Genomic DNA, 57,671 nt, shown 5'->3' on the forward strand with positions numbered 1-57,671 from the left:
CACTTTCTCCTAGGCCCCCTAATTAAACTGGAGTCCTCCCACCCAATAATTTAAACTGGAGCTAAGGGGGAGATGACGAGGATGGGAAAGAGGCTGAAAGAGGAAGAACGGCTTAAAGTTGTTAAGGAAGCGTTAGCTGGAGTTAAGGTGGGGGTATTATCCCGCATGTATGACATCCATCCAGAAACCATACGCGGGTGGATTAGGGATCATCGTGACTCCATTCCACCCGAAGATATTCCGGTTGCAGATGAGCATCTTCAAGAACTTCAGCGACTACAGGATGTGGAACAGCGCTACGAAAAGGCCATGAAGGTGCTCGGGGAAAAAGAACTGGAGCTTGAGATTCTGCGAGAACTGCTAAAAAAGAAAGACCCCGCTTATCCGAAAAATTCGAAGTAGCAGACCTATTTATTAAGCGGGGGGAACCGGTGGCATGGGTTCTGCGCATCCTTGGATTATCCGAATCGACGTACTACGATCGTAAAAAACGAGCTGCCCGTCCGGCAACAAAACGCCCACCAGAAGGCCAGATGGGGCGTCCGGTGCCGGGCTACTCCTTCACGGTTACGGGAGAGAAAGTCAGTGACGAACAAATCAAGGAATGGCTGCTTGAGCTCCTCGAAGGCGAAGAGCATGTCTATGGCTACAAACTTCTTGCGCAATGTATTCGTAACCGGTACAGCGTAAAGCTGAACAAGAAGAAAGGATATCGCTTGTGTAAAGAGCTAGGGATTCTTCAGCAATCCCGTAAGCGCCTCCCCTCACATCCACGCCGGCTTCCCAAGAACCGGGTCGTCACAGGGTCCAACCAGTTGTGGCAAATGGACATCAAGTACGGCTACATCATCGGCCAGGAACGTTTCTTTTTCGTGCTTAGTATCATTGATGTATTTGACCGTGTCGTGGTCCAGCAGTACAGAGGACCCGTATGTGAGGCCAAACATGCGGTCCAAACCCTATGGCGAGCGCTACAGAGTCGTCTCCAATCCGGAGAAGTCATGCCCGTGATTCGAACGGACAACGGGCCGCAATTCGTCAGCAAGTTATTTGGAGATACCTGTGAAAGCCTGGACATGATTCACGAACGCATCCCGCCGCGGACACCGAATATGAATGCCTACATTGAATCCTTTCATAGCTTAATGGAACGCGATCTGTTCAGCAAAAGAGAGTTCATGACCTTCGACGAAGCCTATGAGGCCCTCGATCAATATATGGACTTCTACAACAACCGCAAGATGCATGGCAGCTTGAAATTAATGCCTCCAGCGAAGTTTTCAGAGTGGGTTAAAACGCTGGAAGACTCATCGACATTTCATAAAGCCATGTAATATCTTGAAATAAAGAGTTATTTTACGAACGCTTGTTAATTGTAGGGCATGACTCCGGATTAAAGGGGCCTAGCCGCTGATGCAGTAAACCTCTGCTGCCTGCCGCTGCTGCCGGCTCATATCTTGCGGACTGAACGGCTGTCCGTTGCCGCTGCATGGCAACCTCTGCTCACTGAAGACAACTCTATACGTCGTCATCTGCTGTCGGGTCACATACAAAGCGCTGATTTTGAACAGATTTAGTGTTGCAGTCCCCTAATCATGAAGCTCGCAGCGTGCGCACCCCTGTATCAATGCAACAGAAGCCCCAACTTCATGCGTAAGCTAAGTGGGTGGGAGTTTACGCGGAGCCGAATTTTTTTTGCAGAAGGAAAAAATATACATAACGTGGAAAAGGGTAAGCAAAGGAGATGATTGCAGCATGGCTTCTCTTGTCCGCGCTTTACGTAATCCGAACCGATGGCGGAACATCCTGTATACCGTTGGCCTGCCGTTGGTCAGCCTCTTTTTTCATGCCGTCTTCTTGATGTTTCTGACGGGTTTCGGCGGGTTTGTATTTTTTTTCGGGGCTTCTCCGCATCTATTCTGGGATATTCCTTCAGGGATGCCGACAGGCTGGAGACTTGCGGTGATTCGGAGCTACATGCTGGCCTTTGGCGCTCTGTACGCGCTCATCTGGTGCGGATATTGGCAGGTGCTGCGCGCGTTGAACGATGGCAAGATCCGGGCGTTTCCGCTGCATGTGCTGGCCGCCTGGCTGCCGCTTCTCGCGGGGGTCTATTTTGCCGACCCGGTCAATAATCCGAGTGCCATGATTCCGACCCCGGTCGCCGAAACACCTTTACGATGAGCACCGCCTTGATGACCGCTGCGCTGTTCCCTTTTTACTCTATAGCGGTTTACTGGCTGGTATTTCCCCCCTCTATCCGGAGGTCACACAAAATAGGCAGGCTTCTCGGACTGTGGATTCTTTTTGCGGCGGCCTGCTTGTTCCTGCAGCCCTTCTTCTGGCATATCGCGCCTTCAATCTACAAGGGAATCGCTGGCTTTCCGACTCGGTAGCGGCAGGCAGAACGGCTGGAAGCAGCAAGACGCAAGGTCAAACAACTTCACCCACCTTGCAAAAAAAGGCTGGCCTTGGTCCAGCGGATCGGTCCGCTGTCCAAAGCCTGCCTGTGAATTTCGGCCGGGGCCCGGCAAATCTGCCGCTGTGCCAAGCTTGCCATAAATTCCGCCAGGGCCGCTCGGCGGATCGGTCCGCTGTCCAAGCCCACCTGTGGTGTTTTTTCGCTTATGATAATTCCGTATGCAATGAGGCCCCAATTCCGCCCCCGGCATCCTTGGCAGAGTGGCATTCGCTCTCTCCACTCACCAAAATCGAAACGAGCCGAAAAGACGAAGCGTAATTTCTCCCTTTTATTTTTCCAAAAAGTGGCCTCTTACCGAACTAAGCTGGAAAATCTCCCTCTTAATTCGGCGCTTTAGCCGGAAATGAAGAAAAAACAGCGAATAAACCGGAGGTTTTACCGTTTATTGAGCGAGTTATCTTTTTACCAAAAAATAAACCGGAGCTTTTCCCGTTCACTTAGAAATCCGATGCCGGTCCAGGTACGAACGGAATTATCCCTTTAACTCATTAGCCGATTACCGGAAATTACTCGCCGACCAACTCACGATAAGCCGCTGCGTCCAGCAATCCGGAAGTAGCCGAAGCGTAGTCCCCCTCGACTTCCACCTCGTAAATCCAGCCGTCGCCGTATGGCTGCTCGTTCAACAGCTCGGGGCTGTCTTCCAGCGCTTCGTTGACCCGCGTCACCGTTCCCGATACCGGAGAATATAATTCGGATACGGTCTTAACCGATTCAATGCTGCCAACGCTGTCCCCGGCGATGACCGCTGTACCGATTTCCGGAAACTCCACGAATACGATGTCGCCAAGCAGATGCTGAGCATGGTCGGTAATGCCGACACGCACGATTTTTCCTTCTCCTTGCTGCGCCCATTCATGCTCTTCGCTGTACCGGAGATTGTCTAGCACTTCACTCATTTTCGTTAGCCGCCTCTTTTCGTCATTGGGAGTCATAAATTAGTTATAGACTAAGTTATGCCCTTATCGGGTGTCAATATATGTGACAAGAAAATAAATTTCGTCCGGTTTTGATCGAATGTTGTTGACATCGGGATGGGTTTCCAGTATTAATGGAGTGAGAATAATCACATACAACTGCGAATGATGGCATAGGGAGAGACTGTCCTGCACGGACGGCGCCGAAGGAGTAAGCCTTAATCTAAGGGTGAATCTCTCAGGCAAAAGGACCTCTGCCGGACGCAACTCTGGAGAGCACCGGAGCTTCATAAGCATACGGTCACCAACGGGGAAACCTGCATTCGGCATAGGGTGCCAAGCCATACGGCAAACAGCGGCCCATGCTAAGTACCGGACGTTCACAGCCCGGGGCAGGGTAACTTTCAGGTACAAGGGACAGAGCGAAGGACGATGACGCGCATAGGTTGCGCAAATGCGTCTTTTGCCTGTCCCTTTTTGCGCTTGCAAAAATAGAGAGGCCGATCCCGCTGTAAGGTTTCGAAAGATGTCTCAGGGGGCAAGCTTCACTTTGTAGGATAAAATCATGGGGAGTGACAACATGGATGCTTTGAAAAGAACGCCTTTTTTCGCTTTCTACTCCGCTTTTCCGGAGTCCAGAAGCATTGATTTCGGCGGCTGGGAGCTGCCGGTCCAGTTCACCGGCATCCAGAAGGAGCACGAAGCGGTACGCAGCCGGGCGGGATTGTTCGATGTCTCGCATATGGGCGAATTTATGGTGACGGGCAGCGGCGCCGAAGCGTATTTGCAGCATATGACGACCAACGATGTCGGCAAGCTTGCGGACGGCCAGGCGCAGTATTCGCTGCTCTGCTACCCGGATGGCGGCACGGTTGATGACCTGCTCGTGTACCGTCTGGGGGAAGGGCGCTACATGCTTGTCGTGAACGCCTCCAACATCGGCAAGGATTTCCAGTGGCTTCAGGATCATCTGCCGGAGAGCGGCGTAAAGCTTACGGACCGGTCGGATGAAACGCTGCTGCTGGCGGTTCAGGGACCGCATGCGGAAGCGATCATGAGCGAGGTCACCGATGTGCCGCTGGCCGGTCTGAAGCCGTTCCATTTCGTGGAACGGGCGGTCGTGTGCGGCGTGGAAGTGCTGCTGTCCCGCACAGGCTACACCGGTGAAGACGGCTTCGAGCTGTACGCGCCGATAGACGCCGCAGCGAAGCTCTGGAACGGGCTGCTCGAAGCGGGCAGCGCTCACGGGCTGATGCCAGCGGGGCTCGGCGCGCGCGACACGCTCCGCTTCGAGGCGAAGCTGCCGCTGTACGGCCAGGAATTGTCGCAGGATATCTCACCGCTCGAAGCCGGGATTGGCTTCTTCGTGAAGCTGGATAAGGGAGACTTTATCGGCCGCGAAGCGCTCAAGGCCCAGAAGGAGCAGGGTATTCCCCGCCGCTTGGTCGGAATCGAAATGATCGACCGGGGCATCCCACGTTCGCATTATCCCGTCTACGCGGACGGGCGGCGGATCGGCGAGATTACGACCGGCACGCAGTCGCCGACGCTGAAGCGGAATCTGGGGCTTGCCCTGGTGGAAGCCCGGTACGGCGAAATCGGCATGGAGCTGGAAGTGGAGATACGCGGCAAGCGGCTCAAGGCCGCCGTCGTGAAAGCCCCTTTCTATGAGAAGAAACGGCAGCGCCTTCCTCTTTAAGGGGGGCATCCGTTTCTCGTAAAAATATAAGACCAGCGACAGGCGTGAAACTTATACTTTCTTGTATTCAAGAAGAAACGCCTGACGGCGTCCTTGAAGGATGCAAGTGCGTTTCTCGTAGAAATATAAGAACCTGCATGTGCAGGACATAACCTATTCATTTAATCAGCTTTATAATTAATCAACTTTATAATTAATCAGACAAGGAGTGAATCCGTAAAATGAAGCATCGTTATCTGCCGATGACCGAGCAGGACCGCAGCGAAATGCTGGCGGAAATCGGGATTCAGTCCGTGGAGGAGCTATTCGCCGATATTCCCGAAGCCGTGCGCTACAAGGGGCGGCTGCCCATGTCGGAAGCGCTGGACGAATACGCCCTGCTGCGGCATATGAAGCGTCTGGCGGACAAAAACGCCGACTTCGACAGCCACACCAGCTTCCTGGGCGCGGGTCTCTATGATCACCATGTGCCCGTCGTCATTAACCATGTCATTTCCCGTTCGGAATTTTATACGGCTTACACACCTTACCAGCCGGAGATCAGCCAGGGCGAGCTGCAGGCGATCTTCGAATTTCAGTCGTACATCTGTGAGCTGACCGGCATGAAGGTCGCCAACGCCAGCATGTACGACGGCGCGACGGCCTTGTCCGAGGCGGCGGTGCTGGCTTCCGGCGCTGCGAAGCGCAAGAAGATCGTCGTCAGCAGCGCTGTCCATCCCGAAGCGCGGCAGGTGCTGAAGACGTCCGCAGCCGGACTTGGCCTGGAGATCGCCGAGGTCGGCTGCGCGGACGGCGTTACCGATCTCGCCGAGTTGGCGCAGGCGATTGACGGCGACACGGCGGCCGTGCTGGTGCAGTACCCGAACTTTTTCGGGTGCATCGAGGACCTGGCCGCCACCCGGAAACTGGCGCATGACGCCAAGGCACTGCTCGTCGTCAGTGCCAATCCCCTTGCCCTCGGCGTGCTCGAAACGCCGGGCAAGCTTGGCGCCGACATTGTTGTCGGCGACGCTCAGCCGCTCGGCATCAATGCCTCGCTCGGCGGTCCGACCTGCGGCTACTTCGCGGTCGCGGAGCATCTCATGCGCCGCATCCCCGGCCGCATCGTCGGCCAGACGGTCGACCGCAGCGGCAAGCGGGGCTTCGTGCTGACGCTTCAGGCCCGCGAGCAGCATATCCGCCGCGAGAAGGCGACGTCGAATATCTGCTCCAACCAGGCGCTGCTCGCGCTCTGCGCTTCCGTCTACCTGTCCGTCATGGGCAAGGAAGGCATGCGCGAGGTCGGCGGATTGAATATCCGCAAGAGCCATTACGCCGCCGCCCGTCTCGGAGCCATCCAGGGCGTTCAGGTTGCCTTCGGCTCACCGTTCTTCAACGAATTCGTGCTGAAGCTGCCGGAGGGCAGCAATCCTAGCGCGGTTAACGCTAAGCTGCTCGGGAAAGGCTTCCTCGGCGGCTATGATCTCGGCAAGGATTACCCGGAACTTTCCGGCCATATACTGATTGCCGTCACGGAGAAACGGAGCAAGAGTGAAATCGACGAATTTGCAAGCGCACTGGAGGGCTGTTTATGAAACCGGAACAAAGCCTTATCTTTGAAATAAGCCGTCCCGGACGCGCCGCCTACTCCCTGCCGGAATGCGATATACCGGCGGAGGAAGGCCTGGATGCGCTGATTCCCGCCGAGCTGCTGCGTAAGCAGCCCGCCGCCCTGCCGGAAGTGTCCGAGGTGGATGTCATCCGCCACTACACCGCTCTGTCCCGCCGCAACTTCGGCGTCGACAACGGCTTCTACCCGCTCGGCTCATGTACGATGAAATATAATCCGAAGATCAACGAGGATGTCGCCCGCTTCCCGGGGTTCGCGAAGATCCATCCGTACCAGCCGGAAGAGAGCATCCAAGGCGCGCTGGAGCTGATGCACACGCTGCAAAGCGACCTGGCCGCGCTGACCGGCATGGACGCCGTATCGCTTCAGCCCGCCGCCGGTGCGCATGGCGAATGGACCGGGCTGATGATGATCCGCGCCTATCATGAAGCCCGCGGCGAGGTCCGGACCAAGGTCATTGTTCCGGATTCCTCGCACGGCACGAATCCGGCCAGCGCTTCGGCGGCCGGTCTTACGACAGTGACCATTCCTTCTAATGAACAGGGAATGGTCGATCTGGAGGCGCTGAAGCACGCGGTCGGCAGCGACACCGCTGCGCTCATGCTGACCAACCCGAGCACGCTCGGCCTGTTCGAGACGCAGATTGTCGAAATCGCCAAGATCGTGCATGAAGCGGGCGGGCTGCTCTACTATGACGGAGCCAACTCGAACGCGATCATGGGCATCACCCGCCCCGGCGACATGGGCTTCGACGTTGTGCATCTTAATCTGCACAAAACGATGAGCACGCCGCATGGCGGCGGCGGTCCGGGCGCCGGTCCGGTCGGCGTCAAGGCGAAGCTGACCCCGTTCCTGCCTGGCCCCACCGTTGCCAAGGCGGATGACGGCAGCTACTCGCTTCTAGCAGGCGGCCCGCAGTCGATCGGCCGGGTGAAGGCTTACTACGGCAACTTCGGCATTCTCGTCCGCGCTTACGCCTACATCCGCACCTACGGTCCGGACGGACTGCGCGAGGTGTCGGAGAACGCCGTGCTGAACGCCAACTATATGCTGAGCCGCCTCGCGCCGCATTTTGACGTGCCTTACCCTGGCATCTGCAAGCATGAATTCGTCCTGTCCGGCAAAAACCTGAAGCCATACGGCGTGCGCACCCTCGATGTCGCCAAACGCCTGCTCGACTTCGGCTACCATCCGCCGACCGTCTACTTCCCGCTCAACGTGGAGGAGTGCATCATGATCGAGCCGACTGAGACGGAGAGCAAAGAAACGCTCGACGGCTTCATCGAGACGATGATCCGCATCGTGCAGGAAGCGAAGGAGACGCCGGAAATCGTTCTGAACGCGCCGCATACTACGGAAATCAGCCGTCTTGACGAGACGCAGGCTGCGCGGAAGCCCGTGCTGAACTGCTCCTGCGGATAAGCGGCCGGCAGCGCGTCATTAACCCAATCTTAGTCCCTCTTGAACATCCGGCCGCACATTTCACCGGATGCATCAAGGGGGATTTTTTTAGGATAGAGAGGGTTATGCTCCCTGCCTATTAACTTTACGCGTCATACTTAGCCAGCAACTCCTTCAGCTTTACCCTCATATGGTCGATCAGCTCTGGCGGTTCCGCAACCTGGGCGTCGCTGCCAAGCCCGATGAACAATCTGGCGAAGTAAGGAATTTCACTATTCGGAATATCGCCGTCAATCCAGCCGGTGCCGTCCTCCCGAACCTGCAGCAGCCCCCGCCGTCCCAGCTCCGCCTCGCACACCCGCACCCCCTCCTCGCTTAGTTGAACGCGGCAGCGGGTATACAGGCTTTTGTCCGAAAAAGCATCCTCCCAGTTGCCCAAATGAACGCTGTGCAGGTCCAACGGCTGTATTCCGGGGTCCCCCTCCTCCACGCTTACGATCCGGTCGCACCGGAACAGCCGCACGCCGCCGCGCAGAAAGCAATACGCCGGACAGTACCACAGGCCGCTGCTGGCATAAATGCCGATCGGCTGAATGTCCCGGACCGTAACGTTCTCCTGTGATTTGTATCCGATCCGCACGATCTTTTGCATCACGGACGCATCAAGCAGACTGGACAGAAAGGGAGACTCGGCCTGCCTGGCAGGAATGACGAAATCCACCCGGTTCTTCATCTGGTCAATCCGGTCCCGCACGTCTCCGGACATATAATGATAGAATTTTCCAAGCGCTGATGAAGCCTCCGTCTCAAAGGGAATAAAAGAGTAATGACGCAAGGCATGGCAGGCGAAAAAAAGGGCGACCGCTTCCTCCTCGGTAAAAGCGATAGGCGGCAGGATTCGCTCGTTCAGCACCTGGTACCCGCCATGCGGCCCGACTTCCGAATATAAAGGAACGCCAAGCTCTCCAAGCTCCTGCAGATCCCTTAATATGGTCCTCGATGACACGCCGAACTCCAGTGCAAGCTCCTTGACGGTAAATTTTTTCTTGCGGTTGACAGTCAGCATCAGCTCCAGCAGCCGTTTCGATTTGGGCATGGTGTCCCGATTTTCGCGTTTGGACATGGGCGGTAGCCTCCTTTTTCCCATTTGAGCTGGAATCTTCCGATTATTTTATGACAATACTTGTCACTATTATAGACTACAATAGAAATCGAAGCCCAGAGCGACGTACGCTGAAAAATTACACTTCCCAGTTGAGCCCTCCAGCTACGATGCGCTCCTGGTCAAACCAATACATTTGAAAGGTGTGAGCTTATGCAAGCCGTAAGTGAAATGAAAGGTCTGCTGTTTGCAGAACTGGAGCATATCGTCCGGACCTCGTCCAAGCTGATTGCTAAAATCTCCCCGGAGCACCAGGATTACCGTCCCCGGGACAATATGCGTTCCCTGCTGGAGCTGGCCCAGCATCTTGTATCCGTTCCCTCAGTCGATCTGCTGATCCTGCAGGAACACGGGCAGCCGGAAATCCGGAGGATGGAAGAAGAGATTAATCAGGACAGCGCTTCGGAAAAATTGTCGGCATGGATGGACAAAGGCTTTCAGGATCTGAAAGCGTACATGGAGGGACTGAGCGAGGAGGACTTCCTGCACAAATCCACCAAGCCGTTCTATCTGGAGCATGGTTCCGTGCAGGCCAAATGGTTGATCGAGATCGTCACTCATGCCCAGCATCACCGGGCGCAGCTCTTCAATTATATGAAGGAACTGGGCTATGACGTGAACATGTTCGATCTGTACTGAACCGGATGCAGGCACAAGGAGGAATAAGATGATGGCCGATCATAAACGTCACCCTGTTGCAGCGGGCTACACCCGGAAGTTCTTTGAAGGTCCCGATACAACCCTGTCGTATATCGACTTTGGGGGCGGCGGATTTCCAATGATTGCCCTGCATGGCCATATGAACGAAGGCTTGTTCGCGCAGGATCTGGCCCGGACACTGGCATGTGAATACCACGTCATCGCACTGGACCAGCGGGGACACGGAGAATCGGGCCGCCCTTTAAGCTACGATAACGAACGCTACGTCGACGATGCGCTGGCGCTGCTTAATCATCTTGGCATTGATAAAGCCGTACTGTTCGGCCACTCTCTCGGAGGCGTCGTCGCTTACCGGCTGGCGGCGCGGTGCCCGGAGCGGGTGCGTTCGTTGATTATTGAGGATATTGGCGCGGTCGTGAACGACGACCTGAGCTTTGCGGGCCAGTGGCCGCGGCGAGCGCCGACGAAGGAAGCGATGATTGCCGCTATGGGGCGGCTTGGCCCGGCCTTCGCTTACTCGATGCGGGAGTACAGGGACGGCTGGGGGCTGCCCTTTGTCCCTGAAGATATGGCGGTCTCCCAGCGCCATCTAAACGGCGATCACTGGGACGATTGGCTCGCGACTGATTGTCCCGCTCTTCTTCTGCACGGTATGAGGAGCACATGCCTGTCTTACGAGCAGGCGGAGGAGATGGCTGCCCGAAGACCGAACACGAGGCTTGTTCATTTGGAAGCCGGCCATTCCATCCATTTTGAAGCGCGAGACCAGTTTCTTGAAGCGATTCAGGCTTTTCTTAAACCGATCAGAAGCGAACAATAGCTGTTAAAATGCGGACAGTACCTGAAATAACGGACGTTCACAGCCCCGGCAGGACAATTTTTAGGCACTTAGGGACAGAGCAAAAGACGATGACGCGCATATTTGCGCACATCGTCTTTCGCCTGTCTTTTTTTGCTCAGGCTATACGTCGAATTTATGAAAATATGAATGGAAAATAGAGGATTTTGAATGAAAATGGCGAAATTTTAGCAGCGATAGCGTTGATATCGTTTTTTTACATTACGGAGGTCAAAATGCTGCGAAAAAACAACAGTAAACGTACCCATAGCTCCATTACATTCAGAAGAAGTTCGCAGGGAGAAATCAATTCGGAGCCTATGAATACCTATACCTTCAGTCCTCTGCGCGGGGCCTCCAGAATTGCCGGTATTTACTTTATTGTCGGATGTTTATGGATTCTTCTGACCGACAGAGCGGTTTCAGCTCTCACCAATAGCGCCGAATTGATCACCACGATAAATATGATCAAAGGATGGTTCTTTGTTTTCATGACGGCACTGCTTATCTTTGTTCTTATTCTAGGAACGCTTAAGCGAATCAGGAAGGTAGAGCAAGATTTAGAGGGATCCTATAAAAAAATGATGATGACCCATGAAAATCTGGAATCCGCGTACGAGGAAATCACAGCTACAGAAGAGGAACTGAGGCAGCAGTACGACCAGTTAATCGAGAATCAGCGCAAGCTCCGCGAGAGCGAGGAGAAGATGCAGCATCTGGCCTACCACGATTTACTGACCGATCTGCCCAACAAACTGAACTTGTACGAGAACGCGGCAAATATTCTTGCAGACTCGAACGGAACTGCCGCCTTAATGTTTGTGGATATCGATAACTTTAAATATATTAATGATACGATGGGTCATGGGTTCGGAGACCGTCTCATTATTAATGCAAGTGAAAGACTGCTTTCCATCGTAGGAACAGGCGGGGTCATTTACCGGTTCGGAGGCGATGAATTCATCATTCTCCTGCATTCCCTGAAGGACAAGGCGGATGCAAACATGATGGCGGCCCGCATTCTTGCCGGACTTAAAGAGGCGGTCGTTATCGACAACAGTCTTTTGCACATCAGCACCAGTATTGGAATCAGTCTTTACCCCGATCATGGAAGCGATATTATGGAACTAGTCAAACGGGCGGACATTGCCATGTATAAGGCGAAAGAAGCGGGCAAAGGCAATTTTGTCGTGTTCGATAATCCCCTAAATGATACATTTGCCGAAAGAATGAACATAGAGAAGCTGTTATATACCGCGATGGAACAAAATGAGTTTGAACTCTTCTATCAGCCTCAAGTGGATCTGGCGCTGAATAAAGTGACCGGTCTGGAAGCCCTTCTACGCTGGAACAGCCCTGAATTAGGCAATGTCTCTCCATTCAAATTTATCAAAGTGGCTGAAGATTCGCATTTGATTATTCCGCTCGGAAGCTGGGTTTTACGCAGAGCCTGCGCGTTCCTGAAGAAGCTTCACAAGCAGGGCTACGGACAATTGACAATGTCGGTTAATATTTCGATGCTGCAGCTGCTGCAGACCGATTTTAATGAGCTGGTGCTTGATACGCTGCAATCTTCCGGTCTTAAGCCCGACTATCTGGAACTGGAAATCACCGAGTCCATATTGATCGAATCCTACGAGGTTGTCAGCGCCAAATTGAACGAACTGAGAGACAAGAATATCAAAATTGCGCTGGACGATTTCGGGACAGGTTATTCTTCTTTAAGCTACCTGACCCATCTGCCGATCTCCACTTTAAAAATTGACAAGTCCTTTATTGACTCCATTCCGGCGGAGACGAATCATGCGATACTGCTCGAACAAATTATGATGATCGGCAAACGGATGAAGATGTGCGTAGTTGCGGAGGGCGTGGAGAGAGCGGACCAGCTGACCTATTTGCAGGATCAGGGCTGCGACAAAATCCAGGGTTATCTGTACAGCAAGCCGCTCGCCGCAAAGGACATGGAACAGTTGTTGGCCAGATGGGAAAGCTCCGGAATCGCTGCCGCCTGTATGGAACCATAACTTGCAGAAAAGCCTCATCCTGAAAGTCCCTCCTCGCGAAATAAATAGACGTAAGTCCGAGCTCCGGCGCGCTGTCTGTTTCAGAAAGTTATCCCCCGAGCTTACACCCTCATGCAGTAAGGATATTTTCTGGCAAAAATAAAGCGATGGTTCTCCGGGTACAGCACCGGGAAACCATCGCTCCACAAGTAATTCTTTCTTCCTATTCTTCATTCAGCGTGCAGCCGCCCGCCCATGCCCCTGCTCTATTTAGGCTTAGCAGCGATTTACGCCGCTTGTTTCAACGCTTTTTTGCGCTGCTTCGCCGACTTGCGGAAGTAGAACAGCTCGTAAATGGCCGGCACTACAACCAGGGTCAGCACTGTGGCGGCGGTCAAGCCGCCGACAACGACAATCGCCAGGCTTTGCGAGACGATGCTGCCCTGCTCGGAATGGCCGAACAGCAGCGGCAGCATGGCGCAGATTGTGGCGATGGCCGTCATCAGAATCGGCCGCATCCGCGTTCCCGCCGCTTCGAGCAGCGCTTCGCGAATGCTCATATGCTCCTCGTTATGCTTAACGCGGTCAATCAGCACAATGGCGTTCGTAACTACAATGCCGATCAGCATCAGCGCGCCGAATACAGCAGTGAAGTCGGGGGTTACTCCCGATACAAGCAGACCGATAACGGCTCCAATGGCTGCCAGCGGCAGCGAGAAAATAATCGCCAGCGGTGCGCGAAGCGTCTTGAACGTGATCACCATGATCAGGTAGATAAGACCGATGGAAATGAGCGCCGTCATTCCGAGATCCTTGAAATCGCCCGCCTGGTCGGCGGATGCGCCGCCCGATACGAGGGTTACGCCTTCAGGCAGCTTGATGCTGTCGGTTTCTTTTTTGATCGAGGCCCCGATTTCGGAAACCTTCTTCGGATCAACTTCGGCAGTAATTCGCGCATATGGTTTGCCGTCTTTGCGGTACAGCATGGCCGGTTCGTTCCGCACTTCCAGGGTCGCAAGCTGTGACAGCTGCTTAGGCCCCGTGGAAGTCATCAGCGTGATTCCCTGCAGGTCCGTTTGCGATTTAGGCTGAGCGAGTGGAGATAATACGACCGCAGCCGAAGAACCGTTCAGCTCCATCTGACCCAGCGGCATCGGATTCAGCATACCGGCCAGCTGCATCGATATTTCCTGCGCGTTGGCCTGCGCCGGATTCACTTTGAAGGCAAAGACCGGCTTCGTATCCTCCATGTTGCTGGAGATTTTCCGGATGCCGTCAATCGTCTTCACCTTGTCCATAACCTGATCCGCCGCGGCGGTAATCTTGGTCAGGTCATCGCCGACAATATCAATGTACTCATTGGTCGAACTCGAACCCATCATGCCGCCTTCGTTAGCCGCCAGGCTTGCTCCGGGATAACTGCTTTGCAGCCCCCGGATTTTATCGATAAATGCTTGGGCGTCGGCATTTTCCTTCATTACTACTGAATAGTTGACCAATGTAGGCGAGGATAGGTTGCCCCATTTGGCGGAATCGGCACTGTTCCCGGACTGCATAATTACCGTCTTCGCCTGAGGCTGCTTCATAATTTCCTGTTCCAGCCGTTTCCCCTGTTCAAGAACCTGAGCGACCGGCGTATCATTCGGGTATTTCAGTTCGATCGCGACACTGCTCGCATCTGAAGCGTCCAGCGCCCCTTTAGGCATGTTCATATACGCGGCGATTGAAGCTATCAGAATGATCAGCCCCAGCGACAGTGACACCCATTTACGGTTCAGGTTCCACTTAAGAAACCGCTGAAACCACTTGGACGGCTCATGCTCTTTCATGGATGTGTTCCGCAGCATCACGGAGCTCAGCAGCGGAACGACAGTCAATGCGACCACCAGCGACGTCAACAGCGAGTAAGTAACAGTCAAGGCAAAAGGCAACAGGAACGCCTGCATACTGCCGCGCAGCAGACCTATCGGCAGGAAGACGGCGACAGTGACAATCGTCGAGGACGTAATCGCCCGGGCAACTTCCTTCGTCGCGCTGATCATCATGTCAACGGAGAAGGGCTCTTTCTGCAGTCTGCGGTAAATGTTCTCGATAACCACGATACTGTCGTCGACCAGACGGCCAACCGCAACCGCTACCCCGCCGAGTGTGATAACATTCAGCGTGATACCCGAGATATCGAGCAGATATAAGGTAACGGCCAGCGACAGTGGAATGGAAACGGCTGTTACGAGTGTTGCCCGCAAATTGCGCAGGAATATCAGAATAACAATGGTCGCAAACAGAGCGCCGAGCAGCACTTCACGCATCATGCTGTTCACAGAATCAACCACCATATCCGAGGTGCTGAATACTACCTCAGCTTCCGCGCCTTTTACGGTCGAATTAATGTTCTTTACTGCATCCTTGACTTTATTGCCGACATCAACCGCGTTGGCATTGGCTTCTTTCGTTACTGCCAAGAACAGCACATCCTTGCCGTTCGAGCGACTGATGCTTTCCTGATCACTCTTCACCTGAACCGACGCGATATCCTGAAGCGTCACTCCGGGCGAAACCGGCAGGCGTTTCAAGGTATCGACGCTGTCAATGGAAGAAACGACATTAACACTGCCGGTCTGGCCGCCGATCGTCTGCTCCCCGACGGAAGCCGATACGTTCCGGCCTTGAAGCAGACCGGTAATTTGCGGGATGGATACTTTCTTTTCGGCCATAAGCTGCGGGTCAAGCTTGACCGTTACCTGCGGCGCGGTTTTGCCGTAGAACGCGACGTTCGCAACCCCATCGATCTTTTGCAGTTCGGGAATAATCTCCGTCTCCGCCATCTTCAAGTTCTGTTCAGTTATTCCTTCGTCGAACGAAAGAGTAGCCGAGGCTACCGGAATCATGGAGGTATTTAACTGAAGAACGAACGGCCGCATTACTCCCTGAGGAAACTGCAGCGCGTCGACCGCCTTCTGCACCTCCTGCGCGGCATCCTTCATATTCGTCTTGGAGTCAAAATTAATGTCCACTTTGGTGTAGCCGTTTCCCGAGGTGGACGTCATCTCCGTCTTACCTTTGATCATTATCAGAGCATTCTCGATGGGCTTGGTCACCTGCTCCTCCATCGCATGCGTGTCCTGGCCGGGACCAATCGCCGTTACCGTCACCTGCGGATTATCCGCCTCCGGCAAGAACTCCATCGGCAGTGAGCTGTAGCTCATCACTCCCACTATGAGCGCCATCACAATCAGCAGCCCTGTGGCCGCCTTGTTGCCAAACGACCATTTTGTCAACCACGTCATTAATCATTTCTCCTTCCACACCCCAGTATTGTTGAAGCTTAGATTTCCAGATTTCTATATGATACTTCTTTCTTTATCAAGTTTAGATAGTTTCACATAGACTTAAAACAGTCGGGCGGCGGGTCCTTAACTCAGCCTTGGGACCGATACCGCCCCCAACCAAAGGACGAGGAAACGCTATACGGGATGTTCTATTCCCCTTCGTCCAGCTTCACCGGCTCGCGAAAGACGTATTTCAGCATCGGCGGGGTGAGCAGCGTAGTGGCAATCACGACAATAATAACCGAAGTGAAATACTCCGGCAGCAGCAGTCCGCTTTGAAGTCCCGTGGCGGCAATGATCAGAGCGACCTCGCCCCGGGAGATCATGCCTGAACCGATCACCACCGATGAACGGGTATCAAAACCTGTCAGACGCGCGCCAAGTCCGCCGCCGATCAGCTTGGTCAGCACCGCCGCAAGCGACAAGAGGATCACAAAGCCGATCTGCCCGAGAACTCCCTCAAAGGAAACGTTAAGTCCGATACTGACAAAAAAGACGGGCACGAAGACGGTGTAAGCGATGGGCTCCAGCTTATGTTCCACCGTGTGCTTGAAGGCGGTCTGCGAGACGGCCAGCCCGGCGGCGAACGCGCCGATAATGCCGGCCATTCCGGTCCATTCGGCGAACCAGGAGTAGGCCAAACAGATGACAATCGCTATGCTGGCGGTCGCCTCCGTTACTTTAAGGGGAGACAGCCATTTGAGCATCCGGGGGACAATCAGCCAGCCGGCGAGGATAGCGACAGCGAAGAAGAGCAGCTTTTTACCGATCAAGAGGCCCAGCGGCACCGATTCTCCCGCACCGAAGAAGCTCATCAGCACCGCCAGCAAAATAACGACCAGTACGTCGTCGACAACGGCCGCTCCCAGTATGGTTGAGCCCTCCCGGGAATTCAGCTTGTTCATATCCTTAAGCACCTGCGCCGAAATGCTGACGGAGGTTGCGCTAAGAATCGCCCCTAGAAACAAGGCATGCGAATAAGAAAAACCGAATAGCTCCACAATCCCCATTCCGCCAAACAGCGGAAGAATAATTCCCCCTACCGCCACGGCAAAGGACGATTTCCAGTTGCGCCGAAGCTGATCCAGGTCCGTCTCAAGTCCCGCGATGAACATGAGCAGCAGCACGCCGATTTCAGACATTTCGTGAATAAATTCTCCATTCTGAATCCAGCCCAGCACCGCCGGACCAAGCACGATGCCCACAATCAGTTTGCCGAGAACGGACGGCTGGCCGAGAGCGACAGACAGATGCCCGGCGAGCTTGGTGAACAGTAGAATCAGCAATAAAGTCAAAATAAATTCCATGGATGATCCGCTCCTTGTCTTCTTTAAAATTGCCCTAAAAAGCACTGAAAATAGCAAAAAGGAGCCCGTGGTGACAGGCTCCTCCATAAAACGATAGTTTATTCATTTGTTTGAATTATCCCTATAAATATACCTTTGTTTAGAATCATTGTAAAGAGTAGAAGCACACCAGCCAGGTCAGTCGTTTCGAAGTAAGCTATTCAGAATCAAAAAGCTCCGCCATAGAAGAGACCTAAGTTCGTTAGTTCAGCATCTAGCAAGCCTGCTAGAGTGCAGGTTTTTTCGATCAAAAGTGCTTGTCATCAGGAAAAGCCTCCGATTATGCAGGAATCTAAGGCTGTGCCGAGTGCAATTGAGGTTGAGCGGGGCAAGAACCTGTATTTTGACAGGCATGCTATTCAGTGAAGTTCCAAGGCCGGCAAAAGATGTAGAATTTCAGGTTTTCTGCATGATTTGGTTCATCGCGCCCCGCTGCAGCTCGTACCGCACAATATGTTTGCCCGTCGCTCCGGTTGCAGCAGTAAAACATCCGGTCAGGATGATGGGCAACGTCGTCATAAGCAAAAGAGATCACCTGGAAACCCATAGCCGCTAAACAAGCTTCCCGGTTCAGTTCGTTGCAACACATTCATATTGATCATCTCCCCTTAAAATGACAAAAACGCCCCGGCCCATTCGCTGGAATGGATCGGGACGTTCTTCGTCTCATACCATGCAGTTTAATGTAAAATTGAACATTTCGCCATTGCAGCTGTAAACCAGACTCTATACAGCCGACTCGCTCGGCCGCAGAATGGCGGAACCGATGGCCAGCAGGATGGCCGCCATCAGGCCCAGCACCGCAAAGGGCAGCCACAGCTCGCTCCAGCCGCTGCCGGTGGCAGCAAGGCCTGCCGCTTGAATCGCCCATTTTTGCGGGACGAAGTTCGCGGCCTTCTGCATATAGTCCGGCATGATCGAGATTGGCCAGAAGCAGCCGCCTAGCATGCAGGTCGGGGTCAGGATGAGTGCGTTTAGCATTCCCGCATTGTTCGGGTTGCGGATAAGTCCGGCAACTGTGCTTGCCAGCCCCATACATACCAGCATGAACGCCGCCAGGATGAGAAAATATAGATACATCGGAAGCTCAAAGTTGTAGTTCAGCACATAGCGGCCTACCAGAAGCACAGCGGCGACCTGAATCACGCCCACCGTAAAGCTGCCCAGAAAATTGCCGATCGCAATTTCATAAGAACGAACCGGTGCGCTGAACATCCGCATCATCGTCCGCTGCTTGCGGTCATCCATAATGACCGAGACGGAGCTTGTAACCATAGCCATCAGGAACATCAGCATAAATCCGGTAACGATACGCAGACTTTCGCGGGGATACAGGTTATAGTCGGTCTTCTGGCTGCCCACATGATGCAGCTCAGCCTGCTGCAGAACAGCGGACAACTGCGCTTCCCGCGCGGCAGCTGAGCTGGAGGCTGTTCCGCCTGCCATACCGGTTGTACCGATGGATGGACTAGCTGCTTGAACACCAGCCGTGCCTCCAGCCGTCCCGGCGGCTGCTCCCTTTCCGGCCGCGTCAACCGCCGAGGCCACTTCGCGCAGCCTTCCGCCGATTTCCGAGGCCTTCATTTTGAGCGTGATTGAAGCCTCCGTTGTCTTCAATTCATAAATATGAAGCTGCGGCGCCTGCCCGGCGAGCAGCGAGGCCGAATAGCCTGCCGGAATTTCCAGTCCCGCGCCGCCTTCCTCGTTAAGAACTCCAGTGCGCAGCCCGCCCGCGTCTTCTTTTTCAATCAAGGTATAATCTCCGGTCTTCTCCAGTTCGGCAATGACATGCGCTCCTGCGGGGCCGCTGTCCAGATTTGTGTACAGCACATTCATCTTATGATCTACGTTGCCGCCGGTCATCCATATAATGACGGAAACAATGACGCCAGGCATAAGGATATAGGCGATCACTCCTCTGCGTCTGCCGATCATCCGCTTTACCAAATTCCAGGCAATGGTAATGATATTATGCATGGTAACCCACCTTTCGGTACGAGAAAAATGCTAAGCCCAGCAGCACGAGACAGATCAGCGACAGCATCGTGATACTGCCCGAAATTTGCGCCCACGGGGATTCCAGCATCATTCGCAGGATGCCTCTCATCCCCCAGTGATTGATTGAAATCGCGCCGCCCGTGTTCACCCAGGAATCCGGCAGGGGAGTCATCCCTCCGCTAATAAACGTCATTACCACCGTCAGCCCGCCTGAAATGGACCGTGCCGACGCTGCAGTTCTGGCAAACATAGCTATAATGACCGACAAGGTCAGCGAAGCAAGAATCATTAACAGACATACCAGCGCCAGCAGCCCCGGACGGTTGCCCCAGTACACGCCGAACAGAAAGTGTGTAGCCAAAATAATGGAGGCGCACTGCAGGACGGACACGAGTCCGATGCCAAGCATTTTTCCCATAAAGAGTTCCCCGCCCTTCACCGGCATGGAGCCGATCCGGAACAATGTATGGTTATCCTTTTCACTGTACAGGCTGGTGATCACCATCTGTCCGCACATTAGCAGGAACATCAGAAGCATCGCAGCCGCGTAATACTGGGAAGCGGTGTAGGCTGGGCCTCCTTCATCCAACTTGCCGAGCACCACGGCCGGATTGCCTTTTCCGCTCTCCGTCATCGCGCTAATCGCCTGGGGTCCAAGCGTCATGGCAGCGGCCTGCTTATAATTGATGCTGCTCAGGAAATTATCGAACACGGTTCCTGCGACCATATTGTCCGTCCGGTTTTTGCCGAGAATATATTCAAGCCGCGCTTCCTTCCCGCTCATGATATCCTTATCGAATCCCGCCGGAACGATGACGGCATAGCCGTATTCTCCCGAACGCACGCCGCTTACCGCCGCTTCCCGGCTGTCTGCGGTTTCCGGTGTAATGATCTCCGCGACCTCTGGCGACTTCAGGAAGTTCCCTATCAGCTGCGAGCGCTCGGAGGGGTTCGCTGCCGCATCGACAATGCCCACCCGGAAAGAATCGATCCTCTGGTCCTTACCTCCACCCATAACGCCGGAAAGCGCCGAGCCAAGCAGGAAAATCAGCAAAATCGGCAGCAGAAACAGGTTGATCAGCATCGAGCGGGAACGGAGCAGGCGCCGCAGCTCATACGCCGCAATTGTCCAAATATTTGCCATAGCCCTCTCCTCCTAATCCCGTAAAGTCCGTCCGGTCAGGCTTAAGAATAAAGTCTCCAGATCCGGTTCCTCGATTTGCAGCGTCTGAATGACGCCCCCATGCTTGGCGAAAATAAACAGGATATCCTGCAGCTCGCTTTGGGACGACGGCAGATACAGCTCCAGCGTCTCGCCTTCGGCTTCCACCCGGGTCACCCGGGGATGCTGCTTAAGCTCCAGAATCAGGTCTGGCGTGATACTGCCCGCTTTAATGATGATTTTCTCTTCGTGGGCGACCCGTTCCCGCAGCTCTTTTTCCGTCCCGCAAGCAATGATATGCCCCTTATCCATAATCGCCACCCTGTCGCATATCGCTTCAACCTCTTCCATGTAGTGGCTCGTATAGATGACGGTTGAGCCCAGCTTATTGAGCGCTTTAACCGATTCAAGGATATGGTTTCGGGATTGCGGGTCGATTCCCACCGTCGGCTCATCCATAATAATCAGCTTGGGCCGGTGCATAATGGCGCAGGCAATGTTCAGCCGCCGTTTCATCCCTCCGGAAAAAGTGGACGGCTTTTCTTTCGCACGGTCGGCGAGTCCGGTAAACTCCAGCGCCTCCTGCACCCGCTCCTTCAGCAATTCGCCGCGCAGGCCGTACAGTTTGCCGAAAAAGGATGCATTTCCCCAGGCAGTCAGGTCTTCGTACAGCGCCAGATCCTGGGGGACGAGCCCGATTCTTTTTTTGGCCTCAAGCGGCTGGTTCGCTACGGAAATACCATCAATGACTATGCTTCCCCCGTCCATCTTCAGCAGGCCGCAGAGCATGCTGATCGTCGTGCTTTTGCCCGCGCCGTTCGGACCGAGCAGACCGAATATTTCCCCTTCATTAATGCTTAGGTTCACATGATCCACCGTCAGCTTGCTGTCATATCTTTTTATCACATCGGTTAGTGAAGCAAGTGCCATCGTTCATCTCTCCTGTCCCTTATTCTTCATGCTTTCATTGTAGCGCAGCATCGAAGCCACCGAAGGTACGGAAGGTCATGAAGTGAAGGTGACTTAAGTCATCTCTTGTGAAGAAGCGGCCAAACCCGCGTCCCGCAGTATATAGGATGTGCTAAGATGGAAGTATGATGATACCCCCCTTGCCAAGATTAGCCATTCACTGAAAAAAGGCTGGTTGCAGGGGAGGATACTTAATCTTTATCTCTAGTGAAAAGGATGACGGCGTGTGACCAAGGAGCTGAAGCTGCTGCGGTATGGACTCATTGCCATCCCGGCATTTATCTCGATGTACGTTCAGGACTATGCCAATTATGACCGGTTCACCCTGCGTCTGCTGATTCTGCTGCTGCTGGCAACGCTGGGAGCGCGCCTGCCGGCACGGTTTACCATAGGGATGGCCGCGCTGGAAATGCTGTACTCTTCCTGGCTGTGCTCCAGGTACGGAAGCCTGATGGTATTCCCCTCCCTGTCTGTGCTGCTGGTCTATTTCCGCCTGCGTCCCGGCTCGCTGCCTCTGCTTTTTGCGGGGATTCATCTGACCGTGCTGAACGCTGCCGTCATGGAAGAAGCTCCGGTGATTCGCGCCTGGGTGAATCTGGTGTTTCTGCTGGCTGCCGTGCTGTGCTCCCAGCTTCACTCGGCGGGACGCGGCCGGGAGGAGACGCTGCATCTGTATGACGAGCTGCGCAAAAAGCATTTCGAGCTGGACGAAGCCCGTGATCGGCTGCTCCAATTCGCGTCCCAAGTAGAGAATGCCGCCCAAGCCGAGGAACGGGTCCGGATTTCCCGCCAGCTGCATGACGATATCGGCCATCGGCTGATCCGCGTCAAAATGATGATGGAAGCCGCCCTGCACACGCTTCCCTCCGCGCCGGAAGCGGGCATGTCCATGATGCGGCAGGTGCGCGATCAGCTTGCGGAGAGCATGGATGACCTGCGCGCCGCCGTAAGGCGCATCGGCCGGGGTCCGCATCTTGAGGGAGCCTATGCCCTGGACCGGCTGCTGGAGGAGACCGGCCGGGACACCGGCATTGAGACCTCATATACGGTCGAGGGTGCGCCTTTTCCGCTCTACCCGAGCTTTCAGGTCGTGCTGTACAAAAATGCCCGCGAAGCCATCACCAACGGACTGCGGCACGGGCAGGCGACATCGGTCGGCATCAAGCTCTGCTACAGCCCGTCCGAAGTCACGATGGAGATCAGCAATAACGGAAAGACAATGGAAGAATACGGCGGCGAGATGGCGGAGAGGAGCGGCAACAACCGGGGCAATGGAACACCCTCGGAGCGGTTGCCCGGCGTGAAGCAGGGATTGCAGGAACGTAACGGCAACAACCGGGACAAAGGCCCTCGCCCGGAGCGGTTGCCCGGCGTGAACCAGGGATTGCCGCTTACCGGCGCTGCCGGAGGCATGGGGCTAAAAGGGATGGAGGAACGAACCCGGCTGGTCGGCGGAACATTCGAGGTCCGGGCTGCATATCCCTTCACTGTCATAACAAAGCTGCCGGTCTATAAGCAAAGTGAGATTATGTAGAGCGGCAGAGCAGATTTTTTACAGAAAGGGGAACTTCCAAGATGATTAAAGTCGTAATCGTGGACGACGATTCTTTTATAAGGGAAAGTCTGAAGGTGCTCATTGGCATGGACCCGGATATTCAGGTAACGGGGGCCGCAGGAGATGGCGGCGAGGCGCTGAAGCTGCTGGAGAACGGGGCGGAAGCCGATGTCGTGCTGATGGATATCCGCATGCCCGGCATTGACGGTGTGGAGGGAGCGCGGCTGATCAAGCAGCGTTATCCGCAGGCTGCCGTGCTGATGCTGACCACCTTCGACGATGACGAATATATTATCGAGGCGCTCAAAGGCGGAGCCAGCGGTTATCTGCTCAAAAATATCCCCCCGGACCGCATTATCCAGGGCATCAAGACGGTCCATGAAGGCAATATGCTCATTCATCCCGACATTGCCCGCAAGCTGGCGAGCTTTCTTCAGCCGGCAGCCGGAACCACATCCCCCTGTCCGCTGGAATCATACGGGCTAACCAAGACGGAGCAGTCGGTCGTCGCAGCGATCGCCGAAGGACATTCGAACAAGGAAATTGCCGCTGAACTATTCCTAAGCGAAGGCACGGTCAAGAACTACATAACCGAAATTTTGAGCAAGCTGGGACTCCGGGACCGGACGCAAATCGCTATTTTTTATTTGAAAAATGGGCGGTGAATCCGAGCATCATTCGTAGAAGGCCAAAAAGACGGCTTCACCTGTGAAATCAGTGCCTGCATGTGTGATTCAGCAAGAAAAAGGATCAGTGCCTGCTATGTAATTCAGCATGAGAGGACGACTTAAGTGGGATGATGAGGCTTGCCTTCTAGTGAGCTGAGGTTTGCTTTCCAGTGGCTGAGGTTTACCTTCCAGTGGGTAACAAGCGGGGGTGCCTCTCAGAGTGGACACCAATTAGGGGGCTGCCCCTTACAATGGTCTGCGAAGCGTTCCCGTAAAGGCAACGTAGACGGCTGCTGCAGGAGGTTTCGAAAAATTACTGCATTTGTACATCCATTTCTCGTAAAAAATCGCTCCCTAGACCCGTTCCTGCAAATGCGCAGGCATTTCGTCCCCCTTCTCCCCGTTTCGGCGTGCAAGCATCAAAATAACTGCACCACAGCAGCAATTCCCTCTTCCGGACGAAATCCACCGGGAATACCTGCAGGTTTGCAGGAAATTTCCGCCTATTTAGGCTGAGTAACGGCCCCCATTGTTCCTTCATTCGCCTCTGCGCAGCGATGGACGGCAAGGTGGCCTCTCCCGGCGTGAGTTATGCAGGGCTCAGCGCGCGGGGAGCGGCCAGCACGTATGCCTATAGGGGCACGTTGTGCAGTATTAAGCGTACATCGGGAGCGCCCGCGTTATGCAGCAGCACATGCACATCGGGAGCGTCTGTGTTATGCAGCACACATGCGCACCGGGAGCGCTCGCATTATGCAGCAGTATATGCACATCGGGAGCGTCCGCGTTATACAGAAGCACATGCACATCGGGAGCGGACATGTATGCAGCAGTACATGCACATCGGAAGCGGACGCGTATGCACCAGTACATGCCGAAGTAGCCGAGCTTGGGAACCGCTGCTGCCCGCTGCGGCGGCCGATTTAATATTGCAGCAGAAGAACGAGGCAAAAAGAAACGGCTTCGCCGTCCTTTTAGGGACGGTACCGTTTCTCGTAGAAATATAAGACCAAACGATAGGCGCGAAGCTTATAACGTCTTATTTTTAACAAAAGCCCGGATTCCGATCTCTCGTAAATCCGGGCTTGTCCCGTTCTGTTGGCGCAATGCGGCTTGCCGCCATTATTCGTTCGTTGCGGGCTTATCGTTTCGCCGATTTCGCTCCGCCGGAGCCTTGCAGCGGTCCGGGCGATCCGGGCGCGGGCAGCGCAGCGGTCGTCTCTCGCGCAGCCGCTGTCTCTTGCGCGGCCGCTGCCTCTCGCGCAGTAGCTGCCTCTTGCGCAGCTGCCGTCTCTCTCCGGGACGGCAGCTCCGAGGCGACGGACGGCCTGCGGCGGGCGCCCGTCGTCATGAGGGCAATGCCCACAATGCCGGCAGGCTTCTCCGGTGCCGTCGTATCTTCATCCGGCTGGGGCGCCAAAATGACGCCCAGCAGATGATGGTCGCCGTCGTAAATGGCGCGCTGCAGGTACTTGCTCTCGCCTGCGGCGTTCTGCACCTCCAGCTTGCAGAACGCCGGACTCTTGCGCAGCGCCTCATGCAGCTGCTGCGCCTCGCCGGTCAACGCTTCGCCGTTGACCTTCAGCAAGACCTCGCCCGGCAGGATGCCCAGCTCCTGCGCGGGGCTGCCGGGCAGCACGGCCAGCACCTTCAGGCCGTGCGGCGGATGCACGAAGAAGGGGCTGCTGCGGCGCTCCTCCAGAGCGCCGTACCACACCAGCCCTTCGTGCAGCAGCAAAGCCGCGAGCGCCGCGAGCAGCGTCAGCGGGCTGTACCGGGCCGCGAGCAGCGCGAGGCCCAGCAGGATGGCGCCGCAGAGCAGCAGCCGTCCCGAGATGCGGGCCGCTTTGCTCTGCGGCAGCATGCCCGTCGTCAGTTGGCTGAAGCCGATGACGACAGGCAGCGAGACAAGGCCGAGGCCTCCGCCGAGCAGCGTCGGCCACGGCAGCACGCCGGCTCCCGCGCCTGCGGGAATCAGTAGGAAGAGCGGCAGCGGCCAGAATGCCTCCATCCGGTATCCGCCCACCACGCGGCCGCGCTTGCCTTCCAGAAACAGCGGCGTCGCAAGCCGAGGACCTTGCCAGCGGGCCAGCAGTGCCTCGGCGACATGCAGGATGGCTGCCAAAGCCAGCAGTGCGGGAATATCCATTCCTCTTACCGCTGCTACGACCTCACCGCCGAGACCCCCGGGAAGAAAGCCGGGGAAGAAGGACAGGACAAACTGAATAATACCAAGCAGGCCGATGGAATACGCGAAGCAGAAGTACCGCACCCGGAACAGCAGCAGAGCCAGGCTGACCACCCAGATGCAGACTACTGCCGGACCCGTTACCGAAACGCCGAGCAGGATGGCTGCCAGCGAGACGAGAATTCCCGCAGCCAGCCCCGTCCCTATGGCGCGCCATATTTCCCTGCCCCAGCTGTGCAGCTTTACATGAATGAGCCGCCGCTCCAGCAGCGTCTGCCTGCGGTAATAGAGGGCCATGAACAGCAAAGCGATATAATAAAAGGGCTGCGCCAGCATATGCAGCGCGGCATTCCCCAAGCTTGCCAGCAGTTCCAGCATGTCATTCAAACCGATCGTCACGCTCCTTTGGCTGCGATAACTTAAGTCGCGGCTTCATCCTCTATTCTAATGGAATGGGATAGTCAAAGACAGGCTTTTTAAACGGAAAATATTAGGTTCCGCTCTTTAGCGGCATGAAAAAAGAAGGCTGTAATCAGCCTTCTTATGAATTCGACGCCTTCGCCCCGATTTCCTTCCGTATCTCTTCAATTCCCCGGTTGCGCTGATTGTCGTTCACAGGGTTTCGGATCGCCTTAATCAAGGCGGCTTCCAGCGCCTCCGCCGTCTTGGCGTCAATAATACCGGTAGCTTTCAGCTTGGCCGCGCTCTGGAATTTCTTCACCGCGTCCTTCGTGCCGGTGTCAAAATATCCGTCTTTGCGCCCCGGCTTATAGCCCAGACCGTCCAGCATCGTCTGCGCGCTCTTCACATTCGAGCTGTTAGAGTTGTACTGGAGCGGTGCACTCTTATCGATTGGCGTCACCGAAAAATAATCCGGCTGAGCCACCGCGATATCCGGCTTAATTCCCTTGCCGTGAATCCAGCTGCCGTTCGGCGTCAGCCATTTGGCGATCGTAATCTTAAGCAGACTGCCGTCGCCAAGCTGCTTGTCAAAGCTGGTCTGCACGGTTCCCTTACCGAAAGAATTATCGCCGATCAGCTTGGCTCCGGCGGACTGCTGCAGCGCTCCCGCCAAGATCTCAGATGCGCTCGCGCTGCCTTTATTCATCAAGACGGCGACCGGATAATCCTTGCCTCTGCCCTTGGAGGTCGTGAGTTCACGTTCCTTGTTCTTGTTCTCGACTTGAACGATCGTCTTGCCTCTTGGCACGAACTGCTCGGCAATATCGATGACAACCGGCAGCACGCCGCCGGGATCGTTGCGGACGTCAATGACAAGACCTTTGAGTCCCTTCTTCTCCAGCTTGGCCAACTCTTCCTTGAAGCGGTCGGCGGTGTTCAGCGAGAACTGCGTAATCTCGATCACGCCAACACCGTTCTTCTCCATGGAGGAGTAGACCGTCTCCAGTGTCACGTTATCCCGTTTGATATTGAACGTCAGGGGCTGAGCGGAACCGCTTCGCTGGATGACGAGAACCGCTGTGCTGCCTTTCGGGCCGCGAATTTTGGCGACCGCGTCGTTCAAATCCATTCCTGTAAGCGATGTTCCGTTCACGGAGACAATAATATCCTTCGCCTGAATTCCGGCCTTCTCCGCCGGCGAGCCTTTGATCGGCGACACGACAACGACTTTGCCGTCATCCGAGGCGACCTCGGCTCCAATGCCGGTGAACGAGCCCTCAATGCTCTCTTCGAATTTCTCCGCCGTTTCCTTGGCCATGTAATTCGAATAAGGATCGCCGAGCGCTTCCATCATCCCGTTAACCGCGCCGTCGATCAGCTTGCTTCGATCCACGCTCTTGTAGTAATTTCTTTCGATCAGACTAAGCGTCGTCCCAAGCTTCTTCGCTTCGCTCTGCGCAAGCCCGCCGCTTGCCGGGGCGGATGCCACGCTTTCTCCGGCAGCTTGTCCGGAAAAGAGCGAGCCCGTCACCGCCAGCGTTAACAGACTGCCGCACAGCAGAGCTGCGATAACCATAAAAGCCGCTGTGCTCTTTTTTAACATGAAGCCTTCACCGTCCCTTCTTGTCCACCATGCCGTCAGCCTGAGGTCCGTCCCGTAAGATCGGTCTGACTTCCAGTATATGCCGTAATGCTAAATATTATTTATAATACCGCTAAATCATAAGTAATCCATCGGTTCTACGGGCTTTCCGTCAATCCGTACTTCGAAGTGAAGATGGGGTCCTGTTACCCGGCCAGTGGCGCCCGATTCCGCAATAGTCTGTCCGCGCTCCACCTTGTCTCCTACGCTAACCTTGATTCCGCCCTCGCGAATGTGTCCGTACAGCGTCCACATGCCGCCGCCGTGATCGATAACGACGCAGTAGCCGTAGCCGCTCCACCATTCCGCGACAATGACGGTGCCCGCTTCGGCCGCATGAATGTCCGTGCCCTGCGGAACGGCGAAGTCAACGCCGGTATGCAGCTTGCGATCTCCCGTCACCGGATGAATCCGGTAGCCGTACGGCGAAGACACCCGCGCGCTGCCCACGGGCAGCAGCAGCGGACCGCTGCCGCTGGCGTAGGTGCTGCTCGAGTCATCGCCGCCATGCTCCGCGCCGGAATCGCCGGAGCTGCTGGCCGCTGCCGCCGCTGCTCTTCTCGCCGCTTCCTCGGCCGCTCTTTTTGCTGCTGCCGCCTTGGCCGCCGCCGCTCTTCTTGCCGCTTCTTCAGCCTTCAGCTTGTCCTTCTGGTCTTCGAGCGCCGCCCGCTGGCTTGCTAACTGTACCAGCTTGGCGTTCTGCTCCTGGCTGATATCCTCCGCATCTTCGATGGCTTTGTCGTAATAAGCGATCAGCTCCTGCTTCTCGGCTTCCTTCTCCTTCAAGACGCTCCGCTGCGATTCCAGATCAGTGTACAGCTGCTTGGCCTGGGCGTACTGCCCTTCCAGCTCTTTCTTCTTTTGGGTAACGGTCGCTTCATCCCGTTTATGCTGGTCCAGCAAATCCTGGTCCTGGTCCACGATTAGCTTAAGCGAATCCGCGCGGTCAAGGAAATCCGAGAAGCTCTTGGAAGAGAGCAGCACGTCGAGGTAAGACACCGCTCCATCCGTATACATGAGACGCACGCGGGATTCAATCAGCTTCTGCCGCGAATCCACCCGCTCCTGCGCAGCGTCCAGTTCGGATGCCGTCGTCTTCAGCGACTGCTCGGTGTTATCGATTTTGGCGGATATCTGCTTCATTTCGCCCTTTACCAGTCCAATCTGGCCGAGCACATATTGCAGATTCTGGTTCGTCTTATTTTTGTAGTGCTGAGCCTGTTGGCCTTGGGAAGCCGCTTTTTCCTGCTGCGATTTCGCACTCTTCACATCCTGCTGCAGCTGCTTAAGCTGCTTGTCGATTTCGGCGACGGTTGGTTTCTTGGCATATCCTTCCGAGGGCTGGAACATTACGGCAGACAGCAGCAATACGGCTAAACCGGCGGCTATTTTTCTCAACTCACGTTCCCCGTCCTTTGTCTTCATAATTCAGATCTTCAAAAACTTGCGGATGGACACGGTGCTTCCCCAGATGCCGATCAGCACCCCAAGTCCGAGCAGCAGACCGCTCAGCTGCATCCAGATATCGGTAAAGGGCAATAGTCTCCACCCCATCAGCGGATCACCCTTCATGGATGTATTCAGACCGGAATACCCGGCATACAGTACCCCGACGGTAATCAGCGAGCCAAGCAGCCCGATCAGCGCGCCCTCGATAAAGAACGGCCAGCGGATAAAAGCATTCGTCGCCCCCACCAGCTTCATAATTCCAATCTCCTTGCGGCGGGCCAGTATGGTCACCCGGATCGTATTGGAAATCAGGAACATCGACATGACACCGAGCCCTGCGACAAAAACAAACCCGACGTTGCGGACCGTGCGCGTGATTTTGAACAGAGTCTCCACTGCGCCCTCCCCATATTTCACCTTGTAGATCGGTTTCTCGGGGTGTGTATCGTTCAGCGCCTTGATCTTATCCGCCACAAACGGCACGGTCGTCGCCTTCACAACTTCCACCCGGAAAGCGTCATTAAGTGGGTTATTGTCTTTGTCGAACCCTTCCAGTATGTTGTCGGCATCCGGCCCCAAATCCTTTCGCAGCTCTTCCAGTCCCTGATCTTTGGGGACGAACTCGATTTTGCTGACCTCGGGCATGCTGCCGATCTCATTCTGGAGCGTCTCTCGCAGCGCTTGATTTGTCTCCAGCGTCAAATGAACGGTGATCTGCACTTGACTGTCCGCCTTGTCCGCCAGTGAATTCACATTTAATACCAATAAAATAAAGACGCCCAGCACGAGCAAGGAGACGACAATGGATGTGATGGAGGCCACCGACATCCAGCCGTTGCGGAATACGTTCTTGAAGCCTTCCCGCACATGCCGCAAGAAGGTTTTAAAACTCATATCCGTATTCTCCTCTCAGTTGGTCTCTGACGATCAGTCCATGCTCGATGGCTAGCACGCGTTTGCGCATTTTGTTCACGATATCCCGGTTATGGGTGGCCATGACTATCGTTGTGCCGCGAAAATTAATTTCATCCAGCAGCTGCATAATGCCCCATGACGTCTCCGGGTCCAAATTGCCCGTAGGCTCGTCCGCCACAATGACCGAGGGATTGTTGACGATAGCCCGGGCGATGGCGATCCGCTGCTGTTCCCCGCCGGAGAGCTGGGAAGGCTCGCGATTCGCTTTGGAACGCAGGCCCACCAGATCTAGCACTTCGTTCACCCGTTTCTTGATCTGCTTTTTCGGCGCTTCGATAACCTCCATCGCAAACGCGATATTTTCAAAAGCCGTCAGCTTCGGAAGCAGCCTGAAATCCTGGAATACTACGCCGATATTGCGGCGGACGTAGGGGATTTTGCGCGGCTTCAGCTTGCCGATATTGAACCCCCCCACGGAAATCTGGCCCTTGGTCGGCGCTTCTTCTCTATAAATCAATTTCATGAACGTCGATTTGCCCGCGCCCGACGGGCCGACGATATATACGAATTCGTTGCGGTCGATTTTGACCGACACTCCTTGAAGTGCATGGGTGCCATTTGGATATGTCTTCCAGATATCCTGCATTTCGATCATCTTTATCACTTCCCGATTCTGACTTATCCGTTCCACGCTCTTCGGCATTCACTGTAAAGCTTTCATAAACTGCGATATGACCACAGACGTATCTATTGTAACAAATCCGTAACTGCTTGAGTACCCGAAAGTTTTGCTGGGACCCTGCATATATTTGAATGATCAATCCTGGGCCCGCGTCCTTATAACTATATCGGCATGGCGGACCCTATTTCTAAAGACCTATGCGGCAGAACCGGCGCCTCTTGGCGCAAATTTTCGGTATCAGAGGAGACGACATTGCGATGAGAAAAACACATGGCGCCCTGATTGCGCTAATCGGACTGATTTTAGCGGCTTCGCTAGTATACGGGGGGCTGTATTTATATGCGGGACAGCGCAGTGTGCCGAAGGGGACCATGCTTGCGGGCTGGAGTGTCGGCGGAATGGATATCGCGCAGGCGCGTGCGGAACTGGACCGGAAGCTACAAGCGCTGCATGAAATCCCGATCACACTAACGGGAGACGGGGAGACGGAAATTCGGATTACACTTAAGGAAGCTGGGGTTACATATCATGCTGACGGGTTTTTGCAGAGCCTGAACCGGCTGACGGACGGGAGCCTGCTGGAGCGGGTCAAGGCCCGCCGCGGTTTCGCGAAGATATGGGGCCTTGAAGCCGGCTGGGACAGCGCAGTGCTGAAACGCACTTTGAGTCCCCAATGGGAGCGGACTACTTTCGGCGAACCCGTGAATGCCACCCGGAGAATTACGGAGAGCGACCAAATTGTCTATACACCGGGGGAGACCTCCCGCAGGGTTGACTGGAACGGCATGGAAGCTTCGCTTCGGGCCGGGATTCCGGGAAGCTTCGACCAGTTAGACGCTGTGCGGAGCACGGGCATTACCGCTAAGCTTCCGCTTAAAATCGTGCAGCCGGATGTGACGGTAGAGTCGCTGCGGGAGCAGGGAGTGGCGCGCAAAATTTCCGAATTCAGCACCTCGCTGGGCTCAAGCGGACCGGGTAGAAGCTACAACGTGGAATCCGCCGCTAATGCGGTGAATGATACGCTCCTTCCCCCGGGGGGAATATTCGACTACGGCAAAGCAATCGAAAAAGCGGAGAAAACCACCGGCTTCCGCGAAGCGCCGGTCATTGTGAGCGGCAAGCTTCAGCCGGGCATCGGCGGCGGCATCTGCCAAGTGTCCAGCACGCTGTACAATGCGGCGCTGCGCACGGGACTTGAAATCGTGGAGCGGCGCAACCACTCCCTGCCGGTAAGCTACCTGCCCAAGGGCCAGGATGCGACCTTCTCCCAGGGGTCGATCAATTTCCGTTTCCGCAATAATACCGGCCGCTATTTATTAATCCGATCCGCCGTGCAGGGACGCAGGCTGACCGTCAAGCTCTTTGGTACCTTCCCGCAAAACGTATCGTACGAGGTTGAGTCTCGGACCGTGGATATCCTAACTCCCGGCAGCCGGACGGTTTCCGATGCAACCCTGCCGGCCGGGGCTTCGCGTACGCTCCAGAACGGCAAAGCCGGATATGTCGTTGAGACCTACCTCACCCGCAAGGTGGACGGCAAGGCCGTAGACAGAAAAAAACTGTCGCGCGACACCTACCGGCCGCAGCATGCCCTTGTCGCCGTCGGTTCAGGCGGAGCAAGACCATCCTCCCCGGAGCCCTCTGAGCATCCGCTGGTGGAGGATGGAATAAGGAAGAATAATTAGGTGTCTCTGGGAGATTAAATGGACCGGGCGGCGCTTAAGCAAGCAGGCTTGGAGTGCCGCCCAACATATTTAATTCTTGCTTTACCTAAGCAAGCCGTCCCCTTTACAATCTGCTGATATACTGATGATATACTCAAGTAATCACTATATTCAGAAAGGGATGACTTATCGTGACAACAACGGCAATATCCACCACTGTTAAGCTGGCCGATCTTATGCGACCTGCACCGATCGTTTATGATTACAGCACCTGCCGCCAAGCGCTTCGCCTGATGTTCAATCACCCGGAGTCCAAGTGTCTTGTCCTCTGTAGCCCTGCGGACGAGCCGGTGGGGCTGCTCATGAGCGAGAAATTCTTTTTAAAAGTATCCGGCCGGTTCGGAATGGACACATTCTACAAGGAACCAGCAATGAAGTTTGCTCAAAAAGACCCGCTGATTGTCGACATCACCGCTGAACCGTCTGCGGTTCTGGCAATGGCGATGGACCGCCATCCCATGCAGCAGAATGACTGCATTATCATCACTGACGGCGGCAAGCTGGCCGGAGCCGTCTATGTCTCCGATTTACTCGCCCGGCAGTCATAGTTGGACACGCCTCTCCTTCCCCTTACTTTCCGCTCCAATCTATACCTTAGCTCCCCCTCACCTCTGCATTTAGAACAAGTTATCCAAAAGCGCCGATTCCAGCATAATAACACATTCGTATATAGCTTTAGCGTGGCTTGTTCTCCTTCAGCTGTGCTGCCGGCCGGCCCTCCCTCACTTTTGCAGAAGGCTGGGGCTTCGCAAGCCGGAGGCTTTTGCCGCGGCTGCCAGCTTATCCGGAGCGCTCGATGTGGCGCATCTTCATATCAACCATGGCAACGCTATGTCCAAACAAAAATTTGAAATGATTTTTGGCAATGAGGATATCTCAGGAACGGACGAGGACCTAATGGGGCAATTGGGATGTCAAAATTCAGGATGTGCTGGCCTGGCTGCCGCTGAGAGTATAGAATATGTTCACGAAAAAGAGCGCCGCTCTTCTAACCCTAACGTATCCCCTTTTCGGGTGTAGTCAAAACTGCGTAAGTACATTTTCTTTCGCTCATCCTTTGAACGATTGAAAAAGAGCTGCGATCGTGCAGGAATTTCAAGCTATTTCTGCCATAACATGAGGTCAAGTAGGGAAAACATGTATCTGCGCAGGAATGGTCCCTCTTGAATTAACATTTGTAGAAAAAGGATATATCGTTGCAGGTCTTTAACTTTATTGATTGCATCGATCGCATGCCAAACTTTATTCCCTCGTATATATAGAAAAAATGACATCCCAACTGTTATCAGTTTGAATGTCATTTTTAGTTAATTATTACCTCAAAACGGAACCCGTGATGCCTACTCGGATGGCCTCTTGATTCTCTTTTTGCCGGATGACACGTTTAGAGTTTCGCTGCATGCTCCGCAACCCATTTTTTCGCTTCGAGCAGACTCTCTTCCGCCCGCCCGATCGCCGCCTGCACCTGCACCGTTGCCGTTCCGCCGTACACATTACGCGCATTGACAACCGCTTCCGGCTGAAGCACGGCGTAAATATTCTCGTCGAACAGCGGCGAGAACTGTTTGAACTCATCCAGCGTCAGATCGAGCAGGAATTTGCCTTCATTGATGCAGTACAGCACCGTTTTTCCGATGACCTCATGCGCCTGGCGGAACGGCAGCCCTTTCCCGACCAGGAAGTCCGCAATATCCGTCGCGTTGGAGAAATCGGTGTTCACCGCTTCCCGCATCCGTCCCTTGTTGACCTTCATCGTCGCAATCATCGGCGCGAACAATTGCAGGGCGCCTGTCAGCGTCGCAACCGTGTCGAACATGCCTTCCTTGTCTTCCTGCATGTCCTTGTTGTACGCGAGCGGCAGAGATTTCAGCGCCGTCAACAGCCCGATCAGGTTGCCATAGACACGGCCCGTCTTGCCGCGCACAAGCTCCGGCACGTCCGGATTCTTCTTCTGCGGCATAATGCTGCTGCCTGTACAGAAAGCGTCATCCAGCTCCACGAAGCTGAACTCCGTGCTGCTCCACAGCACCAGCTCTTCGCTCAGACGCGACAGATGCGTCATGATCAGCGAGGCGTTCGCCAGGAACTCAACGATGAAATCGCGGTCGCTGACCGCATCCAGACTGTTCTCATAGACGCCGTCAAAACCGAGCTGTTCCGCTACAAAATGCCGGTCAATCGGGAAGGTCGTTCCCGCCAGCGCTCCGGCGCCCAGCGGCAGCACATTGATGCGCTTGTAGCTGTCCGTCAGCCGCTCCGCGTCCCGGCGGAACATCGAGACATAGGCGAGCAGATGATGCGCGAACAGAATCGGCTGCGCCCGCTGCAAATGCGTATAGCCCGGCAGAATCGTCTCCACGTTGTCCTTGGCCTGCTCAATCAGCGCTTCTTGAAGCCCATGCAGCAGGTCGGTCAGCTCCACGACCCGGTTGCGCAAATACAAATGCATATCCGTCGCCACCTGGTCGTTGCGGCTGCGTCCTGTATGCAGCTTGCCGCCGACCGGCCCGATCTCCCCGATCAGCTGCTTCTCGATGTTCATATGAATGTCTTCGTCCGAGACGGAAAATTCAACCTCTCCGGCGCGAACCTTTTCCAGCACCTTCTGAAGACCCTGCTTAATTGTTTCCACATCTTCCTGCGGCAAAATCCCGCATTTGCCAAGCATCGTCACATGCGCCAGACTGCCCTGCACATCTTCTTCTGCCAGCGCTTTATCGAAGCCGATGGAGGCTGTGTACTCCTCCACAAGCTTATTTGTTCCTTTGGTGAAACGTCCACCCCACAGCTTGCTCACTGCTCGATTCCCCCTTTTCAAAATAGATCTCTTCCGTGCGCTTTCATGGAAAAACCCGGGCTTGTGAGGATATACTGCCGCTCCCCAGTCCCGGGTATACCTTATTGCTCAGGTTGCCTTATTTCGCCGATTCAGCCACTCCGGTGGAAACCTTCAGGCGCAGCGCGTTCAGGCGGATGAAGCCCGTAGCGTCGCCCTGATCATAGGCCTGTGTCGGGTCGGCCTCCATCGTCGCGATATTCGGATTGTACAGGCTGACCGGACTCTTAACGCCTGCGGCGATAATGTTCCCTTTATACAGCTTGAGGCGTACGGTTCCGGTTACGTTCTGCTGGCTCTCAGTCACAAGCGCCTGAATGGCTTTGCGTTCCGGAGCAAACCAGAAACCGTTGTATACCAGCGTGCTGTAACGGGTAATCAGGCTGTCGCGGACGTTCATCACTTCACGGTCCATCGTGATGGATTCCATTTTGCGGTGGGCGGTGAACAGGATAGTGCCGCCAGGAGTCTCGTATACCCCACGGCTCTTCATGCCGACGAAGCGGTTCTCCACCATGTCCACGCGACCGATACCGTGCTTGCCGCCCAGCTCGTTCAGCTTCTCCATTACCTGCAAAGGCGCAAGCGGCTCGCCGTTAAGGGCAACGCAGTCGCCTTTCAGGAATTCCAGTTCGATATACTCCGGCTGATCCGGAGCGTCTTCCGGCGCATTCGTCAGCAGGAACATTTCCTTGTTCTCCGGCGCGCTGGCGTCGAACCACGGATCTTCCAGGACGCCGCTCTCGTAGCTAATATGCAGCAGATTGCGGTCCATTGAATACGGCTTCGCCGCCGATGCCTGAACCGGGATGCCGTTCGCTTCCGCGTAGGCGATCATTTCCGCGCGGCCAGGGAACTGGTTACGGAACTCTTCAAGCCGCCAAGGCGCGATCACCTTGATATTCGGAGCAAGGCCAGCCGCGCCAAGCTCAAAGCGCACCTGGTCGTTGCCTTTGCCGGTAGCGCCGTGAGCAATCGCTGTCGCGCCTTCTGCAATAGCGATGTCGACCATGCGCTTGGCGATCAGCGGGCGGGCGATACTGGTGCCGAGCAGGTACTGCCCTTCATACAGCGCCCCGGCCTGGAACATCGGGTAGATGAAATCCTTGGCGAATTCCTCGCGCAGGTCGTCGATATAAACTTTCGACGCGCCGGTTGCGAGCGCTTTTTCCTCCAGACCGTCCAGCTCTTCCTTCTGGCCGATATCGGCCGTAAAAGCAATAATTTCCGCGTCGTACGTTTCTTTCAGCCATTTCAGAATGACCGAGGTATCCAGGCCGCCGGAATAGGCGAGCACGATTTTTTCTTTTGCCATTAAAAAATTCTTCCTTTCTGCTTAAGGGATTTCTCGCTGTGAATCAACGCTAAGCCGGACAGATTAGCCCATCAGGGCGGCCATCAACGCTTTTTGCGCATGCAGCCGATTCTCCGCCTCATCGAAAATGTAGGAGTTCGGTCCGTCGATAATTCCAGCGGTCACTTCCTCGCCCCGGTGGGCAGGCAGGCAGTGCAGGAACATATAGTCGCTCTTCGCGCCTTTGACGAGCTCCTCGTTTACCTGATAATCCTTGAACGCGGCTTCCCGCTTGAGCTGCTCTTCCTCAAAGCCCATGCTCGCCCATACGTCCGTATAGATAACATCCGCATCCTTCACCGCTTCCTCCGGACTGCGCGTAATCACGATCTCGGAGCCGGTCTCTTTGGCGATTTCCCGCGCCTTGGCCACAACGGCTGCATCCGGCTCGTAGCCTTCCGGTCCCGCTACCGACACATGGACGCCGAGCTTCGCCCCGCCCAGCAGCAGGGAATGCGCCATATTGTTGCCATCGCCGATATAGGCAAGCTTCAGGCCCTTCAAGCGGCCTTTGTGCTCATAAACCGTTTGATAATCGGCCAGCACCTGGCACGGATGCGCCAAATCGCTCAGGCCGTTAATAACGGGCACCGACGCGTAGCGGGCCAGCTCTTCGACCTTGTCATGCCCGAATGTGCGGATCATGATGCCGTCCAGATAACGCGACATGACCTGCGCCGTATCGCCCACCGTCTCGCCGCGTCCAAGCTGAATGTCGTTCTTGCTCAGGAACAGAGCATGTCCGCCAAGCTGATACATGCCCACCTCGAAGGATACGCGCGTGCGTGTGGATGATTTTTCAAAAATAAGACCGATCGTCTTGCCCAGCAGCGGCTGATATACTTCACCGTTCTTCTGCTTGCGCTTCAGCTCGATCGCCAGATCGATCAGATACTGGATTTCTTCCGTACTGTAGTCGTCCAGCTCCAGAAAATCCCGGCCTTTGAGCACGATGCCCTGTGTGTTGTCCGTGATGCCCTGACCCATGAATCCGTTCCTCCTTGTTATTCACAATATAGCTCTGTCAAACAACCCTGCAAAAAAGGGAAGGTTGCACTAAAGCCTATCTATGCTGCGGGAATAGTTACCCGTTAATTTATTGCTTGCAGTGTCCGCTTTGCGCTCACTTAGCCTGATGCTCGTCAGCATAAGTATGAATGAGATCCGAAAGGATGTCCACCGCCTGGCGAATTTCTTCCTTGCTTACATAAAGGTTCGGCAGCAGACGGATGACATGGGTTCCGGCCGTGACGAACAGCAGACCCTTGGATTGGCCGGCCAGCACGATCTCGCCAACGGGAGATTGGCACTCAATGCCGATCAATAGACCTTTGCCGCGGACGTCCACTACGAATGGACAATCGGCCAGCTTCTCTTTCAGCAGCCCGGTCAAATATTCGCCGGACTCAGCCGCGCGCTCTGGAAGATCATCCTCCAGCATCGTCTCGATGGTAGCCGCTATAACCGCCGTCGCCAGCGGCGTGCCGCCGAACGTCGAAGCATGGCTGCCCGGAGTGAACGCCTCGCGCAGATAGCCCTTCGCCAGCATGACTCCAGCCGGGAAGCCGCTCGCTATGCCCTTGGCCACCGTGAAAATATCCGGCTCAATGCCGTAATGCTGATGCGCGAACAGCTTGCCCGTGCGGCCCATTCCGGTCTGCACTTCATCCACGATCAGCAGCAGGCCGTGCTGCTTACACAGCGCCACGACGCTGTTCAAGAACTCCGGCTGCACCTCAAGCACGCCGCCTTCTGCCAGCACCATCTCCAGCATGATCGCGGCTGTGTTTTCTCCGATGGCCGCTTCGAGCGCCGGAAGATCATGGAGAGGCACCGTCACAAAGCCCTGCGGCAGCGGCAGATAACCGTCTTTTACCTTCTGCTGTCCCGTTGCCGTCAGCGTCGCCAGCGTGCGTCCGTGGAAAGACTGCTCGAATGTAATGATCTCGTAGCGGCCCGTGCCTTTCACCTTCTGGTGATAGCGGCGCGCCAGCTTGATCGCAGCTTCATTCGATTCCGCTCCGCTGTTGCAGAAGAACACCTGATCCGCGCAGCTATTGGCGGTCAACAGCTCAGCCACTTTGTCCTGACCAGGAATGTGGAACAGGTTGGATACATGCCACAGCGTATCGATCTGGGCTTTCAATTTCTCGCCAACCTTCTCCGGAGCGTGTCCAAGGCTGGTCACCGCCAGACCGGAGGTGAAGTCAAGATATTTATTGCCTTTGTCGTCCCATACCCAGCTTCCTTTACCCTTAACCAGACTGATATCGTATCTCGCATAGGAAGGAAAAACATGTTCCAGCTTGCCGGAAGCCGCCGGCTGACCCGCCGTGCTGATTCCCGCTCCCGTGTCCGCGACCTGTACTTCCTTCAAAGAATGATTTTCTGCCTGCGTAAGCTTGCTCATTTCCATTCACTCTCCCCCGCCCCGCCGCCTGACGCGGCTTCCGGCATTATTTACTTGCTCAAATCCAGCAGGCTCCGGCGTTCCGCATATACCGCCCTTTGCCGTGTGCCTGAATTTCCGCTATTCCCCTTACTCCCGTACGATCCGCGTCCCGATGGTTTCACCGGACAGCACCCGGCTCAGCACTCCCGGCTCCTTGCCGTCGACAATGACGACCTCGGACACGCTGCCCTGGATACAGTCCACCGCCGCTCGGACCTTGGGGATCATCCCCCCGTAAATCTCGCCGCTGTCGATCATGTTGTCAATCTCGGCAACCGTCACCATCGGCAGAACCTTCTTGGTTCCGTCTTCCGCAGTCGTCAAAATTCCCGGAACATCGGTCACCACAATCATTTGCGGCGACTTCATGTAGGAAGCGACCGCTCCAGCTGCCGTATCGGCGTTGATATTGTACCGCTGCCCAGCATTATCCACGCCAAGCGGCGCAATAATAGGCATATAGCCGAGCGCCAGAATACCCGCAATAATTTCCGCCTTCACCCCGGTCACATGGCCTACAAGCCCTACCTCGTCGCTGTTCGCCACGGGAGCGGCGGTAATAAGGTTGCCATCCACGCCGGATAAGCCGATCGCCCTGCCGCCGCTCCCCTGAATTCGCCTTACAATCGCCTTGTTGATGCTGCCCGACAGCGTCATTTCTACAACGTCGAGCACTTCCTCGGTCGTCACCCGCAGGCCGTTCACAAAGCTGCTCTCGATGCCGAGACGAGCCAGATTTCCCGATATCGCCGGTCCGCCGCCGTGAACGATAATCGGCTGTACACCATCCTCCTGCAGATGCCGGAGCTCATCAAAAAAAGAATCCGGAAGCGCGGTCAGCGTACTGCCGCCGCACTTCATCACGAACATTCTCTCATTGCCCGCGCTATTAGGTTCATATGCATCGCTCATGAGTTTCGTTATCCTTCCTTATAAAAGGCTGTATTATGCCGCCATCTGTAAATGCTCTGCAGCAATTGGCCGAGGCCCGTCTCTTACGTCCGGTATGCGGCGTTAATCCGCACATAATCATACGTCAGATCGCAGCCCCATGCGGTGGCGCTGCCCTCTCCGTCTGCCAAATTCACGGTAATAAGTGTAGTATCCCCCTGCAAATAGGCCAAGGCTTCCGCTTCGTCAAAAGCCACCGGCTTCGATTGGCGCAGCACCTCGATCGCGCCCAGCGATATATCCACCTTATCTACCGTTACCGGAACGCCCGCTCGGCCGACTGCGGCAATAATCCGTCCCCAGTTCGCATCCGCGCCGAATATGGCGGATTTAACCAGGCTGGAGCCTACGACAGTCTTCGCAATCGCGCGCGCCGCCGCTTCGTCGCCCGCGCCGCTAACCTGTACCTCCACCAAATGGGTTGCGCCTTCGCCGTCTCTGGCAATCGCCATTGCAAGATGGCGGCACACATGTGTAAACGCCGCTTCAAAAGCTTCCCAATCCGGATGCAGCTTATTCAGCTCTTCGTTTCCGGCCAGACCACTGGCCATCGCGACCAGCATATCGTTCGTGCTTGTATCCCCGTCCACGGTAATCATATTGAAGGTCGTATCCGTCGCCTTGCGCAGCAGCGTCTGAAGCTCCTCCTGCCCAATGGCGGCATCCGTCGTCATAAAGCCGAGCATGGTGGCCATATTCGGATGAATCATGCCGGAACCCTTCGCCGCGCCGGCGATCAAGACTTCCGTATCCCCGATCCATACCTTTACGCAGCATTCCTTTTTCACCAAATCGGTGGTCAAAATCGCCTGGCAGAACTCCTCCGCTCCGTCCGCATCACCCGAAAGCTTCTCCGGTAGAGCGGCCAGGCCGCTGCGTACACGGTCCATCTTCAGCAGCTCGCCAATGACGCCCGTCGATGCAACCGCCACATCGTCCTCGCTTACGCCCAAATGCTGAGCGGCAGCCGCCCGCATCTCATAGGCATCGGCCTCGCCATGTTCTCCGGTGCAGGCATTGGCATTGCCGCTGTTGACAACTACAGCCCGAAGAACTCCGCTGCCGAGGCTTTCCCGTGTTACCTTTAGAGGAGCAGCCTGGAACAGATTCGTCGTATATACCGCCGCAGCCGTTGCCGGCACCTCGCACAGTATGGCTGCGAGATCGTTGCGGTCGGTTTTTTTCAAGCCGCAGTGCAGGCCTCCAGATATAAATCCTCTTGGTGTCGTAATGCTTCCGCCTTCCACGACGGTGTACAGCTTCTCGCTCATGTTCTTATTTCCCGCTTAGCTTTACGGATACACAGGCGTGTAGCCGAGTCCAAGGGTTTCCTCCCATCCCATCATCAAATTGAGATTCTGAATAGCCTGCCCCGCAGCGCCTTTTACCAGATTGTCGATAACCGAAATAATGGTGATCCGTCCTGTACGGGCATCCGCCGCAAATCCGATGTCGCAATAATTCGATCCGCTGACTTCCTTGGTCGCCGGCCAGATTCCGGCATTACGCACCCGGACAAAAGATCTGCCCTCATAATAGCTGCGATACAATTCAATAAAGTCCTGCTCGCTGTAATCCCCGGTCAACCCCGCATAGATCGTGGTCATAATCCCCCGCGTCATCGGAACGAGATGGGTGGTGAACGTTACCGTCACCTTTTCCCCGGCAATCTCAGTGAGAACCTGCTCGATTTCAGGGGTATGCTGATGCTTGTTGATCTTATAAGCTTTGAAATTCTCATTCACTTCCGCATAATGAACGCCCACGTTCACTCCGCGTCCAGCGCCCGATACGCCCGATTTCGCGTCGACGATAATGCTCTCCGGCTTGATCCAGCCCGCCTTAACCGCCGGAATCAGACCAAGCAGCGTTGCTGTCGGATAGCAGCCCGGATTAGAGATGAACTCCGCGCCGGCCACGCGTTCTCCGAACACCTCGCACAGCCCATAGACCGCCTGCTCTAAATAACTCTCCTGCGGAGCCGGATGTTTATACCAGAGCTCGTATTCGCCGCCGTCTTTCAACCGGAAATCACCGGACAGATCCACAACCTTAAGCCCCGCCTCCAGCAGCTGCGGAACGAGCTTGGCGCTGACGCCGTGCGGCGTTGCCGTGAACACGACATCCGCCCTCTCCTTAATCTCCGCCGCATCCACGCCGTCCAGATTCTTGCTCAGCACGCCGGTTAAATGCGGAAATCCTTCTTCGATCGGCGTCCCCGCGCTTGAAGAGGATATTACTGAAGTGATCTCAACTTTCGGATGACCCTGCAGCAGCCTGATCAGTTCCACGCCTCCATACCCTGTCGATCCCACGATTGCCGCCCTTAGCTTGCCTTCCACCGTCATTCCCGTTCCTCCTGCCTTTTCTCACTATTATACCGGATATCTCCACTATCCGCCGTCCTAAGAAATATGTATTATTATACAACCGGATTAATATAAATACAACAGATTATGTAACATTTATATCCGGCAAGAGTCGTGGATTCCTCCCTTATCTTGTTCAATTTTCACTTTCTTATATTTCGAAAAAAAAGAAGCGCCGCTTCTCCTATTAAACACAGGAAAAACTACGCTTCTCTCTTGAACCCTTTGCCCAGCACCTCATGCGCGTCGCTGATAATAACGAACGCCCCAGGGTCCACCGAGCGAACAATCGCCTTCAGACGGGACGTCTCATTCTGTCCAACCGCTACCATCAGCACCGTGCGGCTGTCGCCGGTATATCCGCCTTGAGCCTCCAGCTTCGTTAGGCCCCGGTCCAAATCATTCAGAATCGCCTCGGAGATCGCCTCCGTATGGTCAGAAATGATATACGCCACCTTCGTGTAACTGAAGCCCACTTCCAGCGCGTCGATCACTCTGCCTGTTACGAACAGGCCGATCAGCGCGTACATCGCCTGCTCCATCCCCAGCACGAATGCCGCCAGCGTAATCACCGTGCCGTCTAACAGGACGACGGACATGGAGAAGCTGAGGCCGGTCACCTTCTGGATAATCTGCGCCAGAATCGTAAGGCCCCCTGTCGAGCCGCGTCCCCGGAACACCAGGCCAAGACCGAGACCGACGCCAATTCCGCCGTAGATAGAGGCCAGCAGAGGATTAGCGGTCGGCACCGGACCGTCTTTGGTCAAGTAAATGAACAGCGGCAGCACAATGCTGCCCAGCAGTGACCGGAGCCCATAATTCCGGCCCAGGATGAATACGCCAAGTATAAAGAGCGGGATGTTGAGCGCCCACTGGGTAAAAGCCGGCTCCGCTCTCAACCACGACTCTGCCAAAACAGACAAGCCCGATACGCCGCCGGAAGCGATCCGGTTCGGCAGCAAGAACAAGTTGAAAGCGAGCGCGGTAATGAGCGAGCCGACGGTGATCATCGTCGTGTCCGCAAGATGACGGAGCGGTCCGTTCAGCGGAATAAGCGGCGCCCTGCTCCGTGTCTTTATTTTGGACATTGGTTATTCGGCCTCGGTCTTGATCTGGCTGCGTAAATATCCGTCGATAAAGGCGTCCAGATCGCCGTCCATCACAGAACCGACATTACCCGTCTCCACTGAGGTCCGGTGGTCCTTAACCATGCTGTACGGGTGGAAGACATAGGAACGGATCTGGCTGCCCCAAGCAATATCCGACTGCTCGCCGCGGATCTCGTCCAGCTCACGCTGCTGCTCTTCCAGCTTGCGCTCGTACAGCTTGGAACGCAGCATCGTCATCGCGCGCTCCCGGTTCTTAATCTGGGAGCGTTCATTCTGACAGGTAACGACTATGCCGGTCGGCTGGTGGGTAATCCGGACCGCCGAATCTGTCGTATTGATATGCTGTCCGCCCGCACCGGTAGCCCGGTACGTATCGATCTTCAGATCCTCGGTGCGGATCTCAATGTCGATGTCTTCATTGATTTCCGGCACCACATCGCAGGATACAAATGAGGTATGCCGGCGGCCGGAAGCATCGAACGGGGAAATGCGCACCAGACGGTGAACGCCTTTTTCCGCTTTCAGATAGCCATATGCGTTATAGCCTTTGATCAGCAGCGTTACGCTTTTGATTCCAGCTTCATCTCCTGGCAGATAGTCCAGAACCTCCACCTTGAAACCGCGCTTCTCCGCCCACCGGGTATACATTCTGAGTAGCATCTGGCCCCAGTCCTGGGATTCGGTTCCGCCTGCGCCTGGGTGGAGCTCCAGAATGGCATTCAGCTTATCGTAAGGCTGATTAAGCAGGAGCTGAAGTTCAAATTCCTCAAGCTTGCCCGTCAGCGCTGATACATTTGTTCCGATCTCGGCAGCCAGTTCCTCGTCGCCTTCTTCCTCGGCAAGTTCGGCCATAAGCAGCGCATCGTCATATTCCTGCTGCAGCTTCTGATATTGGTCCACACTGGATTTAACAGCGTTCATTTCGGCAATAACGCCCTGCGCCTTCTCATTATCATCCCAGAAATCCGGAGCAGCCATCTTCTCCTCGAAGTTGGCGATCATCTCCTGCTTGAGGTCTAAGTCAAAGAGACCCCCTAAGGTTAGTTAATTTCTTGCCGATTTCGCGCAAGTCTTGCTTTACACTTGGATCAATCATGACTCACTGCACCTTTCCGTGAAAAATATACTTGAAAAGATTTAATCAGGAAGAAACGGCTGAGCCGCTTACGGGAATCTCCCCGGCCCAGCCGTTCTACGTTTTCATCCTGACGCCTTTACCGGCGGAATAACTCTTAGGCGTTTTGTCCGTGACAGTTCTTAAATTTCTTGCCGCTGCCGCAAGGACAAGGATCATTGCGTCCCACCGTCTGGCCGACCGCTACCGGACGTTTCTCGGCAGGCTCGCCGTTTGTGGAAATCTTATTCTCCTCCACGACCGATTGACGCTCTTGGTTGGTCTCGATGTGGGCCTTCATGATGTAGGTCGCCACTTCTTCCTGGATGGTCGCCGTCATCGCATTGAACATCTCAAAGCCTTCAAACTGATATTCGCGCAGCGGATCGGTGCCGCCGTAAGCACGCAGATGAATACCTTGGCGAAGCTGGTCCATTGCATCAATGTGGTCCATCCATTTGCTGTCGACGGCCCGCATCACGATAACCTTCTCGAATTCACGCACCAGTTCGGAGCCGAGGCGTTCTTCGCGGGCTGCGTATTTCTCCAGCACCTTCTCGAAGATGAACTCCACGATCTCCTCAGCTTCCTTGCCCCACAAATCGTCGCGGGTGAGGGAGCTTTCATCCAGCAGCTTGCTGTTCACATAGTCAGCTACTTCCTGCAGTTCCCAGTTCTCAGGAATATCGTCGCTGCAATGTGCCTCTACGACCCGATCAATGACCGGCCGGATCATTTCGATGACAACATCCTTGATATTTTCCGATTCCAGAATTTCGCGGCGCTGCTTGTAGATAATTTCGCGCTGCTGGTTCATGACATCGTCATATTGAAGAACGACCTTGCGGATATCGAAGTTGTTGCCTTCGACCCGCTTCTGTGCCGACTCCACCGCACGGGTAATCATCCGGCTCTCAATCGGCTGGTCCTCTTCAAAGCCCAGACGCTCCATCATATTCAGCACGTTGTCCGCGCCAAAGCGCTTCATCAGTTCATCGCCCAGCGACAGATAGAACTGTGTCGAGCCCGGATCGCCCTGGCGGCCCGCCCGTCCGCGAAGCTGGTTGTCGATCCGCCGGGATTCATGGCGCTCGGTACCAATAATATGCAGGCCGCCGACTTCCGCCACACCTTCACCCAAGATAATGTCGGTGCCGCGTCCCGCCATATTGGTGGCAATCGTAACCGTGCCGGGTTGTCCCGCATGCGAGATAATTTCCGCTTCCGCCGCATGATGCTTGGCGTTCAGCACCTGATGCTTCACGCCCTTGCGCTTCAGCATTTCCGAGACGCGCTCGGAATTCTCGATCGATACCGTACCAACCAGCACCGGCTGGTTCTTCTTATGCCGTTCCACAATCTCCTCGACAACGGCGTTAAACTTGCCGTTCTCGCTCTTGTAGACCACATCAGGCATATCTGCACGCTGATTCGGCTTATTTGTCGGTACCTGGAGAACTTCCAGTCCGTAAATTTTCTTAAATTCCTCTTCTTCCGTCTTCGCCGTACCGGTCATGCCGGCCAGCTTGCGGTACATGCGGAAGTAGTTCTGGAACGTAATGGTGGCGAGCGTCATGCTCTCGTTCTGTACCTGAATTTCTTCCTTCGCCTCAATCGCCTGATGCAGCCCGTCGCTGTAGCGGCGTCCCGCCATCAGCCGTCCCGTAAATTCATCGACGATGACAACTTCATCATCCGTCACCACATAATCGACGTCGCGGCGCATAATGACATTTGCCTTAAGGGCTTGAACAATATGGTGGTTAAGCGTAACATGGCTGTGGTCATACAGGTTCTCGATGCCAAAAGCCTTCTCGGCAATCGCCACGCCTTTCTCAGTCAGCGCGACGGACTTTACCTTGATGTCCACGGTGTAATGCTCCTCAGCCTGCAGTCTCTTTACAAAGCGGTCTGCGGCATAGTACAGCTCCGTCGACTTCTCAGCTTGTCCGGAAATGATAAGCGGCGTCCGCGCTTCGTCGATCAGAATGGAGTCCACTTCGTCAATGATGCAGAAGTAGAGCGGGCGCTGCACCATTTGCTCTTTGTAAAGCACCATGTTATCGCGCAAATAGTCAAACCCGAATTCGTTATTCGTGCCGTACGTAATATCGCAGGCGTAAGCATTCTGTTTATCGGCATGGTCCATGCCGTTCAGGTTAACCCCGACCGTCATGCCCAAGAAATTGTAGATTTGTCCCATTTGGGCGCTGTCGCGCTGGGCCAGATAATCATTGACCGTAACGACATGCACACCTTTCCCAAGCAGAGCGTTCAAGTAAACCGGCAGCGTACCTACCAGCGTCTTGCCCTCGCCGGTCTTCATCTCGGCGATCTTGCCTTCATGCAGCGCCATTCCTCCAACGAGTTGGACGTCAAAATGCCGCATGCCCAGCGCGCGTCTCGAAGCTTCGCGTACGGTTGCGAATGCCTCCGGCAGAATTTCCTCTAGAGTCTCCCCTTGCTCAATCCGAGCGCGGAACACTTCAGTCTTGGCTCTTAAGGCTTCATCGGACAGCGCCTGGAATTCCGGCTCCAGTCCATTAACAACTTCGACCGTCCTCATCAGACGTTTGACATCGCGTTCATTCGTATCGCCGAATATCTTCTTAACAAGTCCTAGCATGGTTAACCCCTTTCATGCAACACAGATGGTGGAACCTCAGCCCATCCTCAACAATATTGAAAGGGCCGCTTTACCGTATCCGATTCCGCTGCTTCATAAATTGTATCAGTTTGTAAGAGTTGCCGCAATACAAGCAGAAGTTACCTGTTATGCAGACATACATTTATACGCACAAGAGCCCCATCCGCTTCACGCGAATAAGGGCTCGGGTAAATTTTTTTCATCTGAAGTCTGTTTCGGCACCTGAATTACAGATCAACCTTGTTCAATCAATCCGTACTTGCCGTCATTGCGTTTGTACACGACGCTAACCTCGGAAGTGTCAATGTTGGAAAATACAAAGAAATTATGTCCCACCATATTCATTTGCAGGATCGCTTCCTCCACGTCCATCGGCTTCAATGTGAAGCGTTTGTTGCGCACGACCTCCAGCTCTTCATCCTGTTCCTCCAAGGCGACGGAGCCCGCCGATCCATTTTCCACAAAAAGCGTCTTCAGGCTTCCTTCCTGTCGGAACTTTCGATTGAGCTTGGTCTTATGCTTGCGGATTTGGCGCTCCAGCTTGTCCACTACACCGTCGATAGAAGCATACATATCTTCGCTGCGGACTTCCGCCCGAAGCGTGACACCGTTTAGCGGGATAGTCACTTCCACCGTATGAAGACCCCGTAACACGCTGAGCGTCACGTATCCTTCCTGGGTAGGGGGCGCATCGAAATACTTCTCAAGTCTGCTGAGCTTCTTATCAACATACTCTCTCAAAGCGTCGGTCACTTCAATTTGTTGACCTCGAATGCTGAATTGCATGGGCACTCCTCCTTTGCACCTCTATTATACCAAAACGTAAGCGCCATGTAAAAAGTTTAAAATTATGTTAATACGCTTTCAAGTGCAAAAAAAAGACCTGAAGCGACAAGGCTCTCAGGTCCGCGGGTAAATCCTCTGTTATCGGTTGTTGAGCTTTCTATTCCGCTGTTTTTTACTTGGTCTGCACGGTGACGACTTCCACCGGCGAATAACTTCCGCTGCCGTTGCCCGCTACAAGATAAACCTTGTATTCCTTACCGCTGGCAAGACCGGTAATTGTAATTGGAGTTTGGGTACCGACCGTAACCGCCGGAGTTCCGCTCCAGCCGCTGCCCACTTCCACACCCGCAGCGTTTTGCCCGTTCCATACCTGTGCGGCGCTAGGAGCTGCGGCTCCCGGGGCAACCGACGGATCGGACGGAATCACCACATAACGAATTTGGCCTGCGGAGTCGCCAACCGCTTCATAAGTCACGTATACCACGGATGTAACGGTGGTCGACGCTCCCGGGGCAGCGTAAGTGATTCCCGTTACGGTGGTGCTGGCCGCCGTTTTGAAGTCCACTCTTGCTGCACTCAATGACTTATTGCCGTATTGATCAACAAGAATGATGAATGCGGAATAATCCGTATTGGCCGTCAGTCCATAGACAGAGAAGGATACCGTGCTGCCAGCGGTTGCAGCTTTGAAGCCTTTATTAGCAACAGTAACGCCGCTTCCCGCCGAACCGAGATACACGTCGTTAACGGTTGGCAGTGCCGCCGTACCAGGTGCGACCACATAGTAGACCGAACCGGTGACGCTGGGTGTCAAGTAGACATCAGCCGTTACAGCGCCTACATGGCTGTAGGTTGCTCCGCTAACTGTCGGATACACGACTGTATCTCCGCCGCCACCGCCGCCGCCAGTACCGGCAGAAGGTACCGGAGCAGGTGTTGCTGACGGAGTCGGTGTAGGCGTTGGTGTTGCGCTCGGCTCACCAGAATAGTGGGCGGCCGAATTCCCGACGATGTTTACCGCCTCCGCGCGAGTAAGCGATTTCTTCGGAGCGAACGTGCCATTCGGATAGCCGTTAATAATCTTCAGATTGGCCGTCGCTGCAACCGCTCCACGGGCCCAGATCGAGATTTGCGCAGCATCCTTGAACGTCGTCGACGTCGTATCGTTGCTCAGACGCAGTACATTTGCGGCAATAACCGCCGCCTCTTGGCGTGTAATCGGATTACCTGGACGGAAGGTGTTATTCTCATAGCCACGGATATAGCCGGCTTTAACCGCCTTCGCCACCTCGCTGTAAGCCCAGTTCGAAGCCTTGACATCGGTAAAAGTAACCGTTGCCGTGTCTTTAAAGCTGAACAGACGATTGATCAGAGCCACATATTCCGCTCGTGTAATCGCTTTGTTCGGTTTAAAGGTGCCGTCCGGGTAGCCCGTCAAATATCCTTTGTCCAACCAGTCCTGCAATTTGCTTTGCGCCCAGTGACCTTGAATGTCCTTAGGCGTGGGGGCAGCGGATGCGGCGCTAAGCGAGCCAAACACCATCCCGATTCCAAGCATGCCGGTCAGAAGACCGCGCCAAAACTTTTTCATTCTGTCGTTCACTCTCCTATCTTTGTGGTGGGAATAGTCATAAGCAAGACAGAAGAAAGCTCAACAATTACCCATCACCCAAATTCTAGGAGGAATTAACAAATTCCTGCTTGATTTTTTACAAATCATGTATTCTTCTTAAAAAGTTAACAAAAAAGACCCCGGAAGTTCCGGGGTCTTACGCTAGCGTCGTCTCAATTTGCTAACCATCTACCGTATATGTAGGTCGGCTGTGCCGGATGATTATAATTTGATTACGTTAGCTGCTTGTGGTCCGCGTGCGCCTTCCACGATATCAAACTCAACGGATTGTCCTTCTTCCAGCGTTTTGAAACCTTCGGTTTGGATCGCGGAGAAGTGAACGAATACGTCGCCGCCTTCTGCAGTCTCGATGAAACCGTAACCTTTTTCTGCGTTAAACCATTTTACTTTACCTTCCATTGCTTGAACATTCCCTTCATCATCAAATGAACGTGAGTTTTGCTCACAATTCTGACTATAACACCGCCGCTTCCCCATTGTCAATTGGGATAGAAAGTGTTTTCTCTCTTGAAATTCCCAATTATTTTCTCCCGGGAAACAAACTTTAGCAAACTCAAAATTATGAACATACTTTAACATAACCGCTCAGCTCGGTTTTGAAACATCAAAGCGATTTAAAATTCTTGTGTACAGTATTCATAACCTAAGTTGTTGAAGCCTCATTCTTGATGGCTCATATCCTAAAGCGGCTGCTTCCTGATAACAATGCTTGGCCTTGTCCAGTTTACCCGTAACCTCGTAAAAGCTTCCCAGATTATGCAACGCAGTAAAACTTCCCGTCCCAATAACGTTATCATACCGGTCTGTCTCCCCGATTTGTAGACATTTCAGATAAGATTCTTCAATCAGGGGGAACAGGTCGATATACTTCGCCGTATTACCCAGAATCAATTTCATGTAAAAAATGCCGCAAACAAACTGAAAGTCAGCAAAATCATGTAAAAATCTCTGTTCTTTTCGGACAATAGGCAGCCCTTCCTCTAAACGATCAATGGCAATGATCTCGTATAACAAGTTCACGATAACATTAGGCGAATAGGACTCTTGCTTTGTCAACAACGCATAAGCTTTTTTCAAATGATGATAGGCCTGAAGATGATCATCAATTCCTCTATACTCTTTGGCAATCTGGTAATGATAGTAGGAATCGTTCGGATGTTTTTGAATTTCCAGTTCCAGAATTGGAATATTCCGATCCGACTTCGGTTTCATATAGCCGTCATGTTGAACCTCAACCGGAATTGTGGCTCTGGGTAGATCGGAAATAATCTGCTCATGAATCCTTCCCTCATACCGCAGCCCGGATGGAAATAATCTTGATATGAAGCATTGTGCATAGGATAATATATTCCCATTGTCAAGAAATTGATTCACCAATTTAATTTTTCCGATGCGATCTCCTTGATGGATAAACTGACGAAGAGCATCTTCGCAATCATTGTTGATATATTCATCCGCATCAAGAACCAGATTCCAGTCACATGAAGAATGCTCAAGTGCAGCATTTCTGGCATCCGAAAAATTCTGATTCCAAGTCCAATCATAGACTTTCGCTCCAAAAGAGTGAGCAATTTGCTTAGTGTCGTCCGTTGAGCCAGTATCAACGAGGATGATCTCATCCACCAGATTCCGTGCACTTTCGAGACAACGGCTCAATACCGCTTCTTCATTTCGGGCGATCATAGTCAGCGCGAGTGTTTTCATCGTTCCCTCCCAATCGTACCGATCTTGATGTTTGATGATCTGGAATCAGTTTCTCAATTCCTCTAGCCAAAATACTAACAATTGAGTTAAAATGAATCCCCCGTTAGGACTCAGCCTGTGAGGGGATTCAGTGCTGATTTAATACATTATTCGGGCCACTTAGTATTCATTAACTTCAAAGGTTAAAATCTTGTCGAAGATCACGTAATCCGTTCGTTTGCTGAATGGTCCCTTATTATTATCATGCTTATTGATTGCGAACTTGGCAGGACCTGTTCCAGCGTCGCGTGCATCGTACCAATCTAGAAACGCATTCACTTCGGTAATCGAAAGATCGAATTCTTTCTCCAAACCTGTATCCATAGTAATAATCAGCATCGCACGGTTGCCCGTTGATTCTTCTGGGGTAGCGGTCGGCGTTGGTTCTATAGTGACTATCGGTGTCGGTGTTGGTGTCGGTGTTGGTGTTGGTGTTAGTTCTGTGGTGGTTGTCGGTGTTGGTTCAGTAGGGAGGCTCACTGGATTATACATCATTTCCATGGCCCCAAGCGTTACATAAGATGTATTTCCGTTATTTTTTGTAATGTTAAGACGATATTTCTTATATTCAACATCATTACTAAAACTAAACTCTTTTTTAACGTTACTCTCCCATCCTGAAATGTTAGATTGTGTATCAAGAACTATCCATTGGCTTCCGTCCCAGCCTTCAAAAGTCCAGTCCTTAGGCGACTCAGTCTTATAATCTATAAATTTGGTTCTTGCTTGAAGTGAATAAGCATTAACAATCACTGGTGTTTCAAATTCATAAGATATCCATCCTTGAACTACATGCTCTGCGGAGGACCATCCATAATCAGTATCTTTTCCATCAAAAACTTGGTAAGGTTGATGATTGCTACTCCAAATACTACTTGATGTAACAATACCTGAAGGCGCGGTGTTTGATGTCATTATAGGTACTAGGTTAGTTGAGCCAGGCGTTTCTGCATAAGTATTCAGTGTAAAGGCGAGCAATGATAGAAGGGCTAGCAAAGCAGGTAAAAGCAGTTTTTTCTTTTTCATACTATTCTCCTCATTCATGTGGTGGTCACCAAATTAGTATGTAAATGTAAACCTCGAATATTACATAGTTGCCCAAAATATCTTCCAAGTATAGAAGAACGGGCCTTTCTATCCTCAACATCAGTACGTACCATTGGCTCTCGCTAAGTTCCCTAAGCAATGATTCCGATTCTATCCGTAAAACTTGTACTGCCAGTCTCTCTTCTCATACAAAAATCCAAAGATGGCTGCACAGTAACGTAGAGAAAATAGAAAAGCCTCCAAAATGGAGGCTCCTTGACTTTAGTAAAGCTTATTATCCCAGCAGCTTAAGAACAGCTTGTGGTGCAGAGTTAGCTTGTGCCAACATAGCTGTACCAGCTTGTACAAGGATTTGGTTCTTGGTGAATGTTGTCATTTCTGTCGCCATATCAGCATCTTTAATACGGGAGTTAGCAGCCGACAAGTTCTCAGAAGTTACACCCAAGCTGTTGATTGTGTGCTCGAGGCGGTTTTGATAAGCACCCAAAGCTGCGCGATTAGTGGATACAGTGTTAATAGCAGTTTTGATAGTATCCAGAGCAGTAGTAGCGCCTGCTGCGGTAGAGATGTCAACAGGAGTAGTGAGCAGAACCGCAGAATTATTATCGCTCAGGGCTGCAGTTAGTGTCTCAGCACCGGATACACCGATTTGGAATGTAACGTTAGCTGTAGTGCCATCAAGCAACTTAACACCGTTGAAATTGGAATTGTTCGTAATTCTGTCAATTTCCTTAACAAGCTCAGTAACCTCTGCTTGAAGATTTAAACGGTCAGTAGTGTCATACGTACCGTTCGCTGATTGGTTAGCCAGGGTGTTCATACGTTGCAGCATGGAGTGAACTTCAGTCAAGTCACCTTCAGCTGTTTGCAGGAGCGAGATTCCGTCTTGAGCATTACGTTGAGCTTGGTTCAAGCCGTTGATTTGATAAATCATTTTTTCGGAGATAGCCAGGCCAGCAGCGTCGTCAGCAGCGCGGTTAATGCGGTAGCCGGAAGACAGCTTTTCCATCGTTTTACCCATTTGCGTGTTGTTGAAGCTCAGGTTGCGGTTAGCGTTGATTGCGCCAACGTTAGTGTTAATAAACATTCCCATCGTAATCATCCTCCATGATTTTGTTTGAATTTGCCACTTCCTTGTGGCCTATTATATATATCGGCGAATCTCTGAATTTGTTTAGTCTTCGCAACAATATTTTTCGAGAGGAAATCGAACTATTTTTTGTGATCAAAGTATAGCGGGATTTGGTCATTTTGGTCCAGACGGTAATATGCATTCATCACCTTCCGCTGGTTCTTGACTGATCGCAGATCCGCCCCGGTATCCGCAGCGGATTCGGAAAGAGAATGTTGAACAGCTTCAACCTTTTGTTCAATCATCTTCATAAGATCTAATAGAGAATCAGAGGCAGATGACTTCTCCGGATCGATCAGGTTCATCTGCTCCTGAATATATTCAATTTCCTTGGTAATCTGATTCCACTCTTTCGCCTCACACTCAAACAGGGAGGGGAAATCATTCCCCTCCCTGCCTGCCATGAGCGACAACTGTCTGGTCGAGCAATCCAGCAGCTTCAAATAAAGTTCGTGTCGTTGATGCGCCAGGAAAAGTATGTCTTTATGATCCAAGGGTACCACCCTTTCCGATCTCTTCCCATGCGGACTTTAATTCCTGCAGTATAGCCACGACTTCATCAATGGATGCCGTGTTCTTCTTAATATTGGCTTCAATCAGACGATCAATCATATAAAAATACAAATTCTTCAGATTGCGGGCAATTTCCCCGCCCTCTTTCTGATTAAGTGCAGACATGAGCTCGTACACGATATCCTGCGTTTTCTGAATGTATTTATTCGCTTCGGATATATTTCGCTCATCGATAGCTTGCTTGGCTTTTCCGGCAAACTGTATGGCTCCGTTATACAGCATAAGAGTCAATCGGTGAGGGGAAGCCGTCTGATATTTATTTTGTTGATAGGCCTGATAACCTGCGAGATTGGGTGACGCCACTAGTCTCATCTCCCGTTAGTTAGTTAATTTATGAAGAAGACTTGGTCAAAGCCTGGAATTGGCTTGTCATCCAGGTCTTCTGGCTGTTCAATTGAGACATCACGACCTCAAGGTTGGTATACTGCCGCTGAAGCTGCTGCTCTTTCATCGCCAAACGGTCATTCATGCTATTAATTTGATCGCCAAGAAAGGATATTTCGGAATCGTAGCCTTTGATTTTGGATGTTATAAGTCCATTCACGCTGTCCGTCCATACCTTCAAGTTGTTCGTAAATAATGTCCCTAATCCGTCATTGGCGTCGCCTTTAGCTATACTTCCCGTAAACATTTTGCTAAGCATGTCCGAATTTTCAGCCAGCTTTGCCTTGAACTGATCCTTATCAAAGGTAATGGTACCTGTCATCAGAGTTGCGCTTGTTACACCTTTATCAACTTCCAACCCCGCATCAGACAACAGCTTGAATCCATTGCTGCTGCCAACAAGAGTATTCATCCAATCATTCAATTGGGATTGCAAGTCACGGAGCATTGGGTCGCCCATTAGAGTAAGAGACAATGAACCGTCACTATTTTTTTCGGATTTCTTGGTATTATTGCGAATTATAGTTACAACATCATTGTATGCCTTGACGAATGCATCCACCTTATCGCTAATTTTATCGGCATCTTGACTGACTTTTACAGTAGAAGAGCCTATATCTGTGAGCTGCAATGTAACGCCGGGAATCGCACTTTCTACTTTGTTCGAAGAGCTTGTCACATCGACTCCATTAATGGTCATTTTAGCATCGGCAGCTTGCTGTGCTTCTGCATCTGGTAGGTCGTAGCCTAAAGCAGCCTTCAATGTAGAACTCATAGTAATAACCGGATGAGAATCCGTACTTTCTAAAGCTGTAACACTCGCTGCTGTAAGAGAGCCGTCTGCATTCGTCGCTAATGGATCCATAAAGGAGATTGCATTCTCGGTTCCCGTCTCTTTAGAAGTAAGGACCAATCTCTTCTCACCAGGACCAGACTGAACGATGGAAGCGGTCATTCCTGCCCCAGACTCCCGATTGATGTCTTTGGCAAGGTTGGTCAGAATTTCATCGACAGTGGCTCCGGTCAATGTAATCTCTTTAACTTCAGTGGTTGAAATTTTAAGTTGAATCTTCTCTCCGGCCAAACCGCTCATTGCCGTTGAAGCCTTGCTTTGATAAACGCTGGCTTTTGCCAGACTTGTAACATTTAGCGAGTAATCTCCTGCCAAAGCTGTATCACCTGCGGTTACGGTCAACTTGGTCGTATCGGAGCTAGTAGCACTATTAACCTTAAAAGCGCTGATGTCAGACAAGGAAAATGCCGCATCTTTTAAGGCACTCACCTTTGTTTTGAGCGTATTAAATAACCCCTGATACTTCGTCACGTTTTCCTTTTTCGTTTCTAGTTTAGTAACTGGAACTTTCTCCTGATTCATGACGGCCTTAATATAAGCGGCAGAATCAAAGCCCGAAGCTAATCCTGAAATGCTAACTCCCATATTGACACATCCTTTCTATTCTTAAATTTTCTTATCAAAAAATACGCCCACGAGTTCTTTCATTTTCATCGACAAGTCAATTAGAAATTCCGGAGGGAGACTGGTTAAGACTTCTTTCGTTTGCGAATCAAGAACCTCTACATAGAGCTGCTTGGCTTCGTCATTATATTTGAAATGAAGCTCTTTGCCTGAGCTGGCAATAGATTCATTCAATTTCTTGATCTGCTCCTCAAACTTTGCTTGTTCCTCTTTCGTCTGCTCATTATAAAAATCAGATCTCTTTTGAATCTCTTCCGATTGGTAGTCAGTCACCGAAGGAACAGGCTGCACATGATGCACAGCTCCAATTCCGTTGACTTTACCTGGCTGAGTCGAATCCACCCGATTAATATTCATATTCATCCCCACCTACTTCAGAATAATTAGCCTTTATAATTTTTCAGAAGGTTAAGGATTTGCTCTTGCTGTAAATGTCCCGTCTGTTCCTTAGCCGCCATATTCTCGGCAACAACTTCTTGATACAATTCCTGCCGTAAGACTTGAACCTCTTTCGGTGCCAGAAAACCCAGTTTAATCTGCTCCCCTTCAATTCCCAGGATTTGAACCTGAATATTGCTGCCGATCATCACCGTTTCACCGATTTTACGTCTCAGCACCAACATTTCGTCGTCCTCCTTCCGCCTTTAGAGGGTATCGGACCGGAAGTTCCTGATCTTTGATAATGTACTGGCATCCTCTAAGAGAATACGGAGACAGCAGTACGGGAGCCATCAAGTTAACGAACAGCTCTTCCTGTTGGATATTTATAATAACCATGACTCCGACATCTTCAGGCGAATTAAGAGCCAATAGTTCTGTTACCTCATCAGGAATTTGAAAGCTGTAATCCAGAACCGCTTCTTGGACAGGCAGCAATATAAAGCTAACTTCCTCATCGAGTGCATGCAGGACAAAAAAGGGGGTGCCTTCCATCGGAAAAAGCGCGTAATGGAAAATATCGGAAACTCCCAAAATGCCCGCTTCGAATTCATAGATTTGATTCTCATTCAAGTTCAGAACACCATAAGCCTTACTCTGAATCTGCCTCATCGGGGAAGGGCTCCTCTCGGATCAACGTGAATTTCCGGCGGATAAATACGGAAGTCGATATATACGCCTTGACGCGGCAAGGCTTCCACCGTAATCTCTTTCTGTCCGCTCCGCATATAGCGGGTGAAAGCGATAGCGCCGAACACATTCTTCTCGCCGGCAGCCAAGTTCGCCATACGGTCCCCTTCCTGAGCTTTGATGGCTATGTTCT

52 protein-coding genes and 1 riboswitch (1 of these 53 only partly in view) are annotated in these 57,671 nt (G+C 53.3%); of the genes, 14 read left to right on the forward strand and 38 right to left on the reverse strand.

Features of this window, described 5'->3' with window-relative positions; all coding sequences use genetic code 11:
- The first annotated feature begins 81 nt into the window (after positions 1–81).
- Entirely contained in the window at positions 82–402 is a 321-nt protein-coding gene (locus tag VK70_RS19975; protein WP_025700192.1) for a helix-turn-helix domain-containing protein, read from the forward strand.
- A gap of 29 nt (positions 403–431) precedes the next feature.
- Positions 432–1,334, forward strand: coding sequence for an IS3 family transposase (locus tag VK70_RS19980; RefSeq protein ID WP_046723231.1), 903 nt, complete (start codon positions 432–434; stop codon positions 1,332–1,334).
- Between the two features lie 69 nt (positions 1,335–1,403).
- Here VK70_RS19980 and VK70_RS29265 read toward each other — a convergent pair whose 3' ends face one another.
- Positions 1,404–1,532 (reverse strand): hypothetical protein, encoded by a 129-nt coding sequence (locus tag VK70_RS29265; protein WP_267885623.1) that lies wholly within the window; start codon positions 1,530–1,532, stop codon positions 1,404–1,406.
- A 223-nt stretch (positions 1,533–1,755) separates the two neighbouring features.
- On the opposite strand from VK70_RS29265, the gene VK70_RS19985 reads away from it, so the two are divergent.
- Positions 1,756–2,184, forward strand: coding sequence for a hypothetical protein (locus tag VK70_RS19985; protein WP_025695527.1), 429 nt, complete (start codon positions 1,756–1,758; stop codon positions 2,182–2,184).
- A 259-nt stretch (positions 2,185–2,443) separates the two neighbouring features.
- Here VK70_RS19985 and VK70_RS19990 read toward each other — a convergent pair whose 3' ends face one another.
- Positions 2,444–2,689, reverse strand: a complete 246-nt coding sequence (locus VK70_RS19990; RefSeq protein ID WP_025695528.1) for a hypothetical protein — start codon at positions 2,687–2,689, stop codon at positions 2,444–2,446.
- A gap of 299 nt (positions 2,690–2,988) precedes the next feature.
- Complete coding sequence (gene gcvH / locus VK70_RS19995) at positions 2,989–3,381, reverse strand: glycine cleavage system protein GcvH (RefSeq protein WP_025695529.1); 393 nt, start codon at positions 3,379–3,381, stop codon at positions 2,989–2,991.
- A gap of 183 nt (positions 3,382–3,564) precedes the next feature.
- Positions 3,565–3,663: riboswitch (glycine riboswitch) on the forward strand.
- A 316-nt stretch (positions 3,664–3,979) separates the two neighbouring features.
- Here gcvH and gcvT point away from each other — a divergent pair.
- The 3 genes from gcvT to gcvPB all read left to right on the forward strand — a co-directional run bounded on the left by gcvT (position 3,980) and on the right by gcvPB (position 8,129).
- A complete protein-coding gene (gene gcvT, locus VK70_RS20000; RefSeq protein ID WP_025695530.1) occupies positions 3,980–5,098 on the forward strand; it encodes a glycine cleavage system aminomethyltransferase GcvT in 1,119 nt (372 codons plus the stop codon).
- 221 nt (positions 5,099–5,319) lie between these two features.
- Complete coding sequence (gene gcvPA / locus VK70_RS20005; RefSeq protein WP_046723659.1) at positions 5,320–6,672, forward strand: aminomethyl-transferring glycine dehydrogenase subunit GcvPA; 1,353 nt, start codon at positions 5,320–5,322, stop codon at positions 6,670–6,672.
- A complete protein-coding gene (gene gcvPB / locus VK70_RS20010) occupies positions 6,669–8,129 on the forward strand; it encodes an aminomethyl-transferring glycine dehydrogenase subunit GcvPB (RefSeq protein ID WP_025693973.1) in 1,461 nt (486 codons plus the stop codon). Before gcvPA ends, gcvPB begins: the two co-directional genes overlap by 4 nt.
- Positions 8,130–8,253: 124 nt before the next feature.
- On the opposite strand, the gene VK70_RS20015 is transcribed toward gcvPB, so the two are convergent.
- Positions 8,254–9,204, reverse strand: coding sequence for a helix-turn-helix transcriptional regulator (locus tag VK70_RS20015; RefSeq protein ID WP_025693974.1), 951 nt, complete (start codon positions 9,202–9,204; stop codon positions 8,254–8,256).
- Between the two features lie 219 nt (positions 9,205–9,423).
- Between VK70_RS20015 and VK70_RS20020 the strand changes: the two genes are divergently transcribed.
- The 3 genes from VK70_RS20020 (at position 9,424) to VK70_RS20030 (ending at position 12,795) form a co-directional block, all read left to right on the forward strand.
- Entirely contained in the window at positions 9,424–9,909 is a 486-nt protein-coding gene (locus VK70_RS20020) for a DinB family protein (RefSeq protein ID WP_025693975.1), read from the forward strand.
- A 28-nt stretch (positions 9,910–9,937) separates the two neighbouring features.
- A complete protein-coding gene (locus VK70_RS20025) occupies positions 9,938–10,750 on the forward strand; it encodes an alpha/beta fold hydrolase (RefSeq protein WP_201778737.1) in 813 nt (270 codons plus the stop codon).
- A 254-nt stretch (positions 10,751–11,004) separates the two neighbouring features.
- The gene (locus tag VK70_RS20030) at positions 11,005–12,795 is read left to right on the forward strand and encodes a putative bifunctional diguanylate cyclase/phosphodiesterase (protein WP_144415278.1); all 1,791 of its coding nucleotides are present in this window, start codon (positions 11,005–11,007) and stop codon (positions 12,793–12,795) included.
- A 266-nt stretch (positions 12,796–13,061) separates the two neighbouring features.
- Here the strand turns inward: VK70_RS20030 and VK70_RS20035 are convergent, their stop codons facing one another.
- The 6 genes from VK70_RS20035 to VK70_RS20055 all read right to left on the reverse strand — a co-directional run bounded on the left by VK70_RS20035 (position 13,062) and on the right by VK70_RS20055 (position 21,539).
- On the reverse strand, positions 13,062–16,061 hold the full coding sequence (locus VK70_RS20035) for an efflux RND transporter permease subunit (protein WP_025693978.1): 3,000 nt from the start codon (positions 16,059–16,061) through the stop codon (positions 13,062–13,064).
- Between the two features lie 191 nt (positions 16,062–16,252).
- Complete coding sequence (locus tag VK70_RS20040; RefSeq protein WP_025693979.1) at positions 16,253–17,410, reverse strand: cation:proton antiporter; 1,158 nt, start codon at positions 17,408–17,410, stop codon at positions 16,253–16,255.
- 435 nt (positions 17,411–17,845) lie between these two features.
- Positions 17,846–17,968, reverse strand: a complete 123-nt coding sequence (locus VK70_RS29270; RefSeq protein ID WP_267885624.1) for a hypothetical protein — start codon at positions 17,966–17,968, stop codon at positions 17,846–17,848.
- 207 nt (positions 17,969–18,175) lie between these two features.
- On the reverse strand, positions 18,176–19,426 hold the full coding sequence (locus VK70_RS20045) for an ABC transporter permease (protein ID WP_036642534.1): 1,251 nt from the start codon (positions 19,424–19,426) through the stop codon (positions 18,176–18,178).
- A complete protein-coding gene (locus VK70_RS20050; protein WP_025699277.1) occupies positions 19,419–20,591 on the reverse strand; it encodes an ABC transporter permease in 1,173 nt (390 codons plus the stop codon). The genes VK70_RS20045 and VK70_RS20050 overlap by 8 nt, the downstream gene beginning before the upstream one ends.
- A gap of 12 nt (positions 20,592–20,603) precedes the next feature.
- Positions 20,604–21,539: an ABC transporter ATP-binding protein gene (locus VK70_RS20055; protein ID WP_025699275.1), complete on the reverse strand. Its 936-nt coding sequence runs from the start codon at positions 21,537–21,539 to the stop codon at positions 20,604–20,606.
- Between the two features lie 265 nt (positions 21,540–21,804).
- Between VK70_RS20055 and VK70_RS20060 the strand changes: the two genes are divergently transcribed.
- From VK70_RS20060 to VK70_RS28430, 3 genes are all read left to right on the forward strand, one after another.
- Positions 21,805–23,112: a sensor histidine kinase gene (locus VK70_RS20060; RefSeq protein ID WP_046723661.1), complete on the forward strand. Its 1,308-nt coding sequence runs from the start codon at positions 21,805–21,807 to the stop codon at positions 23,110–23,112.
- A 41-nt stretch (positions 23,113–23,153) separates the two neighbouring features.
- On the forward strand, positions 23,154–23,798 hold the full coding sequence (locus VK70_RS20065; protein WP_025695863.1) for a response regulator: 645 nt from the start codon (positions 23,154–23,156) through the stop codon (positions 23,796–23,798).
- Positions 23,799–24,554: 756 nt separating this feature from the next.
- The gene (locus VK70_RS28430; RefSeq protein WP_158454082.1) at positions 24,555–24,728 is read left to right on the forward strand and encodes a hypothetical protein; all 174 of its coding nucleotides are present in this window, start codon (positions 24,555–24,557) and stop codon (positions 24,726–24,728) included.
- A 214-nt stretch (positions 24,729–24,942) separates the two neighbouring features.
- Here the strand turns inward: VK70_RS28430 and VK70_RS20075 are convergent, their stop codons facing one another.
- The 5 genes from VK70_RS20075 to ftsE all read right to left on the reverse strand — a co-directional run bounded on the left by VK70_RS20075 (position 24,943) and on the right by ftsE (position 31,052).
- Positions 24,943–26,367 (reverse strand): PDZ domain-containing protein, encoded by a 1,425-nt coding sequence (locus VK70_RS20075; RefSeq protein ID WP_158454093.1) that lies wholly within the window; start codon positions 26,365–26,367, stop codon positions 24,943–24,945.
- 163 nt (positions 26,368–26,530) lie between these two features.
- The gene (locus tag VK70_RS20080; RefSeq protein ID WP_025699571.1) at positions 26,531–27,994 is read right to left on the reverse strand and encodes a S41 family peptidase; all 1,464 of its coding nucleotides are present in this window, start codon (positions 27,992–27,994) and stop codon (positions 26,531–26,533) included.
- A 117-nt stretch (positions 27,995–28,111) separates the two neighbouring features.
- A complete protein-coding gene (locus VK70_RS20085; RefSeq protein WP_046724427.1) occupies positions 28,112–29,431 on the reverse strand; it encodes a murein hydrolase activator EnvC family protein in 1,320 nt (439 codons plus the stop codon).
- A 30-nt stretch (positions 29,432–29,461) separates the two neighbouring features.
- Complete coding sequence (gene ftsX / locus VK70_RS20090; protein ID WP_046723663.1) at positions 29,462–30,376, reverse strand: permease-like cell division protein FtsX; 915 nt, start codon at positions 30,374–30,376, stop codon at positions 29,462–29,464.
- Positions 30,366–31,052, reverse strand: a complete 687-nt coding sequence (gene ftsE, locus VK70_RS20095) for a cell division ATP-binding protein FtsE (RefSeq protein ID WP_025699566.1) — start codon at positions 31,050–31,052, stop codon at positions 30,366–30,368. The genes ftsX and ftsE overlap by 11 nt, the downstream gene beginning before the upstream one ends.
- Positions 31,053–31,336: 284 nt before the next feature.
- Between ftsE and VK70_RS20100 the strand changes: the two genes are divergently transcribed.
- Both VK70_RS20100 and VK70_RS20105 read left to right on the forward strand, forming a co-directional pair.
- A complete protein-coding gene (locus VK70_RS20100; RefSeq protein WP_025699564.1) occupies positions 31,337–32,764 on the forward strand; it encodes a VanW family protein in 1,428 nt (475 codons plus the stop codon).
- Positions 32,765–32,934: 170 nt separating this feature from the next.
- Positions 32,935–33,351: a CBS domain-containing protein gene (locus VK70_RS20105; protein WP_025699562.1), complete on the forward strand. Its 417-nt coding sequence runs from the start codon at positions 32,935–32,937 to the stop codon at positions 33,349–33,351.
- A gap of 836 nt (positions 33,352–34,187) precedes the next feature.
- On the opposite strand, the gene argH is transcribed toward VK70_RS20105, so the two are convergent.
- From argH to VK70_RS20230, 23 genes are all read right to left on the reverse strand, one after another.
- Entirely contained in the window at positions 34,188–35,600 is a 1,413-nt protein-coding gene (argH, locus tag VK70_RS20120) for an argininosuccinate lyase (RefSeq protein WP_025699558.1), read from the reverse strand.
- A gap of 118 nt (positions 35,601–35,718) precedes the next feature.
- A complete protein-coding gene (locus tag VK70_RS20125) occupies positions 35,719–36,954 on the reverse strand; it encodes an argininosuccinate synthase (protein WP_025699556.1) in 1,236 nt (411 codons plus the stop codon).
- A gap of 63 nt (positions 36,955–37,017) precedes the next feature.
- Positions 37,018–37,980: an ornithine carbamoyltransferase gene (argF, locus tag VK70_RS20130; protein WP_025699554.1), complete on the reverse strand. Its 963-nt coding sequence runs from the start codon at positions 37,978–37,980 to the stop codon at positions 37,018–37,020.
- Between the two features lie 136 nt (positions 37,981–38,116).
- Positions 38,117–39,403, reverse strand: coding sequence for an aspartate aminotransferase family protein (locus tag VK70_RS20135; RefSeq protein ID WP_025699552.1), 1,287 nt, complete (start codon positions 39,401–39,403; stop codon positions 38,117–38,119).
- A 129-nt stretch (positions 39,404–39,532) separates the two neighbouring features.
- The gene (gene argB, locus VK70_RS20140) at positions 39,533–40,357 is read right to left on the reverse strand and encodes an acetylglutamate kinase (protein ID WP_025699550.1); all 825 of its coding nucleotides are present in this window, start codon (positions 40,355–40,357) and stop codon (positions 39,533–39,535) included.
- 83 nt (positions 40,358–40,440) lie between these two features.
- On the reverse strand, positions 40,441–41,667 hold the full coding sequence (gene argJ / locus VK70_RS20145) for a bifunctional glutamate N-acetyltransferase/amino-acid acetyltransferase ArgJ (RefSeq protein WP_025699548.1): 1,227 nt from the start codon (positions 41,665–41,667) through the stop codon (positions 40,441–40,443).
- 21 nt (positions 41,668–41,688) lie between these two features.
- Positions 41,689–42,744: an N-acetyl-gamma-glutamyl-phosphate reductase gene (gene argC, locus VK70_RS20150; RefSeq protein ID WP_046723664.1), complete on the reverse strand. Its 1,056-nt coding sequence runs from the start codon at positions 42,742–42,744 to the stop codon at positions 41,689–41,691.
- 224 nt (positions 42,745–42,968) lie between these two features.
- Complete coding sequence (locus tag VK70_RS20155) at positions 42,969–43,853, reverse strand: YitT family protein (protein ID WP_025695495.1); 885 nt, start codon at positions 43,851–43,853, stop codon at positions 42,969–42,971.
- A gap of 3 nt (positions 43,854–43,856) precedes the next feature.
- Positions 43,857–44,970 (reverse strand): peptide chain release factor 2 gene (gene prfB / locus VK70_RS20160; RefSeq protein ID WP_144415280.1). Its coding sequence is split into 2 segments (ribosomal slippage): positions 43,857–44,897 and positions 44,899–44,970, totalling 1,113 coding nucleotides; the frame shifts between segments, so codons are not numbered across the junction.
- Between the two features lie 136 nt (positions 44,971–45,106).
- Positions 45,107–47,614, reverse strand: a complete 2,508-nt coding sequence (gene secA, locus VK70_RS20165) for a preprotein translocase subunit SecA (protein WP_025695497.1) — start codon at positions 47,612–47,614, stop codon at positions 45,107–45,109.
- A 255-nt stretch (positions 47,615–47,869) separates the two neighbouring features.
- Positions 47,870–48,421 (reverse strand): ribosome hibernation-promoting factor, HPF/YfiA family, encoded by a 552-nt coding sequence (gene hpf / locus VK70_RS20170; RefSeq protein WP_025695498.1) that lies wholly within the window; start codon positions 48,419–48,421, stop codon positions 47,870–47,872.
- A gap of 172 nt (positions 48,422–48,593) precedes the next feature.
- Complete coding sequence (locus VK70_RS26710) at positions 48,594–50,012, reverse strand: S-layer homology domain-containing protein (protein WP_025695499.1); 1,419 nt, start codon at positions 50,010–50,012, stop codon at positions 48,594–48,596.
- A gap of 243 nt (positions 50,013–50,255) precedes the next feature.
- Entirely contained in the window at positions 50,256–50,453 is a 198-nt protein-coding gene (locus VK70_RS20180; RefSeq protein WP_025336789.1) for a cold shock domain-containing protein, read from the reverse strand.
- Positions 50,454–50,690: 237 nt separating this feature from the next.
- On the reverse strand, positions 50,691–51,758 hold the full coding sequence (locus tag VK70_RS20185) for a glycosyltransferase family 2 protein (RefSeq protein WP_025695500.1): 1,068 nt from the start codon (positions 51,756–51,758) through the stop codon (positions 50,691–50,693).
- 159 nt (positions 51,759–51,917) lie between these two features.
- Positions 51,918–52,823: a discoidin domain-containing protein gene (locus VK70_RS20190; RefSeq protein ID WP_025695501.1), complete on the reverse strand. Its 906-nt coding sequence runs from the start codon at positions 52,821–52,823 to the stop codon at positions 51,918–51,920.
- Positions 52,824–53,118: 295 nt separating this feature from the next.
- Entirely contained in the window at positions 53,119–53,937 is an 819-nt protein-coding gene (locus tag VK70_RS20195; protein ID WP_025695502.1) for a flagellin N-terminal helical domain-containing protein, read from the reverse strand.
- 119 nt (positions 53,938–54,056) lie between these two features.
- Positions 54,057–54,470 (reverse strand): hypothetical protein, encoded by a 414-nt coding sequence (locus VK70_RS20200; RefSeq protein ID WP_025695503.1) that lies wholly within the window; start codon positions 54,468–54,470, stop codon positions 54,057–54,059.
- Positions 54,460–54,852 (reverse strand): flagellar export chaperone FliS, encoded by a 393-nt coding sequence (fliS, locus tag VK70_RS20205; protein WP_025695504.1) that lies wholly within the window; start codon positions 54,850–54,852, stop codon positions 54,460–54,462. The genes VK70_RS20200 and fliS overlap by 11 nt, the downstream gene beginning before the upstream one ends.
- 28 nt (positions 54,853–54,880) lie before the next feature.
- Positions 54,881–56,371, reverse strand: a complete 1,491-nt coding sequence (gene fliD, locus VK70_RS20210) for a flagellar filament capping protein FliD (protein WP_025695505.1) — start codon at positions 56,369–56,371, stop codon at positions 54,881–54,883.
- A 21-nt stretch (positions 56,372–56,392) separates the two neighbouring features.
- Positions 56,393–56,767 (reverse strand): flagellar protein FlaG, encoded by a 375-nt coding sequence (locus VK70_RS20215; protein WP_025695506.1) that lies wholly within the window; start codon positions 56,765–56,767, stop codon positions 56,393–56,395.
- Between the two features lie 26 nt (positions 56,768–56,793).
- Positions 56,794–57,033, reverse strand: a complete 240-nt coding sequence (csrA, locus tag VK70_RS20220; RefSeq protein WP_025695507.1) for a carbon storage regulator CsrA — start codon at positions 57,031–57,033, stop codon at positions 56,794–56,796.
- Positions 57,014–57,460 (reverse strand): flagellar assembly protein FliW, encoded by a 447-nt coding sequence (gene fliW, locus VK70_RS20225; protein WP_025695508.1) that lies wholly within the window; start codon positions 57,458–57,460, stop codon positions 57,014–57,016. The genes csrA and fliW overlap by 20 nt, the downstream gene beginning before the upstream one ends.
- Positions 57,457–57,671, reverse strand: partial view of a DUF6470 family protein gene (locus tag VK70_RS20230; protein ID WP_025695509.1) — the 3' portion only. The gene runs 181 nt beyond the window's last position; the window shows 215 of its 396 coding nt (coding positions 182–396); its start codon lies beyond the right edge, outside the window; its stop codon occupies positions 57,457–57,459. Before VK70_RS20230 ends, fliW begins: the two co-directional genes overlap by 4 nt.

This window comes from Paenibacillus durus ATCC 35681, from assembly GCF_000993825.1.
Classification (GTDB): domain Bacteria; phylum Bacillota; class Bacilli; order Paenibacillales; family Paenibacillaceae; genus Paenibacillus_AQ; species Paenibacillus_AQ durus_B.

Excerpts from the sequence above, each read along its gene's own strand:
- VK70_RS19975 (WP_025700192.1), top strand. The coding sequence starts at position 82 with ATGGGAAAGAGGCTGAAAGAGGAAGAACGGCTTAAAGTTGTTAAGGAA.
- VK70_RS29265 (WP_267885623.1), bottom strand. The coding sequence starts at position 1,532 with ATGACGACGTATAGAGTTGTCTTCAGTGAGCAGAGGTTGCCATGCAGC.
- VK70_RS19985 (WP_025695527.1), top strand. The coding sequence starts at position 1,756 with ATGGCTTCTCTTGTCCGCGCTTTACGTAATCCGAACCGATGGCGGAAC.
- VK70_RS19990 (WP_025695528.1), bottom strand. The coding sequence starts at position 2,689 with ATGCCACTCTGCCAAGGATGCCGGGGGCGGAATTGGGGCCTCATTGCA.
- gcvH (WP_025695529.1), bottom strand. The coding sequence starts at position 3,381 with ATGAGTGAAGTGCTAGACAATCTCCGGTACAGCGAAGAGCATGAATGG.
- gcvT (WP_025695530.1), top strand. The coding sequence starts at position 3,980 with ATGGATGCTTTGAAAAGAACGCCTTTTTTCGCTTTCTACTCCGCTTTT.
- gcvPA (WP_046723659.1), top strand. The coding sequence starts at position 5,320 with ATGAAGCATCGTTATCTGCCGATGACCGAGCAGGACCGCAGCGAAATG.
- gcvPB (WP_025693973.1), top strand. The coding sequence starts at position 6,669 with ATGAAACCGGAACAAAGCCTTATCTTTGAAATAAGCCGTCCCGGACGC.
- VK70_RS20015 (WP_025693974.1), bottom strand. The coding sequence starts at position 9,204 with ATGCCCAAATCGAAACGGCTGCTGGAGCTGATGCTGACTGTCAACCGC.
- VK70_RS20020 (WP_025693975.1), top strand. The coding sequence starts at position 9,424 with ATGCAAGCCGTAAGTGAAATGAAAGGTCTGCTGTTTGCAGAACTGGAG.
- VK70_RS20025 (WP_201778737.1), top strand. The coding sequence starts at position 9,938 with ATGATGGCCGATCATAAACGTCACCCTGTTGCAGCGGGCTACACCCGG.
- VK70_RS20030 (WP_144415278.1), top strand. The coding sequence starts at position 11,005 with ATGCTGCGAAAAAACAACAGTAAACGTACCCATAGCTCCATTACATTC.
- VK70_RS20035 (WP_025693978.1), bottom strand. The coding sequence starts at position 16,061 with ATGACGTGGTTGACAAAATGGTCGTTTGGCAACAAGGCGGCCACAGGG.
- VK70_RS20040 (WP_025693979.1), bottom strand. The coding sequence starts at position 17,410 with ATGGAATTTATTTTGACTTTATTGCTGATTCTACTGTTCACCAAGCTC.
- VK70_RS29270 (WP_267885624.1), bottom strand. The coding sequence starts at position 17,968 with ATGACGACGTTGCCCATCATCCTGACCGGATGTTTTACTGCTGCAACC.
- VK70_RS20045 (WP_036642534.1), bottom strand. The coding sequence starts at position 19,426 with ATGCATAATATCATTACCATTGCCTGGAATTTGGTAAAGCGGATGATC.
- VK70_RS20050 (WP_025699277.1), bottom strand. The coding sequence starts at position 20,591 with ATGGCAAATATTTGGACAATTGCGGCGTATGAGCTGCGGCGCCTGCTC.
- VK70_RS20055 (WP_025699275.1), bottom strand. The coding sequence starts at position 21,539 with ATGGCACTTGCTTCACTAACCGATGTGATAAAAAGATATGACAGCAAG.
- VK70_RS20065 (WP_025695863.1), top strand. The coding sequence starts at position 23,154 with ATGATTAAAGTCGTAATCGTGGACGACGATTCTTTTATAAGGGAAAGT.
- VK70_RS28430 (WP_158454082.1), top strand. The coding sequence starts at position 24,555 with ATGCAGCAGTATATGCACATCGGGAGCGTCCGCGTTATACAGAAGCAC.
- VK70_RS20075 (WP_158454093.1), bottom strand. The coding sequence starts at position 26,367 with ATGCTGGAACTGCTGGCAAGCTTGGGGAATGCCGCGCTGCATATGCTG.
- VK70_RS20080 (WP_025699571.1), bottom strand. The coding sequence starts at position 27,994 with ATGTTAAAAAAGAGCACAGCGGCTTTTATGGTTATCGCAGCTCTGCTG.
- ftsX (WP_046723663.1), bottom strand. The coding sequence starts at position 30,376 with ATGAGTTTTAAAACCTTCTTGCGGCATGTGCGGGAAGGCTTCAAGAAC.
- ftsE (WP_025699566.1), bottom strand. The coding sequence starts at position 31,052 with ATGATCGAAATGCAGGATATCTGGAAGACATATCCAAATGGCACCCAT.
- VK70_RS20100 (WP_025699564.1), top strand. The coding sequence starts at position 31,337 with ATGAGAAAAACACATGGCGCCCTGATTGCGCTAATCGGACTGATTTTA.
- VK70_RS20125 (WP_025699556.1), bottom strand. The coding sequence starts at position 36,954 with ATGGCAAAAGAAAAAATCGTGCTCGCCTATTCCGGCGGCCTGGATACC.
- argF (WP_025699554.1), bottom strand. The coding sequence starts at position 37,980 with ATGGGTCAGGGCATCACGGACAACACACAGGGCATCGTGCTCAAAGGC.
- VK70_RS20135 (WP_025699552.1), bottom strand. The coding sequence starts at position 39,403 with ATGAGCAAGCTTACGCAGGCAGAAAATCATTCTTTGAAGGAAGTACAG.
- argB (WP_025699550.1), bottom strand. The coding sequence starts at position 40,357 with ATGAGCGATGCATATGAACCTAATAGCGCGGGCAATGAGAGAATGTTC.
- argJ (WP_025699548.1), bottom strand. The coding sequence starts at position 41,667 with ATGAGCGAGAAGCTGTACACCGTCGTGGAAGGCGGAAGCATTACGACA.
- argC (WP_046723664.1), bottom strand. The coding sequence starts at position 42,744 with ATGACGGTGGAAGGCAAGCTAAGGGCGGCAATCGTGGGATCGACAGGG.
- VK70_RS20155 (WP_025695495.1), bottom strand. The coding sequence starts at position 43,853 with ATGTCCAAAATAAAGACACGGAGCAGGGCGCCGCTTATTCCGCTGAAC.
- secA (WP_025695497.1), bottom strand. The coding sequence starts at position 47,614 with ATGCTAGGACTTGTTAAGAAGATATTCGGCGATACGAATGAACGCGAT.
- hpf (WP_025695498.1), bottom strand. The coding sequence starts at position 48,421 with ATGCAATTCAGCATTCGAGGTCAACAAATTGAAGTGACCGACGCTTTG.
- VK70_RS26710 (WP_025695499.1), bottom strand. The coding sequence starts at position 50,012 with ATGAAAAAGTTTTGGCGCGGTCTTCTGACCGGCATGCTTGGAATCGGG.
- VK70_RS20180 (WP_025336789.1), bottom strand. The coding sequence starts at position 50,453 with ATGGAAGGTAAAGTAAAATGGTTTAACGCAGAAAAAGGTTACGGTTTC.
- VK70_RS20185 (WP_025695500.1), bottom strand. The coding sequence starts at position 51,758 with ATGAAAACACTCGCGCTGACTATGATCGCCCGAAATGAAGAAGCGGTA.
- VK70_RS20190 (WP_025695501.1), bottom strand. The coding sequence starts at position 52,823 with ATGAAAAAGAAAAAACTGCTTTTACCTGCTTTGCTAGCCCTTCTATCA.
- VK70_RS20195 (WP_025695502.1), bottom strand. The coding sequence starts at position 53,937 with ATGGGAATGTTTATTAACACTAACGTTGGCGCAATCAACGCTAACCGC.
- fliD (WP_025695505.1), bottom strand. The coding sequence starts at position 56,371 with ATGGGAGTTAGCATTTCAGGATTAGCTTCGGGCTTTGATTCTGCCGCT.
- VK70_RS20215 (WP_025695506.1), bottom strand. The coding sequence starts at position 56,767 with ATGAATATTAATCGGGTGGATTCGACTCAGCCAGGTAAAGTCAACGGA.
- csrA (WP_025695507.1), bottom strand. The coding sequence starts at position 57,033 with ATGTTGGTGCTGAGACGTAAAATCGGTGAAACGGTGATGATCGGCAGC.
- fliW (WP_025695508.1), bottom strand. The coding sequence starts at position 57,460 with ATGAGGCAGATTCAGAGTAAGGCTTATGGTGTTCTGAACTTGAATGAG.